Raw genomic sequence first — 57,671 nt, 5'->3', positions numbered from 1 at the left:
GCATGAGGACAGCAACAAGCCGCTTTCCGCATGGAAGTCCTATACTTTGCGTCCAGGCGACAAGCTAGAAAAGGTCGCACCCCGCTTCGGCATGACGGTCGCCAACCTGAAAGCCGTCAACGGAATCAAAGGGCGAATCAACGTCGGGCCGGGCGTCACCTTGCTGGTTGCGAATCGGGACGGCGCCCCCGCGGGCGACCTCACCGCGCTTCCCAACACACCGCGCTTGCCAGACGCGGACCCCGAGCCCGCCACCCGCGCCTACACAGTGCACAAGGGTGAAACACTGGCCGCAATCGCCAAGCGTTTCGACATGAGCGTCGCCGAACTGAAACGGCTCAACCACTTGCGGGCAGACAAGGTCGCGGCAGGCTCCCGTCTTGTCGTTGCAGAGGCGAAGGAAAAGCCGACGGCACAAGCGGCGTCTGCACAACCCCGCAAAGCCCAGGCGGCGAAAACGCCAGTGGAGACGAAACGCGCCAGTGCCAGCACGCAAAAGGCCAAGCCATCGAAGGTAACTCGCTACACGATACGCCGCGGCGATACGCTGACGTCCATCGCGAAGCAGTTCAACGTGGATACGGACGACCTGTTGCGTTGGAACCGGATCTCGCCGAAATCCCTCATTCCTGGGCAGACGCTAACCATTTATCTGGCACAGAACCCCTAACGCCGGCAGGCGCATATACCGTCCTCGGCCTGAATGACCCGTGGTTTTGCCCGTCTAGCCGCCTCGGCGAAGCAGCGCCCGCAACCGTGCCACTTCGTCCTGTAGGTCGATTACAAGCGCGGCCAATTCCGGTAAGGCATTGAAGTCACGTTCAAGCGCGTGAATGAGGCGTACTCGCCGGATCTCAGTGCCGGAAAACATCCAACTTGCCGGTTCTCCGCCGTCCGTCGATAGTATCCCGGCCCTGACGTGGACTGCGAGCCACTCTCGCGACACGCCACAAACGCGCGCAAAATGTTCGCAATCGAATGCCTGCTCATCGGCGAGTACCGCCGAAAGAACGCTTTCAGCACGATCCTGGTTCATCGCGTCTTGCTCATTCATCATCTTTCATCCCATTCCTTGCGCGGGTCGAAAGCCATTTCGCGCGCCATCGTCTCGTAGAGTTCGCGCGCTTTCGGGGTATGCGCCTCCGGCGTCACGACCTGCAGCGTGAGGAACAAATCTCCAGGAGGAGTGCCGGGGATACCACGCCCCTTCACCTTCATCTCACGGCCGCTCTGCGCGCCCTCCGGTATCCGGACCTTGACCGAATTTCCGGCGGGCAACGCGATGGCGACGGTGGTGCCCAGCGCGGCCTCCCACGGAGTCAGCGGCAATACGACATGGAGGTCGCGGCCCTCGACGCGAAAGCGCGAATGGGGCTCGAAGTGCACTTTCAGGTATAGATCACCCGGGGGACCTCCGGAGATTCCCGGCGTGCCTTGGCCGGCAAGCCGGATGAGCTGACCTTCCTTGACGCCGGCCGGAATGCGTACATTTAGCGTGCGCGTCGTTAAGGCGACGCGACCGTCCGGGCCCACCTGTGGAACGCGCAGGCTGATCTGCCGCGTGCTGCCATTCCACGCATCATCAAGCCCGATGACAATCTTGGCATGGTGATCCTCGCCTTGCGCCCGAAAACCGCCATGCCGCCTGGCACCGCCACCGATGTGGCCGAATAATTGCGCGAAGAAATCGCTGAAATCCGCTGCTTCGCCAGCAGAAAACCCTTGGCCCGAAAATTCGAAACCGGCGTCCCAATCGGGCGGCGGACGGAATTCCTGACCGGGTTGATAGCCGCTCTGAAGTTGATCGTAGGCCGCGCGCCGCTCCGGGTCTGAAAGCACCGCGTAGGCCTCGTTGACGTCCTTCATGCGCACCTCGGCGTCCGGCTCCTTCGACACATCAGGGTGATATTTCCGGGCGAGTTGCCGATAGCGTGCCTTGATCTCGTCGCCATCCGCTGTCCGGTCAACCCCAAGGGTCTGGTAGTAGTCCTTGAATTCCATCGACAACCTCTTCCGCGTGCTTTCAAGGGGCCGGGCCGAAGCGCGGCGCTACTAAGAAAATTGTAGCTCACCGACATTTTTCAAGGGCCTTGAAAAGCCCCCAGGGCGACCCTAATTTGGGGATATGGCCACCAAGGGTACGGTGGCCGTGGTTCCCAAGAAAGGAGAGACACTATGTACCGAACCCTGTTTCCAAGCGACTTTCTCGCCGATCTGGAACGGATGCAACGGCAAATGCTGCGTTTCGCCGGACCGGCAAGCAGCATACGCGGCTTCGGTCGAAGCGGTTTCCCGGCGCTCAATGTGGGCACGACTCCGGAATCGATCGAGATCTTTGCCTTTGCTCCGGGCCTCGACCCGGCGACCGTTGACGTGACGATCGATCGCGGCGTGCTGACCGTGTCGGGCGAACGCAAGAGCGAGCTGCCAAGCGACGGCAATAAGTCGGCTGTCCACATTAACGAACGCTTCAATGGAAGCTTCCGGCGTGTTGTCAGTCTGCCGGATGACGTAGACCCGGACAATCCAACAGCCAAGTACGCCGACGGCGTTCTGCATATCCGGATCATGCGCCGGGCCGCTGCGCAAAGCCGCCGCATCGAGATTCAGTAACAGGAAGGAGGTTTGCGATGACCAACACCGATGTGACAAAGAAAGACGACACCAAGCGCTATGACGATGCGGTGATGTCTCCTCCCGTTGACGTCGTGGAGGACGCGCACGGCATCACGCTGTGGGCGGATATGCCCGGTGTACCGAAAGAGAAGCTCAATGTACGCGTAGACGCGGATGCATTGTCGATCGAGGGCGAGGTTGCCCTGCCGCTTACAAGCAACATGGAGGCAAGCTACGTGGAAGTGCAATTGCCGCGTTATCAGCGCACGTTCACGCTCGGCAAGGAGTTGGACAGCGAGAAAGTAGCGGCCGAATTTCGTAACGGTGTACTCAAATTGAGTATTCCGAAAGTCGAAAACGCCAAGCCGCGCAAGATCGAAGTCCTCGCCAGCTGATACGTGCGCATTCTGGCGATCGGCCCTTACGGGCCGGTCGCCCACCGGATTGGATCGTTGGAGGATGACACGATGAAACTTGACGACCTGAAACAAGGGATCAACTCGGCGTGGGATTCGGTGACCGACGGACTACAACGCATCAAGGAGTCAGCCGCCGGGTCACTCACCCGGTTCCGCCCCGGCGAAAAGGACACGCTTCCGGCGAACGCCGAAGTGGACGACGACGCTTACCTGCCGTCGGCGAGCTGGGCAATGCTTGCCGGAGATGTCTTCGAAGACGATACGAAGGTGGTAGTCCGACTCGAAGTCCCGGGAATGGAGAAAGAGCAGTTCGATATCCAAGTGCAGGACAACTCACTCCTGGTGTCCGGGGAAAAGCGCTTTGAACGCGAGCAAACCGAAGGCCGGTATCGCACCTTCGAGTGCGCTTACGGTTCGTTCCAGCGCAGCATCCGACTACCGGCACCTGTGAAATCCGAGGAAGCGAAAGCGAACTATCGCAACGGGATCCTGCGCATCGAACTCCCCAAGGAGAAGCAGGAAAAACCGAAGGCACGGACCATCAAGATTGACTGAGTGACGAACTGGCCAGGCCGGCCCCTCTTTTCTCCACAAGAAAACGCTATGTGAAGGGTCCGGCTTGGCTGACCACCTTTTTTCCCGTAATTGAGTTCCTGGGAATCGCTCTTCCTCGCGGGATATCGGTTCTGTCAATGTTGCTGCAAGGTTCGCAGGACTACGTTTTGCGTTACGACATTCCCTGTTGTTTGAGGAACTGCTCGTCCTATCACAGGGAGACGAAGCGGTGCGGTATTTGGATTTGATCCATATCGATAATTGACGATACCCTCTTTCGTCGCATCTACAGAGGCAAGCAAAAAGGTACGGATCACGATGCAAGAGTGAATATGAGGCGCAATACCACGCAGCATCCACCAATCTTGTAGTCCCGCCGCAGGAAATCCGTACCCGAAAACCGACTGAATTCCCCTATAATGCCGGGGCACGCCGGTTCCCGGCCGTTCGCCATCTGGCCATGCCGCTTGGCCGTTAGCGTCTAATTCCAACGCCATTTCGCTATGGGAGAATTCATGGGATTTCTAGCAGGCAAACGCATCCTGATTACTGGGGTACTGTCAAAACACTCGATTGCCTACGGCATTGCCAAGGCCTGCCACCGCGAGGGAGCCCAGCTAGCTTTCACGTATCAGAACGAACGCTTCCAGGAACGTGTCGCGAAATTCGCCGCCGAATTCGACAGCACCTTGGTTTATCAGTGCGATGTCGCCGAGGACGCACATATCGACCAACTCTTTGCCGACCTTGCCAAAGAATGGGAAGGACTCGACGGCTTGGTGCATTCGATTGCCTATGCGCCTAATGAAGCCATCGAAGGCGACTTCCTGGAAGGGATATCGCGCGAATCCTTCCGTATCGCCCACGAAATTTCGTCCTATAGCTACCCGGCTCTTGCGAAGGCTGCACGTCCGCTGCTCTTGAAGGGAAATAACCCTGCGCTGCTCGCCCTCACCTACCTTGGCGCCGATCGTACGATGCCGAACTACAACACCATGGGGCTCGCCAAAGCCAGCCTCGAAGCCGCAACGCGCTATCTCGCCTTTTGCCTTGGTCCCCAGGGTATCCGTGCCAATGCCGTTTCCGCCGGCCCGATCAAGACGCTCGCTGCGTCCGGCATCGGTGACTTTGGCAAGCTCCTGGCATACAACGCGCACCATGCGCCGCTTCGTCGTAACGTAACTATCGAAGAAGTCGGTAATGCAGCGGCATTCCTGCTGTCAGACCTGGCCAGCGGCATCACCGGCGAGATCACGTATGTTGACGGTGGCTTGAACACAACGGCACTTGGCAACACCGATCCGCTGCCACAACAGTAACCTGCCATACCGCACATAGCATGGCGGTAACCCCGGCAATATCAAGGGGGCAATTCGAAATCGAAAAAGGCCGGCGTCTATCGCGCCGGCTTTTTTTTGGAGTTGGCTCCGACAGGCAGCGGCACAACATGTGCGGGCCACCAAACCCGTTGGCGATGCTCGTTCAACTTCGCTGCGGCCGACTGCCCCCTCTCTCGCGGAGCCGAAATCAGCGCCCGGTTTCTTCAACGCAGCGGCTCACGAAAACAAAAAAGCCGGCGATTATTCGCCGGCTTTTCTTCGAACAAATACTCGCTCAACTCGTCGTCTGCACCTCGCGAGAGCGACGGTCAGCCATTCCCAGCCATTACCGTTCCTTGGTTTCGACCATCGAGTAGTTGATATCGACCTTGTAACGGGCACGCAGGCCGGCAAGATACGCCGCCAGGTCCTGCTGCCCGAGAATTGCCGCGTATTCCGCTTGCAGCCCTTTTCGTTTCTCAGGATCGATTTTGTCCAGCGCATTGATCTTGACGACCTTGTAAATCATGTAGTCGTTCCCGACGGGTGCTCCAACATATGCAGGTAGTTTCTCGACGTCTGCCTTGAAGATCGCTTGCACGGCAGCCGGCGGAAGCTGGCGCGATTGCATGCGCGAAACACTCCGGGCAGCAGACCAGGAGAGCGTATCGCTTGAGCCCTTCTTCAACTCGGCGAGTTTTTCTTCCCCGGCCGTTTTGGCCATCGCTCCGGCTTCGCGCGAACGGAGGAAACGCTCGATATCCGACTTGACTGAATCAAAACTCTTCGTCGTCGCCGGGACATGCTCAACGATTCTCGATGCGAGCAGCGTGTTGGGCGCAATCTCGATGGCTTCCGTGTTGCGCTTGTTCTTCACGGCATCATCCGAAAACAGCGCGTTGAGCACCTTCTCGTTGCCGAGCGGGCCGAGGGCTGCCATAACGGCTTGATCCGGATTCTTGGGCACCCAGTCGGAGCGTTCAATCTTCAGCTTGAACTTGTCCGCGACCGGCTGCAGGCTCTCGGATTGTTCATACACCATATTCGTGAACGCGTCGGCCGCCTCGGCAAACTTGCGGCTTGCCGCCTGTCGCTTCAATTCGCCCTCCACCTCGGGACGGACATCGTTAAGCGGCCGGATTTTCTCGGGCTTGATTCCGGTAACTTTGATGATGTGGTAGCCAAATTCGGATTCCACGAGGTCCGAGATGTCACCTTCCTTTTGTTTGAAAACAACATCTTCAAACGTCTTGACCATCATGCCCCGGCCAAAGAAGCCCAAGTCGCCGCCTTTCGCTGCCGAACCGGGATCCTGAGAATACTGCTTCGCCAATTCGGCGAATTTTCCCGGCGCCTTGCGCACTTCGGCCAAAACCTCCTCGGCCTTGGCTTTTGCCTTTGCTTTATCCGTATCGGCGTTGATCGCGATCAGGATATGGCTCGCTCGGCGCTCTTCCGGCTGCGCGTAGCGATCCTTATGACTCTCGTACCACGCCTTGACCTCGTTTTCGTCAACGGTGGTCTGGGCCTGCAGGACATCGAGCGACAACACGACGTATTCGGCTTTGGCCCGCTCCGGAACGAGAAAACGCGAGGTATTCTCGTCGTAGAACTTCTGCACCGCGTCCGCTTCGATTTTCACCTTATCGGTAAATTGTTCCGGCGAAATGCGGTATTCGGCGAATTGCCTTTCCTCCGACTGGATGCGCAGCATTTCTTCGGCCTGGGCATTGGAAACGAAGGCAGAATCCCCTACGGCCCCTATCAACTGTTGCATGATCAGGTCTTGGCGAAGCATGGCCTCAAACTGCGGTTGCGATTTGCCTTGCGAACGCAGGATCGACTCATATCGCTCCATCGAGAACTTGCCATTCTCTTGCATCGCGGGAATCCGCCGAATGACCTCGCGCAGCGCCTCGTCCGACGTGTAGAGCCGATTCTTCGACGCCTCGACGAGCAGAAGGCGCTGGTCGATCAACGAATTCAGGACCGCCAGCCGCGCCTCGCGCGTATTCATCATCTCGGCCTTGAAATTCGGCCCGAGTGCCTGGCGCATTTGTTCCTGTCGTTCACGCAACGCCTGTTCGAACTGCGGCGCCGTGATCTTGGTGTCGCCGACGCTAGCCACATCGCTCCCCGCCCCGGCGTTCTTGATATACGAATCAATGCCGAAAAAAGCGAAGGGCAAGGTAATCAACGCAAGAAAAATTTGAACGATCTTCTTGTTGTTGCGTACGGAGTCGAACATGGTGATTGCCCGCGAATCCAGTTGAACGTCAAACAAAAAAGGCGAACTTACGTTCGCCTTGCAGTAATTGGCGGAGTGGACGGGACTCGAACCCGCGACCCCCGGCGTGACAGGCCGGTATTCTAACCAACTGAACTACCACTCCGGAATCGCAAAAAACCAAACGACGACCAAGGCCGCCGCGGCTGCTTTTCTGGTGGGTGCTGACGGGCTCGAACCGCCGACATCCAGCTTGTAAGGCTAGCGCTCTACCAACTGAGCTAAGCACCCATTCCGCCCGCTAAGCGCAAAGGCGGCTAGTTTATAGCATCCTTGAGGGCTTTACCAGCGCGGAACTTGGGGACTTTCGTTGCTCCGATGGTGATCGTTTCACCGGTTCGGGGATTACGCCCGGAACGCGCTTCGCGCTTGCCAACGTAGAAGGTGCCGAAGCCGACCAGCGCGACTTCGCCGCCCTCTTTCAAAACGCCGCCCACGGCCGACATCACGGCTTCGAGCGCTCTGCCCGCGGCTGACTTGGAAAGATCTGCCGACACGGCGATGCGGCCAACCAACTCGGATTTGTTCATGTCTCCCCCCGCATTCGATTGAGCAGGACATCCTGCAGGAGGGCTTATAGCAACCAGAAAAACCCGGTGTCAACAGGACACTGAGACACTCTGGTAGTCGCCGACCAGGTAGCGATAGCGGTCTAGCAATAAAAAAGGCGTATCGGAAAAACTCCGATACGCCCCATTCTCAGCGATGTCAGCGTCAGTGCGTGACGACAGGTTGCGCCGCGGGTTCGCTGCCAGCCGCGACCGGCGCGGCTTCCACGTCTGTCAATGGCTCCGGCATCCGCTCCAAGGCCAACTGCAACACCTTGTCGATCCACTTGACCGGAATGATTTCCAACTTGTTCTTGATGTTGTCCGGAATCTCGGCCAAGTCACGAACGTTTTCTTCCGGAATCAGCACCCGGCTGATGCCGCCGCGCACGGCGGCCAGCAGTTTCTCCTTCAGCCCACCGATCGGGAGAACCTCGCCGCGCAAGGTGATTTCACCGGTCATCGCCACGTCGCAACGCACTGGGATACCGGTCAGAACCGAAACCAGTGCAGTACATATGCCGACACCGGCGGATGGGCCATCCTTCGGAATAGCACCTTCCGGAAGGTGGATGTGAATATCGCTTTTCTGATAGAAGTCATCGGCAATGCCGAGCGAGCGCGAGCGCTTGCGCACAACCGAGAGCGCGGCCTGGATGGACTCTTGCATCACTTCGCCGAGTTTACCGGTGGTGATCGTCTTGCCTTTCCCCGGGAGGGCGACCGACTCGATCGTCAGCAATTCACCGCCGACTTCGGTCCACGCCAAACCGGTCACTTGTCCGATCTGGTTCTCGCGCTCGGCCATGCCGAAGGTGTAACGGCGCACGCCGAGGAACTTGTCGAGGTTACGCGACGTGACCGCAAGCTTCTTCTGGCTCTTCTTGAGCAACAGGGTCTTGACCACCTTGCGGCAAATCTTCGAGATGTCGCGCTCCAATGCGCGCACGCCGGCTTCGCGCGTGTAGTAACGCACGATGTCGCGCAAGGCGCTGTCGGCCACGCTCAGTTCGTTCTTCTTCAGCCCGTTGGTCTTCATCTGCTTCGGCAGCAGGTAACGCTTGGCGATGTTGATCTTCTCGTCTTCCGTGTATCCGGAAAGGCGGATGACTTCCATCCGGTCGAGAAGCGGCGCCGGGATGTTCAGCGTGTTGGCTGTCGCCACGAACATCACTTCGGAGAGGTCGTATTCGACCTCGACGTAATGGTCGACGAACGTCGAGTTCTGCTCGGGATCAAGCACTTCCAGGAGAGCCGAGCTCGGATCGCCACGGAAGTCCTGTCCCATCTTGTCCACTTCGTCGAGCAGAAAGAGCGGGTTTTTGACCGCGACCTTGGTCATGTTCTGCAGGATCTTGCCTGGCATCGAGCCAATGTAGGTCCGTCGGTGACCGCGTATTTCAGCCTCATCACGGACGCCGCCCAAGCTCATGCGCACGAACTTGCGGCCGGTCGCCGTGGCGATCGACTGCCCGAGCGAGGTCTTGCCGACGCCCGGAGGTCCGACGAGGCAAAGGATCGGCGCCTTGAGCCGGTCGACCCGCTGTTGCACGGCGAGGTACTCGATGATGCGTTCCTTGACCTTCTCCAGGCCCCAGTGATCCTTGTCCAGCACCTTGCCGGCCGCCGCCAGATCCTTGCTGATGCGCGTACGCTTGCGCCACGGCAGATTGATCAACGTCTCGATGAAATTGCGCACGACGGTCGCTTCGGCCGACATCGGGGACATCAACTTGAGCTTCTTGAGTTCGGATTGGACCTTTGCCAGGCCCTCCTTGCTCATACCGGCTTCTTTCGCCTTCTTCTCCAGCTCGTCGTAATCAGCGCCTTCTTCGCCTTCGCCGAGCTCCTTCTGAATCGCCTTGACCTGCTCGTTCAGGTAGTACTCGCGCTGGCTCTTTTCCATCTGGCGTTTGACGCGGCCGCGAATTCGCTTTTCGACCTGGAGGATGTCGATTTCGGTTTCAAGTTGCGACAAGAGGCGTTCGATCCGCGGCCGGATCTCGAACATTTCCAGCACTTCCTGCTTCTGTTCAAGCTTGAGCGGCAAATGCGCGGCGATCGTATCGGCGAGTCGTCCAGCCTCTTCGATCCCGGCAATCGAGGTCAGGATTTCGGGAGGTATCTTCTTGTTCAGCTTGACGTACTGATCAAACTGAGAAATCACCGCGCGGCGCAACGCCTCAACTTCGTGGTCAACGCCTTCCTCCGGCGCGACAAGGCGTGTGGCCGCGACAAACATGTCCTCGCGTGCCGTAATCGAATCAATGTGCGCGCGCTGGGTCCCTTCAACAAGGACCTTGACCGTCCCATCCGGCAACTTGAGCATTTGCAGAATGTTCGCGACACAGCCGATCGTGTACAGATCCTCCGCCTCCGGCTCGTCCTTGACGGCGGATTTCTGGGCGACAAGAAGAATGCCGCTCCCGTTTTCCATTGCCAGTTCGAGCGCCTTGATCGACTTCGGCCGCCCGACAAAAAGCGGTATCACCATGTGCGGGAAAACGACGACGTCGCGTAGCGGCAGCAACGGAAGTTCGACGGGCTCAGCGGATAGAAGGAGGTTCGTAGACATCAATTTGCTCTAGAGGTATAGGTCCAGCACCCCACATGGGGGCGCAGGATCGCATTTCAAGCGGAATCGGCCCGGTTGGGCGTCAGTTTGAACCAGAAACCTTGGGCTGATCGGCGTAAATCAGGATCGGCTTCGCGTCACTCGTGATCATGGCCTCGTCGATCACGACTTTTGAGACATTGTCCATACCTGGAAGTTCGTACATGGTGTCCAGCAGCACGGCCTCTAGGATCGAGCGGAGGCCGCGCGCGCCGGTCTTCCGTTCGAGCGCACGTTTGGCGACGGCGGTCATTGCGGCCGGCCGAATCTCCAGTTCGACGCCTTCCATCGAGAACAACTTCTGATATTGCTTCACGAGCGCATTCTTCGGCTCGATGAGGATCTGCACCAGCGCGTCCGTCGAAAGCTCTTCGAGCGTTGCGATAACTGGCAGGCGGCCGATCAACTCAGGAATAAGGCCGAACTTGATCAAGTCCTCTGGTTCGACGGTGCGTAGAATTTCTCCGATTGCCTTCTTGTCGTCCTTGCTCTTCACCTCGGCGCCAAACCCCATGCCACCGCGCTCGGACCTGTTGCGGATGACCTTTTCCAGTCCGTCGAAGGCACCGCCGCAGATGAACAGAATGTTCGTCGTGTCGACCTGGACGAAGTCCTGATTCGGGTGCTTGCGGCCACCCTGCGGCGGCACCGAAGCCACCGTACCTTCGATCAGTTTCAGCAGAGCCTGTTGCACGCCCTCGCCCGACACGTCACGGGTAATTGACGGGTTATCCGATTTACGCGAAATCTTGTCTATTTCGTCTATATAAACAATGCCTTGCTGCGCTTTCTCTGTGTCGTAATCGCACTTCTGCAACAGCTTCTGGATGATGTTCTCGACGTCTTCACCGACATAGCCCGCTTCGGTCAATGTCGTCGCATCGGCCATCACAAACGGCACGTTCAGCATTCGCGCCAAGGTCTGTGCGAGCAGGGTCTTGCCCGAACCGGTCGGCCCGATGAGCAAAATATTGCTCTTTGCCAGCTCGACCTCGTCGTTCGTCTTGCCGTGATGACGCAAACGCTTGTAATGGTTATAAACCGCGACGGCCAAGATGCGCTTAGCCGTTTCCTGTCCGATGACATACTGATCCAGCAGCGCCGAAATCTCGCGCGGCGTCGGCAAGTCGGTCTTGGCACCCTTGCCGTTCGCGTCGGCAGAAATCTCGTCCCGCACGATGTCATTGCACAATTCGATGCATTCATCGCAGATGAACACCGAAGGGCCGGCAATCAGCTTCTTCACTTCATGCTGGCTTTTGCCGCAAAAGGAGCAGTAAAGCAGCTTTTCGCTGCCACCTTTCTTCTCAGCCATCCCGGCCTACCTCACTCAATGCGCGCCCGGATCGGGCGCCGTATTACGCCGCACTACGGTTGGTCAGAACCTTGTCGATCAAGCCATATTCTGCAGCGTCCTGGGCGGAAAGGAAATTATCACGGTCAGTATCGCGCTCGATGCGCTCGATGGGCTGTCCCGTATGCAGCGCCATCAATTCGTTAAGCTTAGCGCGCAAGGCAAGAATCTCCTTGGCGTGAATGGCAATATCGGACGCCTGCCCCTGGAAGCCACCCATCGGCTGGTGAATCATGACTCGCGAATTGGGAAGGGCAAAGCGCTTGCCCTTCGCGCCCGCAGCGAGCAGGAAAGCGCCCATCGACGCCGCTTGGCCCATGCATAACGTCGATACGTCCGGCTTCACGAACTGCATCGTATCGTAAATCGACATCCCCGCCGATACCGATCCGCCAGGCGAATTGATGTAGAAGTGGATGTCCTTGTCGGGGTTCTCGGCTTCGAGAAAGAGGAGCTGGGCGACCACGAGGTTCGCGCTCATATCGTTCACCGGCCCGACCAGAAAGATGACGCGCTCCTTGAGCAAGCGCGAGTAGATGTCGTACGCGCGCTCGCCTCGCCCGCTTTGCTCGATCACCATCGGCACCATGCCGAGTCCTTGCGGGTTCCACTGGCTTTCCGAATCAAACCGATCGTGACTCATACCAACTCCTCAATAAAGCCCAGCCGAAGGCCGGTTGTCAGGACTTCTGTCCCATCAATTCGTCAAAGGCGACGGGTTTATCGACAACCTTGGCCTGCGATAGTGCCCAAGCGACCACATTGTCCTCAATCGCCACGCCCTCGATTTCGGCCAGACGTTGCGGCTGCGCGTAATACCAGCGCACGACTTCCTCCGGATGCTCGTAGCTCTGAGCGGCGTCTTGAACGATCGCCTTGATCTGGTCCGGCTTCGCCTGCAGCTCATTGACTTTGACGATTTCCGACAGGACCAGACCCAGGGTCACGCGACGCTTGGCTTGATCGGCAAACCAGGCGCGCTGCATCGGGAAGTCCTTCATCTTGCCGCCGGCACGCTGCTCCATGTCCTGACGGGCGGCCTGCATGAGACGCTCGACTTCCATCTCGACCAAAGCATTTGGCACGGTAATCGGGTTGGCCTTGAGCAGAGCATCCATGACCTGATCCTTCACCTTGCTCTGCAGGCGCTTCTTCACTTCGCGTTTGAGGTTGCTCTCGATTTCGGCACGCATTTTCGCCACATCACCGTCCTCGACGCCAAGGGCCTTGGCAAAATCGGCGTCGACCTCCGGGAGGATGCCTTCCGCAACTTCCTTGACCGTGATCTCGAACGTTACGGCCTGACCCGCGAGGTCCTTCGAGAAATAGTCGCTCGGAAACGTCATGTCGAAAGTCTTCGACTCACCCGACTTGAGACCAACCACCGCTTTCTCGAAATCGGGCAACATGCCCCCTTGACCGAGCACGAACGGGTAGTCTTTGGCTTGGCCGCCCTGGAATGGTTCGCCACCTTTCTTGCCGAGGAAATCGACCTTGACGCGGTCGCCTTCCGCCGCCGCACGGTCGACCGGCTCGTAGCGGATGCGCTGCTTGCGCAAGACCTCAATGGTGCTGTCGAGTTCGGCCGCGCCGACCTCGAGGACCGAGCGCTCGATCTCGGTATCCTTCAAATCACCCAACTTGATTTCCGGGTAAACCTCGAAGACGGCAGTAAACTCAACGTGGGTTTCGCTCTCGGTCTTCTTCGGTTCGATCCGTGGCTGTCCGGCGACACGCAATTCTTGCGCCTTGATTGTCTCGTTGAACGCACGTTCCAAGGCTTCACCGAGGGCTTCATGATGAGCTTCAGCGCCGTATTGCTGTTTGATGATATTCGCAGGCACCTTGCCGGGCCGGAAGCCGGGCATTTTGGCCTTTTTGCCAATACTGCGCAGACGCTTGTCGATCTCCGCATCCAGGTCGGCAACCGCCACGGATAGGTCGAGACGGCGCTCCAGGGGACTCGTCGGCTGAGCAGCTTCGGCAGAGGTGTTCGTGGCGTTCGTTTCCATTGAAAGTCCTTGAAGTCTTATAAGTTCGGGCTGGTTAATCGGCCGAGTCGGCGGCCTGTGTGGTCGATTGAATGATGGTGCGAGAGAAGGGACTCGAACCCCCACGCCTTGCGGCGCTGGAACCTAAATCCAGTGCGTCTACCAATTCCGCCACTCTCGCGCTAATCGGCCATTTTAACCGAGATATCCCTATACTGTCAGCCGCCGGTCGGGCGCGTTCAGGCGTCCTCCGATGACCGAGCCTACCGCTTTCATTGATAATTCCAATGCCCGTTGACCATTACGAAAATTTCCCGGTCGCCTCGGTTCTGTTGCCACCGCGACTCCGGCGGCCGATCGAGGCCATTTACCGCTTTGCACGCGGCGCAGACGATATCGCCGACGAAGGGGTAGCGACGGACCAGGAACGCCTTGAGGGACTCGCGCGCTATCGTGCAGAAATCGAGCGCATCGAACGTGGCGAGCGGTCAGCTTCGGCAGCCTTCGCTGAACTCGGGGCGGTGATCCAGGAATGGAACCTGCCGACGCCGTTGTTTCGCGACCTGCTTGACGCGTTTGCCCAAGACGTCATCAAGAAGCGTTACGCCGATTTCGCCGAACTGCTGGACTATTGCCGGCGTTCGGCCAATCCGGTCGGACGCCTCCTGCTACACCTCGTCGGTTGTACCAAGCCGGACGACATGCGCCGTTCCGACGCGATCTGCAGCGCTTTGCAGCTGATCAATTTCTGGCAGGACGTGGCCGTCGATTGGAAAAAAGATCGCGTTTACCTTCCTCAAGACGATCTTGCTCGCTTCGGCGTATCGGAAGAACAAATTGCCGCCGAGAACAGCGACAAAAAGTGGGCGGCTCTACTGCGCTTCCAAGTCGAGCGCGCGCGGGCGATGATGCTCGACGGCGCTCCGCTCGTGCATCGCCTGCCGGGGCGCATGGGGTGGGAGATCCGCCTGACCGTCCAGGGAGGCCTGCGTATCCTTGAGCGCATCGATGCAGCGTACGGCAACGTTTTCGGCCAGCGCCCCGTGCTGCGAGCGGCGGATTGGTTGCTCATGGCAAGCCGCGCCGTGTTTATGTAAGAATCCGCCCAGCCAAGGCTTTCCGGAACAATAATGACTCCCGACGAATACTGCCAACAGAAGGCCGCCGCCAGCGGTTCCAGCTTCTACTACAGCTTTCTCTTGCTGCCACCGAATCGGCGCCGCGCAATTACCGCCCTCTATGCGTTTTGCCGGGAAGTAGACGACGTCGTCGATGAATGCCAGGACCCACAGGTAGCGGCGACCAAGCTGGCCTGGTGGCGCCTGGAACTTGACCGGCTCTATGCGGGAGCGCCCGAACACCCGGTGACGAAGGCACTTCAGGCCGTCCTGGGCGAGTTTGCGTTGCCCAAGGAACAGCTAGCGGAAATTATCGACGGCATGGAGATGGATCTCCGGCAAACCCGTTACCTCGATTTCAAGGCGCTATCGCTTTACTGTTACAGAGTCGCCAGCGTCGTCGGACTATTGGCGGCGGAAATATTTGGATACCAAGATCGACGTACGCAGAAGTACGCCCATGACCTGGGTACAGCGTTTCAACTCACCAACATCATCCGCGACGTTGGCGAGGACGCCCGGCGTGGTCGCGTCTATCTGCCAATCGACGAATTGCAACGCTTCAATGTTCCGGTCGCGGACATTCTCGAATCCCGCTATTCCGAGAATTTCCGCAAGTTGATGGAGTTCCAGGTCGAACGTGCCGAGCATTATTACGATCTGGCCCTCAGCCAACTGCCGGACATCGATCGCAAGAGCCAACGTGCTGGCCTTGCCATGGCGGCGATCTATCGCGCGCTGCTTGACGAGATCAAGCGTGACGGCTGTCAGGTCCTGAACCAACGTACCTCGCTGACGCCGATCCGCAAACTGTGGATCGCGTGGCGCACATGGATCAAGGGGTGACGCCGCCAGGGCGGGTTGCCATTGTCGGCGGAGGATGGGCCGGGCTCGCCGCAGCTGTCGAGCTCGCCAGTGCCGGCGTAATCGTTACGGTCTTCGAAGCCGCCAAACAACTGGGCGGCCGAGCCCGCCGCGTCGAGGTGAATGGATACGACCTGGATAACGGCCAGCACATCCTGATCGGAGCTTACCGCGAAACGTTACGGCTGATGCGCGTGGTCGGTCAGGACCCGGACAGGGTGCTCAAACGTCTCCGGCTTGACCTCTCGTTTCCGCGTGCCGGGTTTCGGTTAAGTCTGCCCCATTTGCCGCCGCCGCTCAACCTCGCGGCCGGGCTTTTCGGCGCACGCGGCTGTTCGTTCAGCGACAAGGTGGGCGCCGTTCGCTTCGTCCGCTCGCTCCAGGCTGTCGATTATCGAATCGCCGAGGACAAGAGCGTCGCCGAACTGCTCGACGCATACGGCCAAAACGGAGCATTGCGTCGCTTTCTCTGGGAACCTCTCTGTCTCGCCGCGCTAAATACCAGCCCCGACGCGGCATCGGCACGGATTTTCGCCAATGTCTTGCGTGACACGCTGGGCGGGAATCGGGAAAACAGCGACTTGCTGCTCCCGACAGCGGATCTCGGCCGTATCTTTCCCGATGCCGCCGCTCGTTTTATTGAGGTGCACGGCGGAGCCGTCCGACTTTCCGCACGGATAGAAACCCTGCGGCCGGAACGACAGATCGAAGGAGAGGATTTCGATGCCGCTGTCGTTGCCGTTGCGCCCCAGCATGCATGTCGGATGCTCGCTGAAGTCCCTGGTATGGAAAACGTAGCCGCCCGACTTGGCCGCTATCGCTATGAGCCGATTGGAACGGTGTACGTGGGGTATCCGTTGGGGATTTCACTTCCGGCGCCGATGCTAGGACTCGAGGGCCTGAGAACCGGGTTCGGCCAATGGGTGTTCGACCGCGGTTCACTGACGGGCACGGCTGGGGTACTCGGCTTCGTGCTCAGTGCGCATGGCACGTGGAGCGAACTCGACAATGGCGCTCTCGTGCAAGCCTTGCACACCGAACTTGAGGAGGCCTTGGATAGGAAGCTGCCGCCGCCACTATGGCATCGGGTGATACGCGAACGGCGCGCGACGTTCTCCTGCACGCCGGGCCTAGCACGTCCGGCGGCACAGTCAAACGTCGCCGGAATCTGGCTGGCTGGTGATTACGTATATGCCGACTATCCGGCAACGCTGGAAGGCGCCGTGCGTAGCGGGGTGGAGGCTGCGCGAGGGATTTTGGATCAACTCGGTGTTTCGAGCACTCCCCAAAACTATCCGAGGATTAGCGCGTAGCCGGCGCCGGAGCGTAATCCGGAGGAACGGAAGGCGGAGGTGAACCCGGTGGTGGCGGCGGAATATCGGTCCCCACGGCCGGTGCGGCGGGCGCAGGTTGTTGCGTCAAGCTGCGCGCAAAAGACGCGGATACTGGCACCTTATGGCCGCGCGCGTACATGCATTGAATGTAGGAATCGTCGTAATAACGTTGTGAGCCGTAGTTCGCACTGCGCGTCTCTTCTGCCCCAGAGGCGCTCCCCACAATCAAACCCGCACCGGCACCGACCCCGGCGCCCTGGTGCCCACCGATAGCCGCTCCGGCCGCCGCGCCAATCACCGTGCCGACAACGGCATTGCGCACACCCGGGTCATTCTTCACTCCGCCCACCTGCTGTAACGCGTACTGGCGGCAATCGGCGTCGTCCACGCGGAAATCGTTGAAGGTTTTTCCGGTTCCCGGCAAGGCGGCCATGCTCGGCCCACTGGGCATCCCGGCACAGCCTGCGAGCAGGATGACGATCGACCCTGCCGCAACAATCCTGATTCTCTTCATCACAAAAAATCCTTGTCCGTCATGCTCAGCCAGCGGGTTGTGGAGCCACCTTCTGCCAGCCGCCCGGACATTCCTTCACGTACGGGTAATAACCCTTGGCTGACGGGCAGTAATACCAGTAGTTGGTTTGCGGCGGAGGCGCGGCCGGTGCCTGTTCGATATAAACAGGCGGTGCTCGCTCAATGATCACCGGCGGATAAGGCGGATAGTAAGGATAAGGATAGGGACGCGGAACGTACCAAGGATCCCAGTAAGGGCCGACCATGACGCCGAAATGCACGCTACTGTGGGAATGGCCCCGGTCTGCCCAGGCGCTGCCCGTTCCGGCGGCCAACACGACCGCCACCGCCACCCATTTCAAGAATTTGATTACGTTCATTTTGAAACTCCAATCCGGGTCATCCCGGCTGCTGCAAGGACTGTCGGAACAATCCCGCCACGCTGATCGAACGCGGCAGTTCTCATGCCTTAAGTCTAGCCCGACGCCAACACGCTCGGTATTGCTATCGTCTTTGCAAATGTAAGGAAATGTATATGGAGATAACGCACAAGCCGCCTATCGGTTGGCACTCGGCCAAAGAACGAAAGGCGGTTGAAAGAATTGCGGGCAAAAGCGACTACGCCGCCGTGGAGGTGTTGCCCATCAGGTCGGTGAAGATCCCCCGCTCACCGTCCATGCTGAGCGTTCCACTCTCGTAGGGCTTGCGCACGCGAATGACCTTCTTGCCGAAAGTCACGTCGACCGCACCGGTGACGCCGACACCGATCTCGACCTTGGCACCGGCTATCAGCGCCAGTTGTCGCTCCAGTTCCTCGCGCTGCGGCAGCAGCTTGGCCCAGGCCTTGATCGCCTGCTGCCACGATGCTTTTGCCCGTTCGAGCAGACCGCCTTTGTCGCCATTCTTCGTCAGGTGCTTGACCAGTTTCTCGAGGTTATCCTCATCCTCGCGCTGCTTTTGGATCTTCTTCAGGAGCTCCTGGTATTCCGCTTCGAGCACCGGATTGACTCCGAGCAGCAAGTGAGTCACGCCGCTTGTCGGCGAACCCAGGATCGGCGTGCGGATGAGAAGCATGGCTCGCGCCGAGCCCCCGGCGAGCCGGCCGCGTTGCGGCGAGTTGACGCCGACGAGAATCTGGTTGTTCGCCTGCAGGTCGCTTTGCAGCGCGGTGTCGTCGACAGCGATCGTCGTTCCCGCGTGCACGGTGGCGTTCTCGACAAAGCGAACGGCGACCGATCCGCCGGCGCGCACGATGGCCTTGGCTATAACGCCGCCACCAATCCGGATATCGCCCCCGGCGTCGAGTTCCGCGCCGTCCACCACGTCGCCGACGATGATGTCACCCGCGGCACGGACTTTCATCCCCGGCAACACTTCGCCCTCGATATGTACCGTGCCGTCGAAAGAGATGTTGCCTGTGGCCATGTTCACATTGCGTATACGCAGAACCTCTTCGACATTCACGCCGTTTCCGCAGCGTACCGGCTGCCCGCTGTTCGTGGCACGCAGAAGGTTGGGGTCTGCCTTATCGACATAGGCGCCGGTCAGGTTGTCGGCGAAGGACTCGTCATGCCCCGGCGTCGGCTGAATCACGTCGCCCCGAACGTTGCGGCCGGTGGTCCCCGGGGTAGCCGGCGTGCGCCGCATCAGGGGATGGTCCGCGGCGACCGTGGGGATCGCACCGAGATCGCGAAAATCGATTAGCCCGTGCTCATTGACTTGCGGCGCGCGATCCCGGGCATCGGCCACGAGAAGCTCGAACTTGGCATCTTCCCCATTGACGGCCGGAGTTCCGCTTGCGATCAGCACGCGCTGGTCCGTTCCCCCGGAAGAAGCGGCGCACGCCGAGCGTATGGCTTCCTCGTCGATTCCGGTCGTCACACCCGCTTCGCCAAGAGCAATGAACACCGCGCCGGCGTCGGTTGCCGATCCACCGAACGCCGGGGTTATCTTGAGCCATACCTGCATGGCGTCTGGAGCGATTTCGAGCGAGAAAACCGAGTCGCGTCGCTCGCCGATAGGAAGATCGAGGGTTTCGGTCGCCGAGTTGTAGCACTCAACCAACTTGCCTAACGCCTCTTCGGCAAGCTGCCAGCGGCTATAACCGGCATCGCAAAGCAGACTGCGAAGCTTTTCAACATCGATTTGCGGAGGATCGGCGATCGCCGAAACAGACGCGCGCAGACGGTTCCCGTCTTCCGAGAATGCCAACCCCGGGTAATCCCCCATTGCAAGCTCCCTAATTCTTGTTTCATGTATATAACTCGGCGGCCGGCGTAATGCAACGGTGGCGGAATCAAGCTCGCTTCTTCAACGAGGAGGACACCTACCCAAGCGTGGGGGATCCATCATGCAAACGAGCCTACGCAACCTCTTCGATCCTCCCCGCGTGCATGCGCAAACGCCGGTTGCAGCGCGCCGCGATCTCCTCGTCGTGCGTCACCAAGATGAGCGTCGTTCCGCTCTCAGCGTTGATGGCGAACATCAACTCGATGATCTGGTGGCCGGTAGCGGCATCCAGATTGCCGGTCGGTTCGTCGGCGAGAACGAGCTGCGGCTTGGGCGCGAAAGCGCGGGCCAGGGCCACTCGCTGCTGCTCGCCGCCTGAAAGATGCTTCGGATAGTGGCGCAAGCGATGCGACAGTCCGACCCGGCTGAGCCAATGCTCGGCCTCCTGACGCGCATTGGCTACGCCTGCGAGCTCGAGCGGCAGCATCACATTTTCGATTGCATTCAACGACGGCAGAAGCTGAAACGACTGAAAAACGAAACCGAGTACCCGACCGCGCAGAACGGCGCGCGCGTCTTCGTCCAGCGGCACCAGAGACTCTCCGGCAAGCGTGATCGACCCGCTCGTTGGCAAGTCCAGCCCCGCCAAAAGTCCGAGCAACGTGGATTTCCCGGAACCCGACGCCCCGACGATAGCCACCGTCTCCCCGGCAGCGACGCAAAAGGAATTCTCATGCAGAATGGTCAGCGGTTCGCCGCCGTTATCGACCTGCTTCGTCAGCCCGCTAACCTCAACCACTTTCGGAGTTTCCAAGTTCATGCTTCGGTTTCCATTGTTGCGTTTCTTGGTGGCGCTGTTTATCGGCTGCTTTGCCCTGCCGGCGCTCGCGGCCAAGACGATCCTGGTTTTTGGCGATTCGCTGTCAGCCGGTTACGGCATCCGGCAGGAGGCGGCATGGCCTGCTTTGCTAGCCAAGCGCCTAAAGGAAAAGAAATTTGATTATAACGTCGTCAATGCCAGCATCTCCGGCGAGACGACCAGTGGCGGCCGCACGCGCATCGATACAGCGCTCGCCCGCAATTCCCCGGAAATCCTCATTCTCGCCCTTGGGGCCAACGACGGACTGCGCGGGCTGCCGTTGGCGACCCTCCGTGACAACCTCGCCGCCATCGCCGCCAGCGCGCAGGCAAAAAAGGCGCAAGTGCTGATCATCGGACAACGCTTGCCGCCGAATTACGGCAAGTATGCTGAAGACTTCCACAAGGTATTCGGCGATGTGGCCAAATCACGCAAGGCCGCGTTCGTCGACTTTCTGCTCGACGGCATCGCCGATGACCGTCAGCTCTTCCAAGCGGACAATCTGCATCCGACCGCCGAAGCGCAACCGCAGATCCTCGACACCGTCTGGCGAGGCTTGGCTCCCCTGTTAAAATGACGGTATGAGACATGGCATCGCGAGCGTCGAACGCATCGAAGACTTCCGGCAGTTCGACGAAATCGTCGACGTCCGCACCCCCGCCGAGTTCGCCGAAGACCACATTCCCGGTTCCATCAACTGCCCGGTGCTGGACAATGAACAGCGCATCGAAGTCGGAACGCTCTACAAGCAACAATCGCCCTTCGTGGCGAAACGAATTGGCGCGGCCTACGTCGCCGAGAACATCGCGCGCCATCTGCGCGAAACCTTCTTCGACCGCCCGCCGAACTGGAAACCCCTGATCGTCTGCTGGCGTGGAGGCCAGCGCAGCGGGTCAATGGCGCTCATCTTTCGCCGTGTCGGCTGGGACGCACAGCAATTGCAGGGCGGCTATAAGGTTTATCGCAAGCTCGTTGTGGAACGACTGGCTGAGCTGCCGCGGCAGTTCGATTTCAGAGTCGTCTGCGGTGCAACGGGGAGCGGCAAAAGCCGGCTGTTGAAGGCTCTCGCCGAGAATGGCGAACAAGTGCTCGACCTTGAAGAGTTCGCATGCCACAAGGGATCGGTGCTTGGCGTTCTGCCCGACGCTCCGCAGCCGACGCAAAAGACGTTCGAGACGCGGTTACTCTCAGCGCTGCTTGACTTCGATCCAGCACGCCCGGTCTATGTGGAAGCCGAAAGCCGAAAGATCGGCACGATCCACTTGCCCGATGCGCTACTCGAAATGCTGCGTGCGGCCGCCTGCATCAACATCGAAGCGAGCTTCGACGCCCGCGTCGACTTCCTGCTGCGCGACTACGACTATTTTTTGGGCGCCCCCGAATGGCTCAGTTCTCGGCTGGAGACGTTGAACCAACTGCAGAGCCGGGAAACAATCGAGCGGTGGCAAGCCTATGTCCGAGACGGTAGCTGGCGGGAACTCGTCGGCGAACTCCTGGAAAAGCACTACGACCCGCTTTACCGGCGCTCCCAGAACAAGCATTTCGCTGGCTTCCGCGAGCCGAAAACATTCATGGCCAATGACCTGAGCCCGGCAGACATCACGCGTCTGGCCCGGGACATCGCGGCCGACGACCAACCAGAGAGAATTGAAGCGCATGCACAGTGAAGAAAAATCGCCGCCGGTCGTGGTGGCAGAAAATGGACGCGGCCGTTACCAGCAGTCGATCGCCGTCGGAATGCACATGCTAATCGCCGACGAACCGGCCGCTAAGGGCGGCGAAGCTGTGGGGCCCGCCCCCTACGACTACCTGCTCGCGGCCCTCGGCTCCTGCACGTCCATGACGTTGCGCATGTACGCCGAACGCAAAGCGCTGCCGTTGCACCGGGTTAGCGTCGAACTTACGCACGAGAAGGTCGAGGTCGACGGTGCAAAGGTCGACCGCATCGAGCGGACGATCACGCTCGAAGGTGACCTCACCGCCGAGCAGCGCGCCCGCATGCTCGAAATCGCCAACAAATGCCCGGTCTATCGGACCCTCTGTTCCGACATCGACATCCGCAGTCGCGTCACGGAATAGCCCCCTGAGTTACGGTGGGGGTACGGCCTGCCGTATTGACAGCGCCAAGCCAGTAGACACCGGCATGGCATATCGTGCATGCTGTGCCAGCGTGTTCCGCGGTCGCGAACAACGTTGCCGAAAACCGACTGCGAGGGGCCGCCACATCGCTTGCGGGGAGGCTACGGATGCTCGAACGACACTATCTGACGAGTCTATTCGAACCGAAGTCGGTGGCCGTCATCGGCGCCTCTGATCGCGAGAACTCGGTCGGCAACATTCTTTTTCGCAATATCATCGAATCGGGTTACAAGGGCACCCTGTATCCGATCAATCCCAAGCACGAAACAGTGCAAGGACGCGTAGCGTACAAGTCGATCGAGGATATCGGCGCCCGCGTCGAACTCGCCGTCATCACGACCCCCCCGGTGACTGTACCCACAATCATCGAGCAATGCGGGCGCAGCGGGATCAAATCCGCGATCATCATCGCCGCCGGTTTCTCGGAAGCGGGCCACTCCGGCGCGGCGCTCGAACGCAAAACGTTGGAGATCGCGCGCAGCTACGGCGTGCGCGTGCTCGGGCCGAACTGCCTCGGCATCATTCGTCCAGAACTGGGACTCAACGCGACATTTGCCCGTGTTGATGCCGAACCCGGCAATCTCGCGCTGATTTCCCAATCGGGCGCAATGTGCTCAGCGGTCCTCGACTGGGCGAAGAGCAATCGCGTCGGTTTCTCCAGCGTCGTATCGATCGGCAGTACCGCCGACGTCGATTTCGGCGAAATCCTCGACTATTTGGTCTACGACAACCGGACGCACTACATCCTGCTCTACATCGAGGGTATCCGTAACGCGCGCCGTTTTGTGAGCGCCCTGCGCTCGGCGGCCCGCATCAAGCCAATCATCCTGCTCAAGGCCGGTCGCCACGCAGCCGGGTCGGCTGCCGTGCATGCGCATTCCGGGATGGTGGCTGGATCGGACACGGTTTTCGATGCCGTCATCCGGCGCGCGGGCGTCGTCCGCGTCACAAACGTTGGCCAACTGTTTTACGCTTCCAAAGCGCTGGCCTCGAAATTCCGCCCACAGGGGCGCCGGCTGGCGATCATCACCAATGGTGGCGGCCCAGGCGCGATGGCCGCCGACCGAGCCGGTGACATGGACATCGCGCTGGCGCCGCTTTCCGACCAGACGATGGCGGCGCTCAACGCTGCCATGCCGGATACCTGGTCGCACGGCAATCCAATCGATATCGTCGGCGACGCCACCCCAGCGCGTTACCGGGACGCGATCATGGCGGTGGCGCAGGACGAGGGCGTCGACGGCATCCTCGTCATGCTCTCGCCGCAGGCGATGACGCAACCCATGGACGTCGCGCAAGCGGTCATCGACGTCAGTTCGCAGACATCAAAGCCGATGCTCGCCTGCTGGATGGGCGAAGAGCAGGTCATCGCCGGGCGTACGGCGCTTGACGATGCAGGCATCCCGGCGTTCCGCATGCCCGAGACGGCGATTGAGGTTTACCACCACATCTCGACCTACTACCGTAACCAGAAGCTGTTGTTGCAGACGCCGGAAGCGACTTCGCAGATCACGCCGCAGGAGACAGAAGGCGCGCGGATGTTGATCGAGGCCGTGCTTCAGGAACGACGCAAGGTGCTTTCCGAAATGGAGTCGAAGGCCGTCCTGCGCGCTTTCCGCATTCCAGTCGCCCAAACGATGGTCGCCCGTACGCCGACCGAGGCGCTGCTGCTCGCCGAGCAGATCGGCTTCCCCGTGGCGATGAAAGTGGATTCGCCCGATGTCGTGCGCAAGACGGAAGCGGGCGGCGTGCGGCTCAAGATCATCAATGCGCCGGCCGTGCGCACCGCGTACCATGACATCATGGAGCGCGTGCAGAAGCGGCACCCCGAGGCGCGCATCAATGGAATATCGATCGAACCGTACATTTCGCGCCCGAACGGACGTGAATTGATGATCGGCGTCGTGCGCGACCCGATTTTCGGTCCGCTGATCACCTTTGGTTCAGGCGGCGCCGAAGTCGAGATATTCCGCGACCACGCGATTGCGCTCCCGCCGCTCAACCGCTTCCTGGTGCAAGACCTCATCCGTTCCACGCGTGCCTCGCAGTTGCTCGGGCAGTACCACACGATGCCGCCGATCGACATGGACGCGCTCGAAGAAGTGCTGCTCAACATCTCGGAGATGGTGTGCGAACTCCCCTGGTTGCAGGAACTCGACATCAACCCGCTGATCGTCGACGAAGCGGGAGCGATCGCCGTCGATGCGCGTATCGTGGTGGACTATGCCGGAACCACGGGCGACCGGTACTCCCACATGGCGATCCATCCCTACCCGGCGCATCTGATTCAGACATGGGAACTCGCTGACGGACGGACCGTCACGATTCGCCCGATCCGTCCCGAAGACGCCGAGATGGAGCAGGAGTTCGTCAAAGGGCTCTCCGACGAAAGCAAATACTACCGTTTCATGGACACCATGCAGGAACTCACGCGCTCGATGCTCGTGCGCTTCACGCAGATCGACTACGACCGGGAAATGGCGCTCGTCGCGGTGCTTCCCGACGCCAACGGCAACGAAACCCAGATCGGCGTCGCCCGTTACGCGAGCAACCCGGACGGCGAAACGGTTGAATTCGCGCTCGCGGTTACCGACAGCTGGCAGAAGCATGGCATCGGTCGCAAGCTCATGACGGCGTTGATCGATACGGCGCGCGTCAAAGGATTCCGCGCGGTCGTGGGCGACGTGCTGTCGACGAACACCAAGATGTTCCGTCTGCTTTCATCGCTCGGCTTCGCCATCCATCCACATCATGAAGACCCGGGAGTGAAGCGCGTCGTCTGCCCGTTGCGGACGCCTTGAAGCTCGCCCGAGTAAACCGTTGCACGCCGTAAACCAATAAAAAAAGCCGGACGATGTCCGGCTTTTGTTTGGCGGTACCCGTGCTTACTTGTGCTCGAAGTTCACGTCGTAGGGATACGCGCGACCGGCTTCACTGGTTTCACTCAGCGTCTTTTGCTCGCCGAGGTCCACTTTCTTGTCCCACAGGATCGACCGACCGACGAGGCGGTCTTCGGACCACTCGGGATGCTTCTTCATCATTTCCCGCCAGAACACCGTGTATTCCGATTCGTACAGCGCCATTTGAACCACTCCGAAAGAATAAGAACTCGCCGGCCCGCTGGGGCCGGATCGCGGCCATTATACCTGTCGATTCAATGGTAAGTGATCGGCTTCGCCGCACCTGCGCAGTAGTCGTCGAGCAAGGCGTCGATCGATTCCTCGTCGCGGTCCTCATCCGGAATCGCATCGATGGCTTCACGCAGACCACTGGCCACCGAACCTTGCACGAACAGCGTCCGGCTGCCCTGCTTGTCGACCAGTTCGAACGCCCCGCGCGTCGGGTAGGCCAGGATGGCGTAGTTGCTGCTGTTATAGACAATGTTCATGACGGCTCCTTTCCATTTCGCTTCGCAGCATTGCCGAAGCGTGTCCTGTGAGGAAGATGCGTCCGACCCGGTCTATTTCAAGACGGCTTTTTCACACCGTCAGGTGTCGGACGGTTGCCGACGGGCAAAGTTCAACTGCACGCCCAGGGCAACAGCCGCGGGCGACGAACGGAAATTGAGGTGCGATAGGCGGGCCAAGCCGGCGAAATCAAGCAGGACGAATGTTGTCGGGCCTTGCATCGGCGGACGAAGCCGTAGGCACGCCGGCAACCAAAGACTCAGGCTGAAACGCCAATCGGCTCAGTTCGGCAAGCGCGGCAGCGTTTTCGCGCTTAGGTCGTTGCTTCGACCAGGGTGCGCGTATAGGCGTGTTTCGGCGAATCGAGAACCTCGCGAACCGGTCCGGATTCGACGATCTCGCCGGCACGCATGACGAGGACCTCGTGCGCCATGGCACGGATCACGCTCATGTCGTGCGTGATCAGGAGGTAGCTCAGTCCCCGCTCGCGCTGCAACCGCTGCAGCAGACCGAGCACCTGTTTCTGCACGGTGACATCGAGCGCGCTGGTCGGCTCGTCGAGCACGAGCAGGCGCGGCTGCACGATCAGAGCCCGCGCCACGGCGAGGCGCTGCCGCTGGCCTCCGGAAAATTCATGCGGATAACGGCTGAGCAGTCCGTGAAACTGACCTTCGGTAAGGCCCACATCGGCGAGCGCCTGCACGACGCGCTCGCGCCGCGCCGCAACATCGAGGCCAGGTTCATGGACCGCCAGCCCTTCGCCGACGATTTCCTCGACCGTCATGCGCGGCGAGAGCGACGAGAACGGGTCCTGGAAGACGACCTGCACCGTGCGGCGGATGGCGTTGTCAGTCGCCGCCTTTCCGCTCCAGCGCCGGCCCAGCACTTCCAGGTCGCCACGATGCGGATGCAAGGCCAACGCGGCGAACGCGAGCGTCGACTTGCCCGAACCGGATTCGCCGACAACGCCGAGCGTGCGACCAGGCGGAATAGCGAAAGAAGCGTTCTTCACCGCAACGAACTCCCCACGGCGGAACCAACCCTTGAACCCGGGCAGTCGCGTCGCGTAGGCCACTCGCATGTCTTTGGCCTGCATCACCGGCTCGCCGGCGGGCGCTTCCTCCTCGACCACGTCGCGTTCCGGCAGGCTGTCGATCAGCTTGCGCGTGTACGGGTGCTGCGGCGCCGAAAACACATCTGCCACCGTTCCGTGCTCAACGAGCACGCCGTTTTCCATCACCGCCACGCGGTCGGCAAAACGGCGCACGAGGTTGAGGTCATGGGTGATCAGCAGCAGCGCCATGCCATGCTGCTTGCGCGCCTCACCAAGCAACTCGAGGATTTGCCCACGCAGCGTGACATCGAGCGCCGTCGTCGGCTCGTCGGCGAGAAGCAGGCGGGGCCGACCGGCGAGTGCCATGGCGATCATGGCGCGTTGCCGCTGCCCTCCCGACAGTTGGTGCGGGTACGACCGAGCACGCTGTTCGGGATCGGGAATCCCGGTGTCACGCAAGGCCTCGACAGCCCCCTGCCAAGCTGCACGGCGATCGAGGCCTTGTTTGAGCTGCAGCACCTCGGCAATCTGGTCGCCCACCGGATAGAGCGGGTTAAGCGCCGTCATCGGTTCCTGGAAGATCATGGCGATCTCCCGTCCGCGCACTGCCAGAAGTTCGCGTTCCGAAAGACGCAGCAAGTCGCGCGCAGGCGCCCTGCCCTCGCCGCTCAAAACGGCCGCGCCCTGCACCTCCGCATCCTGGAGCAAACGCAACAGCGACAGCGCGCTAACGGTTTTTCCCGATCCCGACTCGCCGACAAGTGCTAGCGTTTCACCCGGCATGACCGAGAAATCGATGCCGTGCACCACTTCCTTACCGCCGAAGGCGACCCGTAGACCTTGCACCTCAAGTAAAGGAGTCGACTGGCTGACTTCCAGCGGCAGCGTGACGGTAGGGGCACTCACCGGTCCACCTTCCTCGGATCGAGCGCGTCGCGCAGGGCGTCGCCCATGAACGTAAGTAGCAACAACGTGATGACGAGGACTGCAAAGGTCTCGATCGAAATCCACCAGGCGTCGATGTTCTGTTTCCCCTGGCTGAGCAGCTCGCCGAGCGACGGCGTGCCGGGAGGTACGCCCAGACCGAGGAAGTCGAGCGAGGTCAGCGCAAGGATGGCGGCGCTCATGCGGAACGGCAGGAACGTGACCACCGGCGTCATGCTGTTGGGCAGAATGTGCCGCCACATGATCTGCCGGCTACCGACGCCAAGCGCGCGCGCGGCCTTCACGTAATCCATCTGCCGGTTACGCAGAAACTCGGCGCGAACGTAATCCGAAAGTCCCATCCAGCCGAACAGGCTGAGCAGCACGACGAGTAGCCAGACACTGGGCGAGAAAATGGCGCTGAAGATGATCAGCAGGTACAACTCCGGCATCGAGGACCAGATCTCGATGAAGCGCTGGAACGTGAGATCCGTACGCCCGCCGAAATAACCCTGGACGGCGCCGGTGATCACACCGATCACCACGCCGATGGCCGTCAGCACGAGGCCGAACACCACGCTCAAGCGGAAACCGTAAATGAGCTGCGCGAGCATGTCGCGCCCGCGCTCGTCGGTACCGAGCAGATTCTCCCGCGACGGCGGACTCGGGAACGGATACTTCGAGTCGTAGCTGATCGTCGCCGGGCCATGGGGATTCAATGGGTAGATGGCCCAGTTCGAGCCGCTCGTTATCTTTTCGCGCACATACGGGTCGAGGTAGTCGGCGGGCGTCGGGAATTCACCTCCAAAGGCCGTCTCCGGGTAATCGCGCGCGAGCGGGACATAGAACTGGCCCTCGTAGTACACCAGCAACGGCCGATCGTTGGAAACGATCTCGGCGAACAGGCTGATGCCGACCAGCGCACAGAAGACGACCAGGCTGACGAAGCCCAGGCGATTGCGCCGGAAGCGTCGCCAGGCGCGCGCGGCCGGACTCTGCGAGACGGACGCCGCACGAGGGGCCGCCGCCGGGGCGCGATCAATCGAACTTGACGCGGGGGTCGGCCCAGACATAGCTCAGATCGCTGACAAGTTTGGTGAACAGCCCGATCAACGTAAACACGTAGAGCGAGCCGAGGACGACGGGATAATCGCGGCGGATGATGCTCTCGTAGCTGAGCAGCCCCAACCCGTCGAGCGAGAACAGCGTTTCGATCAGCAAGGAACCGGTAAAGAAAGCGCCGATGATCGCCGCGGGGAAGCCGGTCAGGATCGGGATCAGCGCGTTGCGGAAGACATGCTTCCACAACACGCGCCGCTCGCTCAGGCCCTTCGCACGCGCTGTGAGCACGTACTGCTTGCGGATCTCCTCGAGGAAGGAGTTTTTGGTCAGCATGGTCGTCACGGCGAAGCTGCCGAGCACCATGGCGATGACCGGCAGCGTGATGTGCCAGAGGTAATCGACGATGCGTGCCGGCCAGCTGAGTTCGTCCCAATTCACGGAGGTGAGACCGCGTAGCGGGAACCACTGCAACTGACCGCCGAAGACGACGAGCAGCGCGACTCCGAGCACAAAGCCCGGTATCGCGTAACCGACGAGCACGATCAAGGTACTCACGAAATCGAAGCGCGAACCGGCGCGTACCGCCTTCGCCACGCCGAGCGGAACGGCGATCAGGTAGCTGATAAAGAACGTCCACAATCCCAGGCTGACGGAGACCGGCAGCTTCTCGGCGATCAGTTTGGCGACGGGTTTGTTCTGAAAGAAACTCTGCCCAAGGTCGAAACGCGCGTACTGCTTGATCATCAGCCAGAAGCGCTCGGTGGCCGGCTTGTCGAAGCCGTACAGCTTCTTGATCTGTTCGATGCGTTTTGGATCGACCCCCTGCCCGCCACGATACGCCGACACGTCGCCCCGGCCCTGTACGCGGCGCGCCTCGGCAAGGTACTGCTCGACGGGCCCACCGGGCACGAACTGGGTGACGACGAAGGTCACCAGCAATACGCCGAACAACGTCGGCAGCATCAACAAGAGGCGCTTGACGATGTAGGCCAGCATGGTCGCGTTACCTCGCCGTCTTCGGGGGCGTGCGTGCCCACCATGTCGTCATGAACCAGGTCATGTACGGCACGCCTTCGGGCGGATAGGGCGGTACGACGGCTGGCCGCTCGAGCGCCCAATCGCTGTACGCGATACGCCGGTCGCGCGCCGTCCAGGCAGGAACTAGGTAGTGGCCATGCGCGATCACGCGGTCGAGCGCCCGGCAACTCGCGAGGAACTCGTCGCGCGTGTCCGCCTGCGTGAGGCGGGCCAAGAGCGCGTCGATCGCCTGGCTTTTGACACCCGCGTAGTTACCGGAACCAGGAATGTCGGCGGCTTTGCTGCCGAACAAGTCAACGTAATCAGCGCCGGGAAAATGCGTGCCGGGAAACGAGATGCCCACCATATCGAAGGTATTCGACTCCAGGCGTTCCTGCCATAGGGCGAAATCCGTCTCGCGCAGCTGGAAATCGATGCCGAGCTTGGCCAGCGCCCGGCGCCACGCGGCCGTCGTCGTGGCCCCCCGTGCCTCGGTGCTGTCCAGAAACTCGATCACAAACGGTTCACCTTGGGCGTTACGTAGCGCCCCGTCGCGGTAGGCCCAACCGGCCTCGTTGAGCAGCGCCTGCGCCCGGCGCAGGTTATCGCGCAGCGAATTGGAGCCGTCAGTACGCGGCGGCACGGCCATTGGCCCAAACACGTCGGGGGGCAGGTCCGCGCGCAGCGGCTCGAGCAGCGCGAGTTCCGCGGGAGACGGCACCCCGTTCGCCTCGCAGTCGGTATTCCCAAACACGCCCTTCACGCGCACGTAAGCACCGCGGAACAAGTGCGCGTTCATCCATTCGTAGTCCATCGCCAGCTCGATGGCCATGCGCACGCGCCGGTCCTGGTACTTCGACAGGCGCAGATTGGGCACGTAGCTGTAGAACCCATCGGGCAACTTGTGCGTGAAGTTCATCTTCACCAGTTCGCCGCTGTCGATGCGCCGACCGTCCAGACGGCGGCTCCAGTCGCCGGCGGAAAAGAACTGCATCAGGTCGAACTCGCCGGCCTTGAGCGCTTCGAGTTGGGCCGTACTATCGCGGTAGATCTTCACCGTGATGCGGTCGAAATTGTTCATCCCCTGACGCGCCGGCAGATCGCGTCCCCAGTAATTCGGGTCGCGCACGTAGGTTATGTCCTTGCCGAAGCGTACCGGGCCGATGCGGTACGGGCCCGTGCCGATCGGCGTGTCCGCGACGATCTCGTCGAAGCGCTTGGTCTTGCCGTTTTCCATGCCCCATTTGGGCGAGAAGACGGGCAGGCTGCCGACAACCAACGGCAACTGCCGGTCCTTCTTTTTGAAGCGGAAGCGCACCGTGCGCTCATCGAGCACGTCGCAACCGGCCACGTCGGCCAGCAACGTGGCGTACGCGGGCGCGGCGTATGGCGAGAGCAGCGTTTCGTAGCTGTATTTGACGTCGCTCGCGCGCACCGGATCGCCATTGTGGAAACGCGCTTCGCGGCGCAGTCGGAAGATCGCGGCCATGTGATCCGGCGCCACCTCGATGTCTTCAGCGAGCAGGCCGTAGGCCACGCCGACCTCGTCCATCGGCGAGGCCATGAGCCCTTCGAACAACATGTCGCCCAGGAACGACGGCGCGTTGCCCTTGAGCGTGAATGGGTTGTACTTGTCGAACGTCGAAATGCGCGACCCCGCCACCAAACGCAATTCACCGCCTTTCGGCGCGTTGGGATTGACGTAGTCGAAGTGTTGGAAGTCCGGCGGGTACTTGAAATCGCCCCAAATCGAATAGCCCGGTGCCGCCCAAGCGGCCGGGCCAAGGACGAGTATCAGGAGAAGGGATAGAAGATCCAGCCGCACGGCCCAAAGTATCCTTTTCTTCATTGCGCCGGTCAATGAACGGTTGCCAGACATCGTGGCCGCCGGGAGCCGCCATGACCCACTGGAGGACGGTTCTCCAAAGTCAGCTTTGCGGGCGCATTCTTCCATGAGCCAAGGTCCCCCTTCGAGAGCCCGGAGCTGAACGTCAAGTGAAGTTCAGCATAGCTAGTCTTGGACAACATCATCCGGGTTGACCAAGTGACCCCGGATATGGTCGACCTCACCGGAGGCATCGTCCACGACGAGAAGATGTAGATCCGGTCGTCAGGACAGACCGCTCCTGCCGTCTCAGAATGCGGTTCGGAACTTCCCCCAAATGGCGCCATAGTCAGCCTCCACCTTCGCCCCGATACGCGTAAGGCGATATGCGCCCCCTCCTGAGTGGTGAACAGCGATAACCGCTGCCGGAGGCTGTTGGCTGCCTCGCGGCTGGTCTGATGTCGCGAAAACCAGCGCAAGGCACGGCGCGCTTTTCTTCATCCCATTGAGTCTCACCGCTCGGTCCCGTTTTCGACCGATGGCCTTCGCCAGGTATCCGTTCGCAAAGTGCCACGCAGTATTCCAGGACTTAACGGTATGCAAGGCGCACGAAAATGCTAGGATTGCGGCGAGATCGGGCCAAGGGGAGCCTGTTTCCGGGTCGTCGCCTTCGCGCTAAGCGCTTGGAATTTGGGTTTGAGAACGCCAACGGCATGGTGAAGGAATCTGCAACGGAACACTACTGACAACGAGAAAGGAAAAACCGTGACAGCCAATGAGTACGGACTCACCGATTTTCGCTACATCGCGGCGGGCGCCGCGATTCTGGCCAGTGGCGGGGGCGGCAGCTATCGCGATGCTGTCAGCGTGCTCAATGAGTTGGACAAAAGCGGCTGGAAGGGCACGGTGCGCGTGCAGGACTATGACGACGCCACAAACTGTTGCGTGCTGGCCTTGATGGGCTCACCGGACGCCGCCGACGGAATGACGCTGGCCGACGTGGAATACTCGATCGTCAATACGGTGAGGACATTCGAGCAGGCGACGGGCGCCACGCTCGGATGCCTCATTCCCGTGGAAATCGGAGCGATCAATTCGATCGTTCCACTTCTCGCCGCAGCCCGTTCGGACAACGCCATCGGCTGGGTCGTCGACGGCGATGGCGCCGGCCGCGCCGTGCCGGAACTTCCCCAGACCACCTACGGCGGCAGTGCCTCTCTGGCAGCCAGCCCGTGTTCGCTGGCCAATGACGCACGATCGCCAACCGAGGTACAGTCCGCGACCCTTGGCGCGCGCACGGCGGCCCAAATTGAATCGCTGGCCGGCGGCATCGTCTCGGCTTTCGGGAGCTTCTCGGGAATTGCTCTGTGGCCGTCTAACGCGAGCAACGGCTTCGCCCTGTCGGGCAGCTACCTGGCCGGAACACTGAGCCAGACCCGGGCGTTGGGTCAGTTTCTTCTTGACTCGCCAGCGCCGCCGGATACGTCGCGTGTGGCGCAATGCATCGCCAACCTGACAGGACGGCGCAGCACCCCGGTCGTCAGGAACTTCTACATCACTTCCGTCACTCAGTCGACGACCAGAGGCTCGCTCGATACCGGCATCATCCGCCTGGACGACGCGCCTGATCCAGCTAGAAGTACCGAGACGCACTACCTTTATAACTTGAACGAAAGCCTGATCATGTATTCGAGCCTCAGCAACGTGCCCGACGTCATCGCACCGGACTCGATCTGCTACTACTCGGAAAGCACGGGTCTCGGATTCTCGAACGCTACCGACGATCTGGCCGTCTATTTCGATCCGCGCACGGGCAAGAGCACCGGCAAGACGGTCAGTATCATCAAAGTGGAAGCGGCGCCGCCGTTCTACAAAGCGGCCGGGGTGGTGGCATCGTTCGCCGGTCTCCTACGCAGCATCGGTTACGCCGGCGCACTTCCTGGCGCCGCTTAAGACTGCTCGGAGAGACGAAGGAATGTCCGAGCGCGACCTCAACAAGGATCGTCTGGAGTTGGCTCTGGAGGCCGCAGGACTCGACCTTTGGGAAAACGACCTCGTCACCGGGGAGGTCACCCGCTACGCGCGCAAGACGTTCGCCGAACTCGGTTACGGCGATCAAGCGTCCACGTTCCACGTCAAGGATATGTTCGCTCTGGTCCATCCGGAAGACCTCGCAGGGATCAAAACCGCAATCGATGACCATGTGGCGGGAACCACGCCGCAGTACCGAAGCGAATTCCGCCTGCGGGCGAAGAACGGCGAGTGGCTCTGGTACGCCAACTACGGGCGGATCGTGAGCAGCGAGGGCATGGATCATGGCCAACGCTTCATCGGCGTCACCTTCAACATCAACGATAGAAAATGCCAGGAGGATGAACTCCAGCGCATCAACCGGAAACTCGCCGAGCAGAATGCGCTGCTCGCGGAGATGAACCAACAGCTGCAATCGCTTTCGACCAGCGACCCCCTTACCCGTCTGCCGAATCGTCGCCTCCTGCTCGAAAGGCTACAGAAGGCGCTGGCTGCGCGAATGCGCACCGGGCAGGCCGGCGCGCTGCTGTTCATCGACATCGACAATTTCAAAACACTCAACGACACCTTGGGCCATGACGTGGGCGACTTATTGCTGCAGCAGGTCGCCCGACGCCTTGAGTCGTGCGTACGCGAGACCGACACCATTGCGCGGATCGGCGGCGACGAGTTCGTCGTCATGCTGGAAGACTTGAGTAAAGTTCCGCTCGAAGCCGCCGCTCAGACCGAGGCGGTGGGCGAGAAAATCCGGGAAACGCTCTCCCTACCGTACCATTTGGCGTCCTACGAATACTTAAGCTCCCCGAGCATCGGAGCCACGCTGTTCAACGACGACTCGCAGACCGTCGAAGACCTGCTCAAGCAAACCGATATCGCCATGTATCAAGCCAAGAGGGCGGGACGTAACACCTTGCGCTTTTTCGACCCGCGGATGCAGCACGCCATCGAAGTGCGCATGGCACTCGAAGCGGAACTGCGACGGGCGATCGACGGCCAGCAATTCCGGCTGTTTTATCAGGTCAAGGTCGGCGCATCGGGGCAGCCGATCGGCGCAGAGGGGTTGATCCGCTGGATTCATCCAGAACACGGTTTGCTCCTTCCATCCGAGTTCATCCCCCTCGCCGAAGAAACCGGGCTGATCCGGCCGATCGGGCAGTGGGTGATAGAAACGGCTTGCGCTCAACTCGAGGCCTGGCAGGAGAACGCGGCCGCCTGCCGGCTCGTTCTCTCCGTCAACGTCAGCGCCAAGCAGTTCCAGCAAGCGGATTTCGCAAGCCAGCTGATATCGACGCTGCAACGCCACGGCGTTGATCCGGCGCTACTCAAGCTGGAACTCACCGAAGGCATCTTGATGGATAACGTCGAGGACGTTATCGCCTCGATGAAGGCTCTGGGGGCCATCGGCGTGCGCTTTTCGCTGGACGACTTCGGCACCGGTTATTCATCGTTACAGTACCTCAAACAATTGCCGCTCGATCAGCTCAAGATCGATCGCTCGTTCGTGCGCGATCTGGCCGAGGATGTCAGCGACAAGGCCATCGTGCACACGATCATCGCCATGGCCCGTAGTCTCGAACTCGACGTCATCGCCGAGGGCGTGGAGACCGAGGCGCAGCGAGCCGCGCTGCAAGAGCGAGGCTGCGTGAATTTTCAGGGGTTCCTGTTCGGTGAAGCGTTGCCAATCGACCAGTTCGAGTCGTTGCTCAAACAACTCTGAAGGCCGCTTCAAAGCACATCGGCGGCCGCGCTGCAATTACGCCTACCCCGCGTGATCGCAAATGGCAACCGGCTGATGAACTGCTGACACACCATGGTGGATAGAATTGACGACCCAACAGGGGGCATCATTCGTTTTGGCGTTAATCAGCGACCGGATCTTCTGAACTGTAGCGGAGTCATTCCCAGTTCCGCGCGGAAACGACGAACCAGATGGCTGGCATGGGCGAAGCCGCACGCCGCCGCAACCTGTTCGAGAGGCCAATCGGTCTTTGTCAGACAGTCGCAAGCCCGGCCAAGACGGCGCATGGCCACCCAAGCGTGGGGCGTGACCCCCATGGAGACGCGGAACATGCGCGCAAAGTGGAATTCCGACAAAGCCGTCTGCGCCGCCAGTTGAGCCAAGGTCAAATCTTCATGCAGGTGCGCCTCGATCCATTCGATGACGCGGCGCCTCGCCAGCGCCGAGAGTCCACCGCGTAGACGCTGAGCGACGCCACGGTGCAACGGGCGCGCCGCCGACAGCACCAGATGGTCGAGTACGGCATGGCTGGCGGAATTTACCGCCAGACGATCATCGGGGCTATCCCAAGGGCTTCCGGCTGCCGTTGTCGCCCAACGGACCAATGTCGGGTCTTCGACATAAACTTTCTCGTCCAACGTCACGGCCCGTGGCTCGGCATCCAGAAGCCGAACTACACGGTCCGCCCAGGCTCGCTCGGAGACGTAGAGGTGAAGAAAGCGCAGGCTCCCCTCGACGATCCAGTGGAAATCGTTTTCCGCGGGCATCAGGCATACGCGGCCTGGCGAACCGCGCTGGCTTGGCCTTCCTTCCAGATAGGTACCAAAACCACCTTCAAGATAGACCGAGATCGTGTGGTGGCCGGGAGCATGGTAGCTCGGCTCCGAATCCCGGTTCGACCATTGCGCCAGCAACAAATCGTCGCCCAGCGCAACGGATCGTTCCAGGCTGGCGCGGCAATGACTGAGCACGTCGAAGACGCGCTGGCCGGTGGTTTCAGGAAGGTGTTGTTCCATGCAGCCAATCGTACCCCCGCACCGGAATCAACGGAATCGCCGCCGCATGAAATGCGCAGGAATATGCAATCGCGGCATCCGTAGGTCATGCACAGTATCGGCAATCATTCTTTGCCGATAGCCATGAATCTCTTCCTGTATGCGCTCGTCGTCCTGATTTGGGGAACCACCTGGATTGCCCTGAAGTGGCAACTCGGCGTCGTGCCGATTCCGTTGTCGATCACTTATCGTTTTGCACTGGCAGCCATCGTTTTGTTCGTGCTGCTGTCATGGAAGAAGCAGCTGCGTCGACCACCAGCCGAATCGCTTGGCCTGATCGCCGCGCAGGGCGTATGCCTGTTCTGCGTGAACTTTGTGTGCTTCTTGAACGCGAGTCTCACCATACCGAGTGGCCTGGTGGCCGTAGTGTTTTCCACCTCCACGCTTTGGAACGCTCTGCTGGCGCGCGTCATCCTGCATCGCGAAATCGCGCCGCAGGTGATCGGAGGCGGCGCGCTGGGACTAGCCGGCCTACTGCTGCTCTTCTGGCCGGAGATCACCGGTCATGCACAGGACGCCGCGACGCTCCAAGGGTTGGCGTGGGCGCTCGGAGGCACGCTCTGCTTCTCGTCGGGGAATCTGCTCTCGTCGGCCCTGCAGGCGCGGGGTTTGATGCCCGCGCAGACCAATGCCTGGGGGATGGCGCTCGGCGCCGTGCTACTTCTGAGCTACGCCCTCGCCAGCGGCGCCCCCTTCGTATTCGACCCGAGCCCGCGTTACGTCGGTGCCCTGCTCTACCTTGCGATTCCAGGCTCCGTGATCGGCTTCACGGCTTACCTCACCCTCGTCGGACGCCTCGGCCCAGAACGGGCGGCCTATTGCACGGTACTCTTCCCAATCGTGGCGCTCAACGTGTCGGCCGTATTCGAGGATTATCACTGGAGCGTGAGCGCCTTTGCGGGCCTAACGTTAGTGATGCTCGGGAATGTGCTGGTTTTTCAGCGCAGAATGCCAGCACAAGTTCGATGCACCACCTGAGCCACCGCTCGCACGGCGCTCAATCATTGCCATAGAGTGCTCTCGTCTGATCGACGACGCGAGTCGCATTGTCATTGGTCGATTCGAATTGCGGCCAAAATCGATCTGATTTGCTTTGACACACTACAAGGAGCACAACGCCCATGCAAAGAGCCCCAATTCGGGGGAGCCAGGGGCTTCGTTCGCCGTAAGAATCGTTGGACAGAGACCACAGTCCAGCCGGTGGCCGATCCACTTGCAATTCGCGTTTGTCGAACCGAATAACGCCGGTAGCTCTCGAGGGTGCAGCATACATGGCGACAATGCCGATCTACCGGCACCAAACAAGATTTCCTTCTTTTCTCCAGTTGATCCAGGAAACCGCGATACCAGAGTCATCATCGCAACCCCGATGCGCTGCTCTCGTCAGGCCAAGCCCAGTCAGGTGTCTCTCAACGCGCCGATGAAAGTTGGCTTATAGTTCTTGTGTAGCCACAACTGGAGAACGCCATGAAACTGCGGATCCGCATCCTGATCATCGTCGCCGCAGCGCTCCTCGGAATGCTGGTGATGGCCGCCGAGGGACTGTACCAGTTGCGACAGAGCATGTACGAGGAGCGTCGTTCTCAAATCGTGCAACTGCTCGACGTAGCGAACGCCCAGTTCGCCTACTTTCACGAGCAGGAGAAGGCCGGCAAGCTAACGCGGGAGGAAGCACAAGCGCGCGCGAAGGAATCCATCTCGGCTCAGCGTACCAAGGACAACTATTTCATCGTGCGCAATGCCGCCGACAACATGCTGCTGGTGCACGGAAATGCCTCGCGCGTTGGCAAGATCGACCCGGGCGGAAAGACCATCGACGGTCGTCAAGTAATGGAGGTGTACAAGGAGGAAATTGCGCGCAACAAGGATGGCAAGGGATTCGTCATGCTCGAGGCAGTCCGGCCGGGAACAGAGGACAAGACGATGTACAAGAAGCTCAACGGCGCCACCATGTTCGAGCCCTGGGGCTGGCTGGTAGCCATTGGTTTCTTTGTGGATGATATCGACCGTGTGTTCTGGCACGACGCCATCAAGCTGCTGATCACCGGCGGAGTGCTGATTGCTGTCGTGTCCGTCCTGGCCGCTGGCACCATGCGGAGCATCCTTGGACAACTTGGAGGAGAACCCGCTTTCGCGGCAGGAATTGCCAAGAACATCGCAAGTGGCGATCTCACGCAGACAATCGACGCACGTGCTCGGGAGGAGAGTCTGATTGGATCGATGCGCGCCATGCAATCGGGATTGCACGACATGGTTGCCCGGTTCAACGATGCCTCCACGACGCTCACCGGCGCCTCGAAGCATCTGAAGGAAGAGACGCAGCATATCAGCCGGGGCAGCCAGATGATCTCCGAGGCGACTTCGTCCACCGCGGCCGCCATTGAGGAAATGACCGTAAGCATCAATCACATCTCCGAAAGCGCGAGGGAGACAGAAACCAACTCTCAGCAAGCCGCCGAACTGGCGACGCAAGGTGAAAGCCTGGTCAAGGAGGCTGCAGCGGAAATCCGGCGTATTTCAAACGACATCAGCACCGCAGCCGACCTGATCCGCGGGCTGGTCGAACGCTCACGCGAAATCGACAGCATGAGCGCCGTCATCCGCGAAATCGCAGACCAGACCAACCTCCTTGCCCTCAATGCAGCCATCGAGGCGGCACGAGCGGGCGAGCAAGGCCGAGGCTTTGCCGTCGTTGCCGACGAAGTGCGCAAGCTCGCCGAACGTACCGGCGGCGCGACGCAAGACATCACGCGAACGATCCGTGCTGTGCAGGCAGATACGGACATGGCGGCAAACCGCATGGACAGCATACGCGAGCAGGTGGCACTCGGCGTCGAACTCTCTGAAAAGGCTGCACAGGCCTTGCGCGAAATCGACACCGGAGCTCACGCCACACTGGAGAAGACGCGCGATGTCGCCAATGCCGCGCAGGAACAAAGCCAAGCCAGCAACAGCATCGCTACCAACGTCGAACGCATTGCACAGATGGTAGAAGAGGCAGAAGCCTCGGTGCGCTCAGCCCACGCCCAAGTGGAGCAGCTCGACGGATTGGCCCGCGAACTGAATCAGGCGGCTGGCCGATTTAGGCTCTGAAGAACAGCAGGACTTTCGACCTCACGGCCCAAATGTCCTTCATCTCCATTGGCGGAATCCGGCGGAGGAGAACCTGAGAATAGCTGTATTCCGCCCAAGTTTTTTGCGAGAACCAGAACCGGATGAGATCGTCGACGATCTCGCGACCGTTGAGTCAAGCGCGAAGGTGCCCATTGAATCGCCCATGACCGCACGTGTGATCGATTGGTGGTCGTCACCCGGCATCTGCCGGATCATCTGTAAGCCGAGATTCGACGTCATCACGACCACTGTATTCTTGAAGTCCACGGCGGGTCCTTGACCGTCAGTCATGCGTCCATCGTCGAGCCCTTGCAACAACGCGTTGAAGACGCCCGGGTGAGCCGCTTCACCTTTCACACGAATCCACTATTGTGAGTCCTAGCCAACCAGAATCGGCGCGTTCTGCGGCACGTTGGTTGCGTGCGCAATTCAGACTTTGAAATGGCTCACGGCCCGGAGCGTTTCATCTGAGAGCGCCTCCAGTCGATGAGCGGAGTCGGCCGCCATACGCGTCGCAGAACTGTTTTCCTCCGCCATCTGCGCGATCCTTTCCACATTCGCAGCAATCTCGTTGCTCGCGATGCTCTGTTCCTTGAGAGCGTGGGAAATCTCATTCACCGCGCTAACCACTCGCTGCGCGCCGTCGTTGATCCCTAGCATCGACGTGTTCGCGTTCTGCGCCATACCCACGCCATTGCCGACACGGGATACCGCCTGCTGCATAGTGTTCACGGCGACCTGGGCGCTACTCTGCACACCGTGGATCATGCCGCTGATTTCGGTCGTCGCTTTGGCTGTCCGCTCCGCTAGCTTGCGCACTTCGTCGGCAACGACAGCAAATCCTCTTCCCTGCTCGCCCGCCCGCGCCGCCTCGATGGCCGCATTCAGGGCCAGCAGGTTGGTCTGGTCAGCCACGTCCTTGATGACCTGGACGATGCTCGATATTTCCTGCGAACGCTCACCCATCGCCTGAATGGTCTTGGCCGCATCGCTCACGATGTCAGAGATGCCCTTGATCTCGCTCACCATGGCCTCGATCGTGTGATTGCCGGATTGCGACATGTCTCCCGTCTCCGTCGTCACCGCATGCGCTTCGCGCGCACTCTCAGCAACATGGTTGATCGAGACGTTCATTTCCTCCACGGCAGCGGCCATCGAACCGGCGGCGGAACTCTGCTCCTCAGTGGCCGTTGCCACCTGGGTGGCACTCAGGGCCAGATTGTGAGCCTCGCCGGCCACCTTTCCGGCGTTCACGTTCAGGTCATTCAACATCCGGCGAAGATTGGCTTGCATCCTGCTCGTCGCCGCCATCAGGCTCACATCGTCCCCAGGCTTGACCCGGATCTCGGTGCGCAGGTCGCCGTGTGCTATGCGCTCCATGACGGACTTCGCCTCGTCGGGCTCGCCCCCCAAAGGCCCAGTCACGGAACGGATGATCCAAATGCTCACCGCTCCGGCACAGAGCAGCGACAACAACACGGCCGCAATGCTCAGCTTGCGCCCGCTGTCGTACGTTTCGCTAGCCGATTGGCTGGCCTGGGTTACCAGTTCCGTCTGGAAATTCCGGAAAGCGATAAGCGCGTCCTGATAGGACTTCAAGATGGGCCGCAGTGTTTGGTTGAGGTAGTTGCGCGAAGGCTCCGGCGCACCGTTTTCAACGAGTGCAACCAGTTCCTGCTGCCCGGAAATGTAGCGTTGTTGTTCCTTGAGAACGGTTTTCAGGAGTTCCTTGCCGCGCGGCAGAACCACAATCGACTGCAAAACGTCGACCCCGTGCGTAATCGCCTGGCGACTGTCCTGAATACGGGCTTTCTGTTGCGCTACATCGTCGCGGCTGTCCGTCAACATCATATTGCGCAACGAGATGGCGATCTGACTGCTTTGATACAGGAGCTCATCAGTGATCTGCGCCTTGACCCAGCGATCCTTGGCGATCAGGCGTGTGGCCTCATCGAGCTGTGCCAACCGGGAGATTCCGATTCCAGCCAGGGCGATCAGCAGGGCAATGACACAGGTAAAACCCAGGCCCAGCCGCGCCGCAACGGTCACTTTTCGCATCGAAGCGCTCCCATCAAATTGCCGGCGATTCCCTTTCCATCCGGCTTTTGAATGAGAATGTTTCCCGCAATCAAAAGTTCAACCGTGCAACATGGGGCGCCTTTCCCTCCGCTATGCGCGGCAGCTTGCAAGCAACGGATTGAGGATAGCGCATTGACTCGACAACACCTCACGGCGCTCGGTCCACCGCCCCGCGCATACCTTGGAGCGCGGCCTTTTACGGCACCGATAGGCACCGGCGCGTCATCACCTATCGCGCGGCTGACAATTACCGCTGGCGTACGAGAACGCTCCCCGCATTACGGGCGCAGGCACTCCAGCGTTGCCGAGCCCCACAGACAAGCCATAGGTTCTTATCAGCTAATCGCGGTGTTATCCGCGTTATGTCGATACAGAGACATCCCTTATCAGTTCCGGATCGCTGGGCCACTTCCGAGGGTTACAAGACGGTCGGGCGGCTCAAAGCCAAGCGCCCCTTCGATAGTCCCTTTTTCCCAGTCAGCACGCGTCCCCCAGGTCAACTGGGTATTGCGGCCATTTAGGCCTGCGTTCACTTTGTAAAGCCTTAACTCGGGGACGAAGACGCCGCCCTCTCCCGCTAGAGATTTGAAGCGTGTCACGATCCGCAAGAACTGAGCGTTCGGCAAACCCAGCAGATCTACTGTTTGCTTGCCATCCGATAGAAGAATCTCTTTCGATCCTTTCACAGACACGCCGTTATCCGAAACTTCCACCTTCGCGATCAGCGATGTGCCTGGCGGAATCCGCGCATCGGCGGCTAGAGAGCTGAATGTCCAGAGTTGCCGATCAGCCTTGAACTTCGGCTCGTAATAGGCCGGGCTCCGCCACGGAGTCCGGTGCGTACCCTCGGTTTGTATGTCCTCGAAGTTCAGCCACACCGCCATGGACTCGGCCTTTGGTCCCGGTTGAGCCGGGCTGTCGTTGATCACCTTGATTTCGTCAGCAGTGAGAGCCGATGTGTAAAAGCGGACTTGGCTGATCTGCCCGACGAAATGGGCGAAGTTCTTCGGACGTTTGTATTCCTTAACGATGTTGCCGAGACGGGCATAACCGATAAAGATCGGGTGTTCCTCCCAGTTTCGAAACTCCGCGAAGTTGCCATTGACAGGTGGTGTCTCTGCCGCCTTCCTGTCATCGATGTAATTGGCTCCGCCTCCGCTCTTGCTGAAACTCATCGAGTACTGAGCCCATTGGGAAAGCGGCGCTTTGCCCTCGCCCTCCCAGAAATATTCCGACGTGTCGTAGCAGACTCCTGCCGTGAATGCTCCACCGGATTTCTTGACCAGCATGCGCAAGAGGTAGTTGGCGCCCCAGCCAAGCGACGGCCCCTTGGACATAATCGGATTCCTGTCCATTTCGCCATCAATCGGCAGACGGTTGAGGTTGGCCCACACAATACCGCTCACTCCTTCGGTCACTCGCAGACTCGGGTGATCGGGAATTTCGATGTAGTCACCTAGACTGCCGGCCAGATCGACCGAAACCGCGCCGCCCGCAAGCCGGGTGATCTTTGGACTGCCGCGGAGGATGGCGTGATTGCCGTGGCCCGACAAATCCTTCACCAGTGGCGTACCTTTCAGGACGCTCTCGATGAAAACGTCCTTGGCGGCAAGGTCGCCCACCTTCACTTTGTATTCACCACCCTCTTCGAATCGGTGGCCGAAGCTCATGTCCACCTTTTCATAAGGCAGCAACGCCACCGGGCGACTCGATACGGTCTTCTCGTTGATGAGAAGATCCACCGTCCCCGACATTTTCGCGTTGTGCGGATTGCTAACCTCAACCGTGACGAACACCGTATCGCTATCCGCCCCCTGGCCAACACGAGTAGTGAGCCCGCTGAATGAAAATTTCGCGCGAGGCTCGGGAACCGTCAGCGTTCGGGAAGCGCCTGCGATCCGGATCGTATGCTTTCCGGGGCTTTCGATCGCGATCGTTTTCCGGACGGTTTTCATCTCTCCGGGGTTGAGAGCCACGACCCTTTCCTTGCCAGGCGACCCAAACAGGTTTATGGGCAATTCGCGCCCGTTATCCTGCATGGAAAGTACCACGCCGGCGAAACCATCGCCCACGTTCTTCACCACGCCTTCGAACAGAACGATTCCGGGCGAACTTTTGACTGGAGCCAATCTAACGTCTGACACGCTGATTCGGGGTTCGCTTTGCGAAAGCACCATCTCATCGAGCACCTTCACGCGCTTTTCGCCTTTTGCCAAACCGTAGGCCTTGAAATTCAAGCGATCGCCGACGATATCGATGGTATGAAAAATCGCGCGGCCAAAACTGACGATTTCTGGAAACTCAGGGAAAATCCGTTCGTCATCCTTGCCTTGTGTTATTTGTCCAAGCTCGGACTCGGCCGTTCCCTGTGTGACAAACACCGTTCGCGCGGCTCTGGTCGGATCGATCGATATGCCTTTCTGATAACCGTGGAGATGACCGGCCAACATCAGATTGACGCCACCGTTCTCGACAATGCTGACCACGCGCTTGAAGCTAAAGGTTTCCGTGTACGGATGATGCATTCCGACAATCCGCCATTTGGCCTTCTTGGCGCTCTCTGAAGCCAGATCCTGCTGCAGCCACATCAGGGTATCGTCGATCTCGACAAGCGTCTTCTTCTCCACAGGCAAATCGGACAAATCGGCATTCATTTCCGACAAGCCCCAGGGATTGCTGTTGACCATCGAAAAGTGAACGGGCCCGTAGTCGAAGGAGTAATTAAAGCCGTTTGGAGAAGCGTTGTACGTATGGCGCTGGGCGACCATGAAGTATTCGGCGAAATGAGGTCCAACGTCGTGGTTGCCGTTGATGTAGACCACCGGGATGTGTTTGAGAAACTCGGCGCCGGGGGCAAACCACGATTGCTGATATTTGTCCTTTTGATATCCGAGTCCCGCCGGAAGATCTCCGGTGTGCAGCACGAAATCCGGTCGTTCGCGCAGCAATGCCTCACTGAGCGCCTTACTTCCCTTGAAGGCGTGGCTATCGCTGATGGCAAAGATGCTGAAGTCATCTGGACTACTCTTCAATGTGCGGAAGGTACCAGAACGCGCTTCGCCCGAAGCGAGCACAACCGTGTAGTCGTAGATCGTCGCCGGCGTAAGGCCCATGAGTGCCGCACGGTACATGCAGTCGCCCTCTGGATTGTTCTTCCCGGGCGCGCTGCGCTGGCATGCGACGTCGACCTCGGCCTGTGTCTGGCCATTGATGCCGTACTTCACCTTGGCCGGCACAGGCTCTCGCGTTTCAAAACTAACTGTCATGGCCGTTGCCGTAGGCGCCAGCAGATAAGGGCCATTCATGAACTCGGCCGAGGAGGAAGACGCCGAAACGCCGGAAATAGTCAGTGACAGCAACACTGCGTTCGTCCATTGACTCCATGCGACTATTTGTTTCATCACACTCCCCCAAGGAAAAATCCAGCGGTTGTGAACAGAGGTCAATGACCACGGACGCAGCTAGCGAACGGCCGTTCGTCGCTTGTGGCATGGCGGAGTAACGACGGACATGCTGTTCGTATATCGTTGTCGGCCTCAAGGCAACGAGCAACGGTGCGATGCGGTTCCGCCCCGCCAACGCACCTACGCCCCTTAGCCGCGAAGGGAAAGGACATTCCGCTCATGGCGCCGCGTCCGGAGAATCGGCCTTGCCGGAAAAATCAGCGAAGTCCGCCCCGTGATTCCTGTAGTCGTCGCCGGATTGATATCCCGCCGCCAGATTGAATGTGCCCTTCTTCCAGTCGGCTAACGTATTCCAGCGCTTCTCCTGCGTACCCGACTTGAGCACGTATTCATGAACCACAGGAACATTGCTCTCGGTCTTGTTGAGATCTGACACAAGCTCGGTGACGATGCGTGCATATCGGCCTTTTCCGAGGCCTTTCAGATCGAGGGTTTTTTCCCCGGACAGCAAGGAGAATTTCTTCTGCCGCTTGACCGTCTGCTGATTATCCGAGACCTGCACGACCGCGGTAACCTTGGCATTCCCGCCGAACATAGCCTTGTAGTCCAGTGTCCGAGGCGCGGCCGAAATCGCGATCCATTCCGTCGTGTGAGAACCCGTAGTTACCAAACTCGACGGTTCGAAGTCGAGCCATATCTTCAAGTGTTTGGCCGAATCATTGGCCATGGAAGGGTTGCTCCGAATGGCATCGTTCTCTGCCGCCGAGATTTTTGTTGTATAGAACCGGACTTGTGATATCGCCCCCGGGAGCATGGTGTAGTACATCCCGCGGTTGCGGTTGGTCAGCAGAGTGTTCTTGAACCCGTGTCCGATCCGCATCGGCGAGCCTTCCCAGTTCTTGACGGGAGCATTGCCAAATACCGGTTTGGCAACACCCGCGCTGCGGACACCGTTCTGGTACGAATCTCCTCCGGATTCAAAGTCGAAGGCGCTTGTGTACTGAACCCAGGTGTCCTTCTTGATACCGAACTGCGGGTCGCTGCCGTCGTTCCATGAGAACTCCCCGTTGTCGTCGTCTAGACACACGCCGTAGGTCACTTTTCCTGTTTCTCTGACCGCCATGCGAAACAAGTACGGAGTTCCCCAGCCAAGCCCTATACCCTTTAGCATCAGCGGATTGTGATCGTGAACGGCCCCTTTGCCGTCCGTGTACGGCTCAACCAACTCTGTAAGCCCACCTTTTGTCGTGCCTTTGCTCGGCAGATTGGCCCATACCATTCCAGTGGCGGCATCGGTGACCTTGTACCGGCCCGTATCCGGGATTTCGAGATAGTCACGCTTGCCATCGAGGATCAGCGTCGTCTTGCCGTTTCCGTCGACACCGAGTTCAGGCGCACCGTGAATATAGGCGTCGTTGGCGTTCCCGGATTTATCCCTGACTATCGGCATTCCCTGGATCGAACCGTCGATGAAGACGGTTTGACTCTCCGAATTGCCGATTCTCACGTCATAATTCCCCGCACGATCAAAGACATGAGAGAACTCAATGGTCTTGCTTTGGCCGGCTTGTAGCGAGTATCTCTTCGACCCGACCGCTTTTCCGGCAACAATGAGTTCGGCAGTGGCGGTACCCGCCTCGTTGCCGATGTTCCTGACGTCAGCTTTTACAAACAGGGCGTTTCCCAGAACATCGCTCACGGGACCGTCGCCGAGGCGAGTACGCAAGCGCGAATACTCGAATGTCGCCTTTCTGAATGCGACATTTATCTCGGCGGACGTGCCCGCCAAGCTGAGCTTATGAACACCCAATGCGGCAAGCGGCAGGCTTCCCTTGAGAGTCGCCGACTTGCCGGGTTCAAGAAACGTAACGGCGCCGTCAAATTTGTAGATGTACCTCTGCTGGCCGTTATCCTCGACCGGGAGCACCGCCGCTGCAATTCCTTTGCCCTCATTCTTGACCACAGCCGATACGGTCACTTCACCGTTGCTAAGAATGTCTCGCGGGGTTATCGAAATGTTCGACCAGGAAAGCTGTTGCTTGTCCTTTGCAATGATCGTCGTATTGGCCAACTCCGTTTTGGCCTCTGTACTCTCGCTGCCTAAATTCTTGACGGTCATCAGGCCGTTCGCGGCATCGAGGTCGATCACGAAATAATCGCCTTTCTTGCTATGGACTCGTGCATCCTGATGCGTAAGGTAAACGGTCCCAGCCCCTACTTCCGGGTTCTCCGAGACTTGCCTTGAGTAAGCATGCCAATGCCCTCCCAATAGCAGATCAACCTTGCCCGGTTCGGCGATTGGAGGAATGTAGCGTTTGGTGTAGGCCTCGGACACCGGATGATGCATCGTGAGGATGCGAAACGCCGCACTCTTGGCCTTTTCGCTCGCCAGATCGCTCTTCAACCAAGCAAGAGAATCTTGGATGGCGCGAATCGTTTCCGCATCCGCCGTTTTTCCGGTGGCCTCCGAGTTCATCTGGAACAGCCCCCAAGGGTTGCTGTTCATCAGGCTGATATGGGCTCCGGCGTAATCGAACGAACTGTTTCCTTTAACCGTCCCACCGTACTCCGCATCCTGAATGCCATAAACATACGCGTTGAAGTAATCACCGCCCTGATCGTGGTTGCCGGCGGAATACACGACGGGAAAGTTGTGGATGAAGTCGTTGGCCAGCTTGCCTTTGAACCAGAACGTGAACTGATCCGTCTGCGCGCCGGTACCTTCCACCAGATCTCCGGTATGGATGATCAGTGCCGGATTGATCGCTTTTACGTCGGCATCGAACTTGGCACGAGTCGAGAAGACATGCGAATCCGAGAGCGACACGATTTTCGTGGCACCGGGATTTGTCCCAAGGGTTGAGAAACTCGCGCTGATCGACTGGCCACCTTCCAGCTCAACCCGGTAGAAGTAGCGCGTGCCCTTTTCCGCAGCAGTCAGCCTATCCAGTTTTGCGTAATACAAATTCATCCGCGAGCCCTGAAACAGCGGAGCATTCGGGTCAGGGGAAACGGTAAGCTTCGCGTCCAACCTGTCCTTGTCCGGACCGTACCAAACCGTTGCAGGAACGCTCTGCGAACCTTCCCAGGCGATGATCATGCTGTCCGTTTTGGGTGCCAGGAGGTATGGGCCATTAACAAAAACGGAACCTTCCGCTGCGACGATCAACGGGCAAGCCATGGTAACCAGCAACACAGCCCGAAGTGCCAAGTACCCGTACTGCCGCAAACGCCCAAACACGTCCATTGGAATTCGCTCCCTTTAGTTGATCTGCGTGTTGCCTCGCCCTATTCCATGCCAGCAAGACCATGGAAGGGCTGGAATTGCACTCGTGTGCACACAATTATAAGCAAGACCATAAGGAATAACAGGCTTAAATAGAAATATTTTTCCCGTAATTTTACTTAATAGAAACCAGTTGCTCTTTTGATTTGTACAGAAAATGTTTTATTTATATTTTATAATTAAATAGTTAATAAAATTTTCACCCGGGAAAAACGGATAGATTCAACGATGTCACGAACCAGGAATGGGATCAGCCCAACCTAACGGCAAGACGCGACGAGGAGTGCACACGAGTGCTTTAGAAGTCGATCGAAATGTGACGGACAGTGTTCGGCAGCCAGAGGAGTCCATCAACGGACGGGTGCTTCATCTCTCTTCTTCAAGCACAAAAGACGAAGGTTGTACCGTTCTCGATGGCTTCTGCCGAAGATGAACTGGTACAACCTTCGCGCCGACCAGGGGCATGAAAAAGCCCGGCTCGGGGACCTCTTATCCGGTGCTATGCGTCAAAAACGCATAGCACCCTTGTCACCCTTTGTCGAAGCGCATCACGCCGCCCTGACTGGCGACGCGGATCGTGTCGCCAGCAGCGAACTTACCCTCGAGAATGGCCTTGGCCAGCGGATTCTCGATCTGCGACTGGATAGCCCGCTTGAGCGGCCGCGCACCGAACACGGGGTCGAAACCGGCATTCGCCACTTCGGACAACGCGCTGTCGTCGACATCGAGCACCATTTCGAGTTGCCCCAGCCGGCGTTCGAGATATCCGAGCTGAATCTTGGCAATCGACTTGATGTTCTTCTCGTCGAGCGCATGGAAGACAACCACCTCGTCGATCCGGTTGATGAACTCCGGCCGGAAGTAGCTCTTCACTTCGCCCATGACCGCGAGCTTGATCAATTGGTAGTCGTCGCCCGCCATCTGCTGGATCATCTGCGAGCCGAGGTTCGAGGTCATCACGACCACCGTGTTCTTGAAGTCCACGGTACGGCCTTGCCCATCGGTCATGCGCCCATCGTCGAGCACTTGCAATAGCACGTTGAATACGTCGGGGTGCGCCTTCTCGACCTCGTCGAGCAGAATCACGCTGTAAGGCTTGCGGCGCACGGCCTCGGTGAGATAGCCGCCCTCCTCGTAGCCAACGTATCCGGGCGGTGCGCCGATCAGGCGCGCGACCGAGTGCTTCTCCATGAACTCGCTCATGTCGATGCGGATCAGGTGTTCCTCGGAGTCGAACAGGAAGTTCGCCAGTGCCTTGCACAACTCGGTTTTGCCGACGCCCGTCGGGCCGAGGAAAAGGAAGGAGCCGTACGGCCGGTTCGGGTCGGCCAGGCCGGCACGCGAACGCCGGATGGCATCCGAGACGAGACGTACCGCCTCGTCCTGACCAACGACGCGTTGGTGAATCCGCTCTTCCATCGCCAACAGCTTCTCGCGCTCTCCCTGCATCATCTTCGACACCGGGATACCCGTCGCGCGTGACACCACCTCGGCGATTTCCTCGACGCCCACCTGCGTACGCAAGAGCTTGTTCTTCACTTCGCCGTCGCCGGATTTCTCGGCCGCCTTGAGTTGCGCCTCGAGTTGCGGCAGCTTGCCGTACTGCAGCTCGGCGAGCTTGTCGTACTGGCCCTTGCGCTGCAGCTCGGCCATCTGCGCCTTGAGCTTGTCGATCTCCTCCTTGATCGAGGCGCTGCCGTGGACCTGCGCCTTCTCGGCCTTCCATACCTCTTCAAGGTCGTTGTACTCGCGCTCGAGCTTGGCGAGTTCGTCCTCGATCAACTGCAGGCGCTTCTTCGATGCCTCGTCGCGCTCCTTCTTGACCGCTTCTCGCTCGATCTTGAGCTGGATCATGCGGCGGTCAAGCCGGTCCATGACTTCGGGCTTGGAGTCGATTTCCATCTTGATGCGCGCCGCCGCCTCGTCGATGAGGTCGATCGCCTTGTCGGGCAGGAAGCGGTCGGTGATGTAGCGGTGCGACAGCTCCGCCGCGGCGACGATCGCCGGGTCGGTGATCGCGACACCGTGGTGGAGTTCGTACTTCTCGCGCAGGCCGCGCAGGATAGCGATGGTGCTCTCGACGGTCGGTTCATCGACGAGCACTTTCTGGAAGCGCCGCTCCAGCGCGGCGTCCTTCTCGACGTACTTGCGGTATTCGTCGAGCGTCGTCGCGCCGACGCAGTGCAGTTCGCCGCGCGCCAAAGCGGGCTTGAGCATGTTGCCGGCGTCGATGGCGCCTTCGGCCTTGCCAGCGCCCACCATGGTATGCAGTTCGTCGATGAAGACGATAATGCGGCCCTCGTCCTGCGCGATTTCCTTGAGCACCGCCTTCAGGCGCTCCTCGAACTCGCCGCGGTACTTCGCGCCGGCAAGCATCGCCGCCATGTCGAGGCTCAGCACCTTCTTGCCCTTGAGCGTCTCCGGCACCTCGTCGTTGACGATGCGCTGCGCCAGACCTTCGACGATGGCCGTCTTGCCAACGCCCGGCTCGCCGATCAGGACCGGGTTGTTCTTGGTACGCCGCTGCAGGATCTGGATCGCGCGGCGAATCTCATCGTCGCGGCCGATCACCGGATCAAGTTTGCCAGACCGCGCGCGCTCGGTGAGGTCGATGCAATACTTCTTGAGCGCCTCGCGCTGGCCTTCGGCTTCCTGCGAGTCGACGCCCTGCCCGCCCCGCACGGTGTTAACGGCCGCCTCGAGCGCCTTGCGGTTCAGTCCGTGTTGCTTCGCGAGTCGGCCCGTCTCGCCCTTGTCGTCGCAAACGGCGAGCAGGAACATTTCGCTGGCGATGAACTGGTCGCCACGCTTTTGCGCCTCGCGCTCGGTGAGGTTGAGCAGGTTGGTGAGATCGCGGCCGATCTGCACTTCGCCGCCGTGCCCTTCGACCTTCGGCAGGCGATCCACGGCCTGATCGAGTGCCGTCTTCAGCGCCTGCACATTCGTTCCCGACTGGGCAAGCAGCGACGATGTGCCGCCGTCTTCCTGTTGCAACAAGGCCAACAGCAGGTGTTGCGGCTCGATCATCTGATTGTCGTGGCCGATGGCCAGGCTCTGCGCATCGCCCAGCGCCTGTTGAAACTTGGTGGTCAACTTATCGAGTCGCATGGCGATCTCCATAGAATTACTATCGAATGACGCCCAAATGGGGGGTTAGCCGCAGTTTTCAAGGCCAAAGCGGGGCAATTCCGCTGGCAAGCTCACCGTTTCACCCCTGCCCCGGGCCTCCCCAAGGCTTTCTTATCCCCCCAATCAGGATTTGTGATTTGCCAACGGAAGCCGCCCACGGGATAGTGGAACCATGTAGGCTTATCAGCAGGTTTTCCGCCGAGGCGAAGACTTTGGCGAGCAAAGAAGAAAGCCGGCAGCGACCGGATTGAGGGACAACCATGACCAACGGGGGTAAGACATGAAAAAATCAGTTCGTACTTTGCACATCGTGGCGGCCAGCATTGCCGCGGGAATCGGCTTTGGCGCGCAGGCCGCCGACCAGGTCAATATCATCTGCTCGGTCCAGGCCGAGTGGTGCAACATGATCGGCAGCGTTTACGGGCGCACGACGGGCACGAAGGTGAACATCTCGATGAAGGGTTCCGGTGAGGCGTTGGCGCAGATCATCGCCGAAAAGGAAAACCCGAAGACCGACGTCTGGTTCGGCGGCACGGGCGATCCGCACCTGCAGGCGGCTGAACAGGGGCTGACGATCGAATACAAGTCGCCCAGCCTGGCGCAACTGCATCCGTGGGCCCAGCAACAAGCGCAGCAGGCCGGCTACAAGACGGTCGGCATCTACTCCGGCCCGCTCGGCTTCGGCTACAACACCGAGTTGCTGGCGAAGAAAAAGCTGCCGGTACCCAAATCCTGGGCCGATCTGCTCAAGCCCGAATACAAAGGCGACATCCAGGTGGCCAACCCGGCATCGAGCGGTACGGCGTACACGATGGTCGCCACGCTTGTCCAACTGATGGGCGAAGAAAAGGCGTTCGATTACCTCAAGGCGCTGCACCGTAACGTCGGCCAATACACCCGTTCCGGCACCGGTCCGATCAAGGCTGTGGCGCGTGGTGAAACGGCCGTGTCGATCAGCTTCGTCCACGACGCACCGGGCGAAAAACTGGCTGGGTTCCCGGTTGCCACATCGACGCCAAGCGAAGGCACCGGCGCCGAAATCGGCTCGATGAGTATCATCAAGGGCGCACGTAACCTCGCCGCGGCGAAGAAGTTCTACGAGTGGGCATTAACGCCGGCTGCGCAGGAAATGGCCGCAGCGGCTAAGCAGTTCCAGTTGCCGTCGAACAAGAACGCCAAGGTCGATCCGAACGTGCCGGACTTCAAGTCGATCAAGTTCATCAATTACGACTATGCGAAGTATGGTGCCAGCGCCGAGCGCAAGCGGCTGATCGCGAAGTGGGAGAAAGAGGTCAACTCGCTTCCGCGTTAAGAGGTCCGCGCTTTGACGAAGCATCCGAACAAGGCCGTTGTCGTCTGGCTGGCCATCGGGTTGGCGGGTTTCGTCGCCTTCCCGTGGTATGCCATTCAGGACACAGCCTGGTATTACGTCCTCCCGGAGATCTTCCAGGGCTCGGAAACGGCGAACGGCCTCGTGCAGGCATTCGTCAACGATCGGCCCTGGCTGCTCTCCGGTCTAGTCGGTCTCGTAATCGCCGCCTGCGGCCTCCTGCGTACCGCGGGCAAGGCTCAGAGCACTTGGCTGCTCGCCGGCGGCTTCGTGGGGCTGGCCGGACTCGGCATCACGGGTTTCACGATCGGCGCCGTCGGCTGGTCGGTGCGCGGCCTCAATGAGCTTTTCGGCGAACTCACCGTCAACCAGTTCGGCATGGGCATGGGCGCGTTCGTCGTCCTGCTCAGTCTGATCGTGCTATTTTCTTTTGGACTTGCCCGGCGCGGCTATTTCAAGGGCGACCTCTTTGTCGCTTCGGCCGTCATGTGCTGCTCGGCGCTGCTCGCGCTATTCATCGCCTTCCCGGTAACCAAGGCGCTCTCGGGCGCGTTCTTCGACGACAACGGCGCCTGGTCGCTCGCCGCGCTCGTGGGGCGCATCGCCGACGAACGTATCTGGACGCTCGGCTGTCTGCGCGGCGGCTACCAGTGCGGCGTCGCCTGGAACACGCTGTTTCTGGCGCTGGCCACAGCCTTCGGGACGACAGTGCTCGGCACCATGATGGCGCTGCTCGCCGAGCGTTGCGCCGGGCCCAAGTTGCAGGCACCGTTGCGCGTCGTTGCGCTGTTGCCGATCATCACGCCGCCCTTCGTCGTCGGCATGGGCTTGATCCTGCTCTTTGGCCGCGCCGGCATCGTCAATCAGTTTCTCGAGTACGCGTTCGGTCTTGAGCCGACACGCTGGTTCTACGGCCTGCTCGGCACCTGGCTCGCGCAGCTTTTCGCGTTTACGCCGATAGCCTTCATGATCATGCGCGGTGTCGTGCAAGGTTTGGCCCCAAGCCTGGAGGAAGCCGCGCAAATCCTGCACGCGGACCGCCGGCAGACCTTCTTTACCGTCACTTTGCCTCTGCTGAAACCCGGACTGGCCAACGCTTTCCTCGTCGGCTTCATCGAGAGCATTGCCGACTTCGGCAATCCCATCGTCGTCGGCGGCCAGTATTCGGTGTTGTCGACGGACATCTTCTTCGCCATCGTCGGCGCGCAGTTCGACCAGGGACGGGCGGCCGCACTCGCCTGGATCCTGACGCTGTTTGCGCTCGGCATTTTCGCGCTGCAGCGCGGCTTGCTCGGCCGCCAGAATTACACCACGGTGAGCGGCAAGGGCGACTCGGGAATACCCATGCCCTTGCCTGCCGGGTTGCGGCGGACGTTGTACTCGGTTGTCTACCCGTGGCTGGGGTTCACCCTGATCGTCTACGTCTTCGCCTTCATCGGTGGTTTCGTCCAGACCTGGGGGCGCGACTACACGATCACGTTTGCTCACTTCAAGACGGCGTTTGGCTTGGAATGGGGCGATTTCGGGCTCGTGTGGGCCGGCGCCGCGTGGAACTCGATGTTCACCACGCTAAAGCTCGCCGGCATCTCGGCGCCGCTGACCGCCGGCATCGGCCTGATGATCGCCTACCTGCTCGCGCGGACCGACTTCCGGGGCCGCAATTCATTCGAGTTCGTCGCCTTGCTCGCCTTCGCGATTCCGGGAACGGTGCTCGGCGTGAGCTACATCCTGGCCTTCAACGTGCCGCCGGTCGAACTCACCGGCACCGGATTGATCATCGTCATCTGCTTCATGTTCCGCAACCTGCCGGTCGGCGTGCAGGCGGGTACCGCGGCGTTCAAGCAACTCGACAAGGCGCTCGACGAAGCCTCGCTGATGTTGCGCGCGACGACGGCGCAGACGCTGTTCACGGTGATCCTGCCGCTACTCAAGCCCGCGCTGGTAGCCGCGCTGGTATACAGCTTCGCGCGCGCGATGACGACGGTGAGCGCGGTCATCTTCCTCGTCACGGCAGAAAACGAACTGGCCACGACGTACATCATCGGCCGCGTCGGCAACGGCGATTACGGCGTGGCGCTTGCCTACTGCACGGTGCTCATCGTGTTGATGTCGCTGATCATCGCGCTGATCCAGTTCACCGTCGGCGAACGCAAGCTCGGTCGGCGCAAAGGCGCGACAACGGCGGCCGTGGTCGCTCCGGCGTAATGCGTGCGGAACTGCGCAAGCGAAAAGACGCAACGGACATAAGGTACGAGGAAACCAGGCATGAGCTTCGGCGTTGAATTCAAGGACATCACCAAGCGCTACGGGACGGACCCGTCAGCGCCCTTTGCCGTCAAAGGGGTCAGCTTCGGCATCGAGAAAGGCACGTTGACGACGATCCTCGGCCCCTCGGGCTGCGGCAAGACCACTGTCCTACGTATGATTGCCGGCCTCGAATCGCCCACGGCCGGGCAGATCTTCATCGAAGGTCGCGAGGTAACGACGTTGGGGCCGGCCGAGCGCAACGTGAGCATGATGTTCCAGAGCTACGCGCTCTTCCCGCACATGAACGTTGTCGAGAACGTCGCCTACGGCCTGCGCATGTCCGGCGTACCAAAGGAGACGGCGCGCACCCGCGCTGTCGAGACGTTGAAGAACGTCGGTCTAGTCGGCTACGACGAACGCATGCCGAGTGAGCTTTCCGGCGGCCAGCAGCAGCGCGTCGCGCTCGCCCGCGCGCTAATTCTCGAACCGGAAATCCTGCTCTTCGACGAACCGCTTTCCAACCTCGATGCGCGCCTGCGCCGCGACATGCGCGAGGAAATACGTGCCATCCAGCAGCGTCTCAAGCTCACCGTCGCCTACGTTACGCACGATCAGAGCGAAGCGCTGGCCGTGAGCGACACGATCATCGTCATGAACGACGGCCTCATCGCGCAGAGCGGAACACCGCAGGAGATGTACGAACGCCCGGGCAGCGAATTCGTCGCCGGCTTCATGGGCGAGGCGATGCTCTTCCCGGGCGATGCGAAGGCCGACGGCTTGGTCAGCCTCGGCCCGTTGCAGATCGTTCCCAGGCAGGCCGTGACGCCGGGCAAGGTGAAGGTCGCCGTACGCCCGGAAGCGTGGCAGATCGACCGCTCGGGCGCGGGCGGCGTGCGCGGCAAACTGCTCAAGCGCTCGTATCTCGGCAGCCTGTTCGAGTACACTTTCGAGACGGCCCTCGGCAACATCTTCGTCGTCTCTCCCGATCTTGCCCACGTCCTCGATATCGGCGCCGAAGTCGGGCTATCCTTGGCCGACCACGGCGTGTCGGTCGTCCGCGTCGATTAATCCTCCGGTGCCTGGCGTGCCACCGAACCCGATCGCCGCGCCGCGGTCGGCAGAGTCGCTTTGTCCGAAAACTTTAAATAGCTGAAAGAAATCCTCATGGCTGTCTTGATGGACCTGCATAACCACACTACCCGCTGTTGTCACGCCTCCGGCGCGATGGAAGCCTACGTCGAGAAGGCTCGCGAGCGGGGAATAACCGACTACGGATTCTCGGACCACAGCCACTGGATGCTCCACGCTCGCGGTCAGCGTTACGCGATGCTGGCCGAAGAACTCGACGATTACGTGAATGACGTGCGCCGCTTGCAGGAGCGCCACAACAGCGACGGAGACCAACCGTTCCGCATCCGTCTTGGCATGGAGATGGACTACATCCCGAGCCGTCTCGACGTCGCGGAAGATGTCCGTAAGCGCTACGACTGGGACTACCTGATCGGCTCCGTGCACAACATTGGTTTCGAGAAACTCCAGGAACCGGAGATGTACAACTTCTGGCACATCGAGGATGTGTGTGAGATCTACTTCCATTGCGTCGGCATGATGGTCCGCGAGCGCTTCTGCGACATCGTCGGCCACCTTGACCTGCCGAAGAAGATGGGCGCCATGCCGGCCGGCGGCATGCTGCGCTACGTCGAACCGCTGATTCCGGACCTGCTGGCCAACGACATCGCGGTGGAGATCAACACCTCGGGCATGGACAACCCCGCCCGCGCCTTCATGCCCGGCTGGGACATCGTCGAAGCGCTGGCCGTGAGCGGCGTGCCGCTCACGCTCGGCTCGGACGCCCACGCCCCGCATAACGTCGGCCGGCATTTCGACGCGGCACTCGAAGGACTGCGCAAGGCCGGCGTCAAAGAACTCGTCCGGTTCGAACGGCGGCAAATGATCGCCGAGCCGATTGCGTAATGCTCGCCTAGCGGTCGGCCTGCAGCGATCCCGCACAATTCATTGCCGCGGCGGATCAAAGCGATAGAACAGATTCGGTTCGGACACGACGAATATCTCTCCGCCCGGCCCCACCGTCAGCCCTTCGGGCTGCGGCACGTCGTTTTTCAACCCGTGCCATCCCTTGCGCAATACGAGGAGTCCGGACGGCCGCCGCGCCGAATCAAGCTCGATGACGAGACGCGACTCGTCGCTCA

44 protein-coding genes, 3 tRNA genes and 1 pseudogene (2 of these 48 running past the window's edge) are annotated in these 57,671 nt (G+C 60.0%); 20 read left to right on the top strand and 28 right to left on the bottom strand.

Translation table 11 applies throughout. The features are described 5' to 3' along the window. Nucleotides 1–670 carry the 3' end of a LysM peptidoglycan-binding domain-containing protein gene (locus NZ453_RS04480; RefSeq protein ID WP_263769191.1) on the top strand. Its footprint begins 1,118 nt before the window's first position, so 670 of the gene's 1,788 nt are visible here — the last part of the coding sequence; the start codon falls outside the window, past its left edge; it ends in the stop codon at nucleotides 668–670. Nucleotides 671–724: 54 nt separating this feature from the next. Here NZ453_RS04480 and NZ453_RS04475 read toward each other — a convergent pair whose 3' ends face one another. Further along, entirely contained in the window at nucleotides 725–1,057 is a 333-nt protein-coding gene (locus NZ453_RS04475) for a chaperone modulator CbpM (protein ID WP_263769190.1), read from the bottom strand. Beyond that, on the bottom strand, nucleotides 1,054–2,001 hold the full coding sequence (locus NZ453_RS04470) for a DnaJ C-terminal domain-containing protein (RefSeq protein WP_263769189.1): 948 nt from the start codon (nucleotides 1,999–2,001) through the stop codon (nucleotides 1,054–1,056). The genes NZ453_RS04475 and NZ453_RS04470 overlap by 4 nt, the downstream gene beginning before the upstream one ends. 174 nt (nucleotides 2,002–2,175) lie before the next feature. On the opposite strand from NZ453_RS04470, the gene NZ453_RS04465 reads away from it, so the two are divergent. From NZ453_RS04465 to fabI, 4 genes are all read left to right on the top strand, one after another. Beyond that, complete coding sequence (locus NZ453_RS04465; protein ID WP_263769188.1) at nucleotides 2,176–2,613, top strand: Hsp20/alpha crystallin family protein; 438 nt, start codon at nucleotides 2,176–2,178, stop codon at nucleotides 2,611–2,613. A 17-nt stretch (nucleotides 2,614–2,630) separates the two neighbouring features. After that, entirely contained in the window at nucleotides 2,631–3,011 is a 381-nt protein-coding gene (locus NZ453_RS04460; RefSeq protein ID WP_263769187.1) for an Hsp20/alpha crystallin family protein, read from the top strand. Between the two features lie 72 nt (nucleotides 3,012–3,083). Then, entirely contained in the window at nucleotides 3,084–3,590 is a 507-nt protein-coding gene (locus NZ453_RS04455) for an Hsp20/alpha crystallin family protein (protein ID WP_263769186.1), read from the top strand. 515 nt (nucleotides 3,591–4,105) lie between these two features. Beyond that, a complete protein-coding gene (gene fabI / locus NZ453_RS04450; RefSeq protein ID WP_263769185.1) occupies nucleotides 4,106–4,909 on the top strand; it encodes an enoyl-ACP reductase FabI in 804 nt (267 codons plus the stop codon). A 346-nt stretch (nucleotides 4,910–5,255) separates the two neighbouring features. On the opposite strand, the gene NZ453_RS04445 is transcribed toward fabI, so the two are convergent. The 9 genes from NZ453_RS04445 to NZ453_RS04405 form a co-directional block, all read right to left on the bottom strand. Continuing rightward, nucleotides 5,256–7,157, bottom strand: coding sequence for a SurA N-terminal domain-containing protein (locus NZ453_RS04445; protein WP_263769184.1), 1,902 nt, complete (start codon nucleotides 7,155–7,157; stop codon nucleotides 5,256–5,258). A gap of 68 nt (nucleotides 7,158–7,225) precedes the next feature. Beyond that, nucleotides 7,226–7,302 (bottom strand) — tRNA-Asp (locus NZ453_RS04440). Between the two features lie 49 nt (nucleotides 7,303–7,351). Then, a tRNA-Val gene (locus NZ453_RS04435) sits at nucleotides 7,352–7,427 on the bottom strand. Nucleotides 7,428–7,453: 26 nt separating this feature from the next. Then, nucleotides 7,454–7,774: an HU family DNA-binding protein gene (locus tag NZ453_RS04430; RefSeq protein WP_263769345.1), complete on the bottom strand. Its 321-nt coding sequence runs from the start codon at nucleotides 7,772–7,774 to the stop codon at nucleotides 7,454–7,456. Between the two features lie 136 nt (nucleotides 7,775–7,910). Further along, nucleotides 7,911–10,319, bottom strand: a complete 2,409-nt coding sequence (gene lon, locus NZ453_RS04425; protein WP_263769183.1) for an endopeptidase La — start codon at nucleotides 10,317–10,319, stop codon at nucleotides 7,911–7,913. Between the two features lie 82 nt (nucleotides 10,320–10,401). After that, nucleotides 10,402–11,673 (bottom strand): ATP-dependent Clp protease ATP-binding subunit ClpX, encoded by a 1,272-nt coding sequence (clpX, locus tag NZ453_RS04420; protein WP_263769182.1) that lies wholly within the window; start codon nucleotides 11,671–11,673, stop codon nucleotides 10,402–10,404. Nucleotides 11,674–11,716: 43 nt separating this feature from the next. After that, on the bottom strand, nucleotides 11,717–12,355 hold the full coding sequence (gene clpP, locus NZ453_RS04415; RefSeq protein WP_263769181.1) for an ATP-dependent Clp endopeptidase proteolytic subunit ClpP: 639 nt from the start codon (nucleotides 12,353–12,355) through the stop codon (nucleotides 11,717–11,719). Nucleotides 12,356–12,392: 37 nt separating this feature from the next. Then, nucleotides 12,393–13,724 carry a trigger factor gene (tig, locus tag NZ453_RS04410; protein WP_263769178.1) on the bottom strand — a complete coding sequence of 444 codons (1,332 nt, stop codon included), beginning with the start codon at nucleotides 13,722–13,724 and terminating at the stop codon, nucleotides 12,393–12,395. Between the two features lie 75 nt (nucleotides 13,725–13,799). After that, nucleotides 13,800–13,884: transfer RNA gene (locus tag NZ453_RS04405), tRNA-Leu, on the bottom strand. 106 nt (nucleotides 13,885–13,990) lie between these two features. On the opposite strand from NZ453_RS04405, the gene hpnC reads away from it, so the two are divergent. Genes hpnC through hpnE form a run of 3 tightly spaced genes read left to right on the top strand, consistent with a single transcriptional unit; the run spans nucleotide 13,991 to nucleotide 16,998 of the window. Continuing rightward, nucleotides 13,991–14,800, top strand: a complete 810-nt coding sequence (gene hpnC, locus NZ453_RS04400) for a squalene synthase HpnC (RefSeq protein ID WP_263769177.1) — start codon at nucleotides 13,991–13,993, stop codon at nucleotides 14,798–14,800. Nucleotides 14,801–14,833: 33 nt separating this feature from the next. Beyond that, nucleotides 14,834–15,667, top strand: a complete 834-nt coding sequence (gene hpnD, locus NZ453_RS04395; protein ID WP_263769176.1) for a presqualene diphosphate synthase HpnD — start codon at nucleotides 14,834–14,836, stop codon at nucleotides 15,665–15,667. Next, nucleotides 15,652–16,998, top strand: coding sequence for a hydroxysqualene dehydroxylase HpnE (gene hpnE, locus NZ453_RS04390; RefSeq protein ID WP_263769175.1), 1,347 nt, complete (start codon nucleotides 15,652–15,654; stop codon nucleotides 16,996–16,998). The genes hpnD and hpnE overlap by 16 nt, the downstream gene beginning before the upstream one ends. Here the strand turns inward: hpnE and NZ453_RS04385 are convergent. The 4 genes from NZ453_RS04385 to NZ453_RS04370 form a co-directional block, all read right to left on the bottom strand. Next, complete coding sequence (locus tag NZ453_RS04385; protein WP_263769174.1) at nucleotides 16,988–17,533, bottom strand: glycine zipper family protein; 546 nt, start codon at nucleotides 17,531–17,533, stop codon at nucleotides 16,988–16,990. The genes hpnE and NZ453_RS04385 overlap by 11 nt on opposite strands. Nucleotides 17,534–17,558: 25 nt before the next feature. Beyond that, nucleotides 17,559–17,912, bottom strand: coding sequence for a hypothetical protein (locus tag NZ453_RS04380; protein WP_263769173.1), 354 nt, complete (start codon nucleotides 17,910–17,912; stop codon nucleotides 17,559–17,561). A 238-nt stretch (nucleotides 17,913–18,150) separates the two neighbouring features. Then, nucleotides 18,151–19,761: a DUF342 domain-containing protein gene (locus NZ453_RS04375; protein WP_263769171.1), complete on the bottom strand. Its 1,611-nt coding sequence runs from the start codon at nucleotides 19,759–19,761 to the stop codon at nucleotides 18,151–18,153. A 133-nt stretch (nucleotides 19,762–19,894) separates the two neighbouring features. Next, nucleotides 19,895–20,581, bottom strand: a complete 687-nt coding sequence (locus tag NZ453_RS04370) for an ABC transporter ATP-binding protein (RefSeq protein WP_263769170.1) — start codon at nucleotides 20,579–20,581, stop codon at nucleotides 19,895–19,897. Here NZ453_RS04370 and NZ453_RS04365 point away from each other — a divergent pair. The 4 genes from NZ453_RS04365 to NZ453_RS04350 all read left to right on the top strand — a co-directional run bounded on the left by NZ453_RS04365 (nucleotide 20,580) and on the right by NZ453_RS04350 (nucleotide 25,560). Further along, a complete protein-coding gene (locus NZ453_RS04365; protein WP_263769169.1) occupies nucleotides 20,580–21,197 on the top strand; it encodes an arylesterase in 618 nt (205 codons plus the stop codon). The two genes, NZ453_RS04370 and NZ453_RS04365, sit on opposite strands and share 2 nt — an antisense overlap. A gap of 4 nt (nucleotides 21,198–21,201) precedes the next feature. Then, nucleotides 21,202–22,287: a tRNA 2-selenouridine(34) synthase MnmH gene (gene mnmH / locus NZ453_RS04360; protein ID WP_263769168.1), complete on the top strand. Its 1,086-nt coding sequence runs from the start codon at nucleotides 21,202–21,204 to the stop codon at nucleotides 22,285–22,287. Further along, a complete protein-coding gene (locus NZ453_RS04355) occupies nucleotides 22,277–22,699 on the top strand; it encodes an OsmC family protein (protein WP_263769167.1) in 423 nt (140 codons plus the stop codon). The genes mnmH and NZ453_RS04355 overlap by 11 nt, the downstream gene beginning before the upstream one ends. 167 nt (nucleotides 22,700–22,866) lie before the next feature. Continuing rightward, nucleotides 22,867–25,560, top strand: coding sequence for a bifunctional acetate--CoA ligase family protein/GNAT family N-acetyltransferase (locus NZ453_RS04350; RefSeq protein ID WP_263769166.1), 2,694 nt, complete (start codon nucleotides 22,867–22,869; stop codon nucleotides 25,558–25,560). 84 nt (nucleotides 25,561–25,644) lie between these two features. Here the strand turns inward: NZ453_RS04350 and NZ453_RS04345 are convergent, their stop codons facing one another. From NZ453_RS04345 to NZ453_RS04320, 6 genes are all read right to left on the bottom strand, one after another. Next, a complete protein-coding gene (locus NZ453_RS04345; protein WP_263769165.1) occupies nucleotides 25,645–25,842 on the bottom strand; it encodes a DUF3460 family protein in 198 nt (65 codons plus the stop codon). Nucleotides 25,843–25,913: 71 nt separating this feature from the next. Further along, nucleotides 25,914–26,147, bottom strand: coding sequence for a DUF3567 domain-containing protein (locus NZ453_RS04340; RefSeq protein WP_263769163.1), 234 nt, complete (start codon nucleotides 26,145–26,147; stop codon nucleotides 25,914–25,916). 332 nt (nucleotides 26,148–26,479) lie between these two features. After that, nucleotides 26,480–28,126 (bottom strand): ABC transporter ATP-binding protein, encoded by a 1,647-nt coding sequence (locus NZ453_RS04335; RefSeq protein ID WP_263769161.1) that lies wholly within the window; start codon nucleotides 28,124–28,126, stop codon nucleotides 26,480–26,482. Continuing rightward, nucleotides 28,123–29,217, bottom strand: coding sequence for an ABC transporter permease (locus tag NZ453_RS04330; protein ID WP_263769160.1), 1,095 nt, complete (start codon nucleotides 29,215–29,217; stop codon nucleotides 28,123–28,125). Before NZ453_RS04330 ends, NZ453_RS04335 begins: the two co-directional genes overlap by 4 nt. Then, nucleotides 29,183–30,202, bottom strand: a complete 1,020-nt coding sequence (locus tag NZ453_RS04325) for a microcin C ABC transporter permease YejB (protein ID WP_263769159.1) — start codon at nucleotides 30,200–30,202, stop codon at nucleotides 29,183–29,185. The genes NZ453_RS04330 and NZ453_RS04325 overlap by 35 nt, the downstream gene beginning before the upstream one ends. A gap of 7 nt (nucleotides 30,203–30,209) precedes the next feature. Next, complete coding sequence (locus NZ453_RS04320; protein ID WP_263769158.1) at nucleotides 30,210–32,102, bottom strand: extracellular solute-binding protein; 1,893 nt, start codon at nucleotides 32,100–32,102, stop codon at nucleotides 30,210–30,212. Nucleotides 32,103–32,813: 711 nt separating this feature from the next. Between NZ453_RS04320 and NZ453_RS04315 the strand changes: the two genes are divergently transcribed. Together NZ453_RS04315 and NZ453_RS04310 are read left to right on the top strand one after the other, a co-directional pair. Continuing rightward, nucleotides 32,814–34,001 (top strand): S-methyl thiohydantoin desulfurase domain-containing protein, encoded by a 1,188-nt coding sequence (locus NZ453_RS04315; protein ID WP_263769156.1) that lies wholly within the window; start codon nucleotides 32,814–32,816, stop codon nucleotides 33,999–34,001. 22 nt (nucleotides 34,002–34,023) lie between these two features. Then, on the top strand, nucleotides 34,024–35,796 hold the full coding sequence (locus tag NZ453_RS04310; protein ID WP_263769155.1) for a putative bifunctional diguanylate cyclase/phosphodiesterase: 1,773 nt from the start codon (nucleotides 34,024–34,026) through the stop codon (nucleotides 35,794–35,796). A 146-nt stretch (nucleotides 35,797–35,942) separates the two neighbouring features. On the opposite strand, the gene NZ453_RS04305 is transcribed toward NZ453_RS04310, so the two are convergent. Beyond that, nucleotides 35,943–36,833 carry an AraC family transcriptional regulator gene (locus NZ453_RS04305; protein ID WP_263769154.1) on the bottom strand — a complete coding sequence of 297 codons (891 nt, stop codon included), beginning with the start codon at nucleotides 36,831–36,833 and terminating at the stop codon, nucleotides 35,943–35,945. A 123-nt stretch (nucleotides 36,834–36,956) separates the two neighbouring features. Here NZ453_RS04305 and NZ453_RS04300 point away from each other — a divergent pair, with 123 nt between their 5' ends. Further along, nucleotides 36,957–37,850 (top strand): DMT family transporter, encoded by an 894-nt coding sequence (locus NZ453_RS04300; RefSeq protein ID WP_263769153.1) that lies wholly within the window; start codon nucleotides 36,957–36,959, stop codon nucleotides 37,848–37,850. Nucleotides 37,851–38,339: 489 nt separating this feature from the next. Beyond that, a complete protein-coding gene (locus NZ453_RS04295; RefSeq protein ID WP_263769152.1) occupies nucleotides 38,340–39,965 on the top strand; it encodes a methyl-accepting chemotaxis protein in 1,626 nt (541 codons plus the stop codon). A 177-nt stretch (nucleotides 39,966–40,142) separates the two neighbouring features. Here NZ453_RS04295 and NZ453_RS22135 read toward each other — a convergent pair. From NZ453_RS22135 to clpB, 5 genes and pseudogenes are all read right to left on the bottom strand, one after another. Continuing rightward, nucleotides 40,143–40,334, bottom strand: a pseudogene (locus tag NZ453_RS22135) (AAA family ATPase); the annotation flags it as partial. An 81-nt stretch (nucleotides 40,335–40,415) separates the two neighbouring features. Next, nucleotides 40,416–42,044: a methyl-accepting chemotaxis protein gene (locus NZ453_RS04285; protein WP_263769150.1), complete on the bottom strand. Its 1,629-nt coding sequence runs from the start codon at nucleotides 42,042–42,044 to the stop codon at nucleotides 40,416–40,418. 407 nt (nucleotides 42,045–42,451) lie between these two features. Beyond that, nucleotides 42,452–45,466: a metallophosphoesterase gene (locus NZ453_RS04280; protein ID WP_263769149.1), complete on the bottom strand. Its 3,015-nt coding sequence runs from the start codon at nucleotides 45,464–45,466 to the stop codon at nucleotides 42,452–42,454. 220 nt (nucleotides 45,467–45,686) lie between these two features. Further along, on the bottom strand, nucleotides 45,687–48,638 hold the full coding sequence (locus NZ453_RS04275; protein WP_263769148.1) for a purple acid phosphatase family protein: 2,952 nt from the start codon (nucleotides 48,636–48,638) through the stop codon (nucleotides 45,687–45,689). A gap of 645 nt (nucleotides 48,639–49,283) precedes the next feature. Further along, the gene (clpB, locus tag NZ453_RS04270) at nucleotides 49,284–51,863 is read right to left on the bottom strand and encodes an ATP-dependent chaperone ClpB (RefSeq protein ID WP_263769147.1); all 2,580 of its coding nucleotides are present in this window, start codon (nucleotides 51,861–51,863) and stop codon (nucleotides 49,284–49,286) included. Between the two features lie 301 nt (nucleotides 51,864–52,164). Here clpB and NZ453_RS04265 point away from each other — a divergent pair, with 301 nt between their 5' ends. The 4 genes from NZ453_RS04265 (at nucleotide 52,165) to NZ453_RS04250 (ending at nucleotide 57,435) form a co-directional block, all read left to right on the top strand. Next, nucleotides 52,165–53,196: an ABC transporter substrate-binding protein gene (locus tag NZ453_RS04265; RefSeq protein ID WP_263769146.1), complete on the top strand. Its 1,032-nt coding sequence runs from the start codon at nucleotides 52,165–52,167 to the stop codon at nucleotides 53,194–53,196. A 12-nt stretch (nucleotides 53,197–53,208) separates the two neighbouring features. Further along, on the top strand, nucleotides 53,209–55,419 hold the full coding sequence (locus tag NZ453_RS04260; RefSeq protein ID WP_263769145.1) for an ABC transporter permease: 2,211 nt from the start codon (nucleotides 53,209–53,211) through the stop codon (nucleotides 55,417–55,419). A 60-nt stretch (nucleotides 55,420–55,479) separates the two neighbouring features. Then, complete coding sequence (locus NZ453_RS04255; RefSeq protein WP_263769143.1) at nucleotides 55,480–56,529, top strand: ABC transporter ATP-binding protein; 1,050 nt, start codon at nucleotides 55,480–55,482, stop codon at nucleotides 56,527–56,529. Nucleotides 56,530–56,625: 96 nt separating this feature from the next. Beyond that, a complete protein-coding gene (locus NZ453_RS04250) occupies nucleotides 56,626–57,435 on the top strand; it encodes a histidinol-phosphatase (protein ID WP_263769142.1) in 810 nt (269 codons plus the stop codon). Between the two features lie 39 nt (nucleotides 57,436–57,474). Here the strand turns inward: NZ453_RS04250 and NZ453_RS04245 are convergent, their stop codons facing one another. Beyond that, nucleotides 57,475–57,671 carry the end of an SdiA-regulated domain-containing protein gene (locus tag NZ453_RS04245; protein WP_263769141.1) on the bottom strand. It continues 718 nt past the right edge of the window, so 197 of the gene's 915 nt are visible here — the last part of the coding sequence; its start codon lies off the right edge, out of view; the stop codon is at nucleotides 57,475–57,477.

The organism is Propionivibrio soli (assembly GCF_025770765.1).
Lineage (GTDB): Bacteria > Pseudomonadota > Gammaproteobacteria > Burkholderiales > Rhodocyclaceae > Propionivibrio > Propionivibrio soli.
This window is presented reverse-complemented; position numbering and strand designations above follow the sequence as displayed.

What these genes read in the sequence shown, in the direction of transcription:
- NZ453_RS04460 (WP_263769187.1), top strand. Translation starts at nt 2,631, where the DNA reads ATGACCAACACCGATGTGACAAAGAAAGACGACACCAAGCGCTATGAC.
- NZ453_RS04310 (WP_263769155.1), top strand. Translation starts at nt 34,024, where the DNA reads ATGTCCGAGCGCGACCTCAACAAGGATCGTCTGGAGTTGGCTCTGGAG.
- hpnC (WP_263769177.1), top strand. Translation starts at nt 13,991, where the DNA reads ATGCCCGTTGACCATTACGAAAATTTCCCGGTCGCCTCGGTTCTGTTG.
- NZ453_RS04320 (WP_263769158.1), bottom strand. Translation starts at nt 32,102, where the DNA reads ATGTCTGGCAACCGTTCATTGACCGGCGCAATGAAGAAAAGGATACTT.
- clpP (WP_263769181.1), bottom strand. Translation starts at nt 12,355, where the DNA reads ATGAGTCACGATCGGTTTGATTCGGAAAGCCAGTGGAACCCGCAAGGA.
- NZ453_RS04445 (WP_263769184.1), bottom strand. Translation starts at nt 7,157, where the DNA reads ATGTTCGACTCCGTACGCAACAACAAGAAGATCGTTCAAATTTTTCTT.
- clpX (WP_263769182.1), bottom strand. Translation starts at nt 11,673, where the DNA reads ATGGCTGAGAAGAAAGGTGGCAGCGAAAAGCTGCTTTACTGCTCCTTT.
- NZ453_RS04455 (WP_263769186.1), top strand. Translation starts at nt 3,084, where the DNA reads ATGAAACTTGACGACCTGAAACAAGGGATCAACTCGGCGTGGGATTCG.
- NZ453_RS04250 (WP_263769142.1), top strand. Translation starts at nt 56,626, where the DNA reads ATGGCTGTCTTGATGGACCTGCATAACCACACTACCCGCTGTTGTCAC.
- hpnE (WP_263769175.1), top strand. Translation starts at nt 15,652, where the DNA reads ATGGATCAAGGGGTGACGCCGCCAGGGCGGGTTGCCATTGTCGGCGGA.
- lon (WP_263769183.1), bottom strand. Translation starts at nt 10,319, where the DNA reads ATGTCTACGAACCTCCTTCTATCCGCTGAGCCCGTCGAACTTCCGTTG.
- mnmH (WP_263769168.1), top strand. Translation starts at nt 21,202, where the DNA reads ATGAGACATGGCATCGCGAGCGTCGAACGCATCGAAGACTTCCGGCAG.
- NZ453_RS04350 (WP_263769166.1), top strand. Translation starts at nt 22,867, where the DNA reads ATGCTCGAACGACACTATCTGACGAGTCTATTCGAACCGAAGTCGGTG.
- NZ453_RS04365 (WP_263769169.1), top strand. Translation starts at nt 20,580, where the DNA reads ATGCTTCGGTTTCCATTGTTGCGTTTCTTGGTGGCGCTGTTTATCGGC.
- NZ453_RS04280 (WP_263769149.1), bottom strand. Translation starts at nt 45,466, where the DNA reads ATGAAACAAATAGTCGCATGGAGTCAATGGACGAACGCAGTGTTGCTG.
- tig (WP_263769178.1), bottom strand. Translation starts at nt 13,724, where the DNA reads ATGGAAACGAACGCCACGAACACCTCTGCCGAAGCTGCTCAGCCGACG.
- NZ453_RS04255 (WP_263769143.1), top strand. Translation starts at nt 55,480, where the DNA reads ATGAGCTTCGGCGTTGAATTCAAGGACATCACCAAGCGCTACGGGACG.
- NZ453_RS04265 (WP_263769146.1), top strand. Translation starts at nt 52,165, where the DNA reads ATGAAAAAATCAGTTCGTACTTTGCACATCGTGGCGGCCAGCATTGCC.
- fabI (WP_263769185.1), top strand. Translation starts at nt 4,106, where the DNA reads ATGGGATTTCTAGCAGGCAAACGCATCCTGATTACTGGGGTACTGTCA.
- clpB (WP_263769147.1), bottom strand. Translation starts at nt 51,863, where the DNA reads ATGCGACTCGATAAGTTGACCACCAAGTTTCAACAGGCGCTGGGCGAT.
- NZ453_RS04475 (WP_263769190.1), bottom strand. Translation starts at nt 1,057, where the DNA reads ATGATGAATGAGCAAGACGCGATGAACCAGGATCGTGCTGAAAGCGTT.
- NZ453_RS04325 (WP_263769159.1), bottom strand. Translation starts at nt 30,202, where the DNA reads ATGCTGGCCTACATCGTCAAGCGCCTCTTGTTGATGCTGCCGACGTTG.
- NZ453_RS04340 (WP_263769163.1), bottom strand. Translation starts at nt 26,147, where the DNA reads ATGAACATTGTCTATAACAGCAGCAACTACGCCATCCTGGCCTACCCG.
- NZ453_RS04330 (WP_263769160.1), bottom strand. Translation starts at nt 29,217, where the DNA reads ATGTCTGGGCCGACCCCCGCGTCAAGTTCGATTGATCGCGCCCCGGCG.
- NZ453_RS04375 (WP_263769171.1), bottom strand. Translation starts at nt 19,761, where the DNA reads ATGGGGGATTACCCGGGGTTGGCATTCTCGGAAGACGGGAACCGTCTG.
- NZ453_RS04385 (WP_263769174.1), bottom strand. Translation starts at nt 17,533, where the DNA reads ATGAAGAGAATCAGGATTGTTGCGGCAGGGTCGATCGTCATCCTGCTC.
- NZ453_RS04300 (WP_263769153.1), top strand. Translation starts at nt 36,957, where the DNA reads ATGAATCTCTTCCTGTATGCGCTCGTCGTCCTGATTTGGGGAACCACC.
- NZ453_RS04285 (WP_263769150.1), bottom strand. Translation starts at nt 42,044, where the DNA reads ATGCGAAAAGTGACCGTTGCGGCGCGGCTGGGCCTGGGTTTTACCTGT.
- NZ453_RS04380 (WP_263769173.1), bottom strand. Translation starts at nt 17,912, where the DNA reads ATGAACGTAATCAAATTCTTGAAATGGGTGGCGGTGGCGGTCGTGTTG.
- NZ453_RS04345 (WP_263769165.1), bottom strand. Translation starts at nt 25,842, where the DNA reads ATGGCGCTGTACGAATCGGAATACACGGTGTTCTGGCGGGAAATGATG.
- hpnD (WP_263769176.1), top strand. Translation starts at nt 14,834, where the DNA reads ATGACTCCCGACGAATACTGCCAACAGAAGGCCGCCGCCAGCGGTTCC.
- NZ453_RS04295 (WP_263769152.1), top strand. Translation starts at nt 38,340, where the DNA reads ATGAAACTGCGGATCCGCATCCTGATCATCGTCGCCGCAGCGCTCCTC.
- NZ453_RS04355 (WP_263769167.1), top strand. Translation starts at nt 22,277, where the DNA reads ATGCACAGTGAAGAAAAATCGCCGCCGGTCGTGGTGGCAGAAAATGGA.
- NZ453_RS04370 (WP_263769170.1), bottom strand. Translation starts at nt 20,581, where the DNA reads ATGAACTTGGAAACTCCGAAAGTGGTTGAGGTTAGCGGGCTGACGAAG.
- NZ453_RS04465 (WP_263769188.1), top strand. Translation starts at nt 2,176, where the DNA reads ATGTACCGAACCCTGTTTCCAAGCGACTTTCTCGCCGATCTGGAACGG.
- NZ453_RS04470 (WP_263769189.1), bottom strand. Translation starts at nt 2,001, where the DNA reads ATGGAATTCAAGGACTACTACCAGACCCTTGGGGTTGACCGGACAGCG.
- NZ453_RS04305 (WP_263769154.1), bottom strand. Translation starts at nt 36,833, where the DNA reads ATGGAACAACACCTTCCTGAAACCACCGGCCAGCGCGTCTTCGACGTG.